Source organism: Kitasatospora sp. CB01950, from assembly GCF_001905465.1.
Lineage (GTDB): Bacteria > Actinomycetota > Actinomycetes > Streptomycetales > Streptomycetaceae > Kitasatospora.
On sequence record NZ_LISX01000008.1, the window covers coordinates 159,951 to 217,621 of the forward strand.

Below are 57,671 nucleotides of genomic sequence, written 5' to 3' on the forward strand. Positions count from 1 at the left end.
GAAACGTTGCGCGGCGAGTGTCCCGGTACGGTCACGAACGGCCGACGGCCCGGCGGGTGCGAACCGCCGGGCCGTCACTGTGGGTTGGGATCGGCTACCACTTGCTCCACGGGACGGTCCAGCCGCTGAGGCCGTTGTCCCCGGAGACGGTCTGGCCCTTGGAGTTCACGATTTTCACCACATCGCCGACGATCGACGAGTTGAAAAACTTGCCGGCGGCCGAACTGTCGCTGCCGCCCTTGGCGTCGGAGACGCCGATGCAGCCGTGGCTGGCGTTCGACTTGCCGAACGCGCTGCCCCAGTAGTTGCCGTGCACGTACGTGCCGGAGGTGGTCAGCCGCATCGCGTGCGGCACGTCCGGGACGTCGTACTCGTCGCCCTTGACGTTGGACACCGTCGCCGAGTTCATCCGGGTGACCTTCTCCTTGGTGGAGATCACCATGGTGCCGTTCCAGGACGGGTTCTGGTCGTTGCCCGCCGTGATCGGGACGGACTGGGTGTCGCCGCCGCCGCGCGAGACCGTCATCATGTGGGTCGCGGCGTCCACCGTGGAGACCTGGTAGCGGCCGATGGTGAACGGCTCGTCCTTGTCGACGTCGCCGTACACGCCGGGCGCGACCTCGACGTTCTTCAGCCGGTACTTGACGGTCACCTTGGTGCCCGGCTTCCAGTAGTTCTCCGGCCGGAAGTCCAGCCGGGAGGTGCCGAACCAGTGGCCCTTGGCGACCGTGCCGTCCGAGCCCTCGACGGTGATGCCCGCCAGCACCGCGTCCTTGTTCTTGACCGCCTTGCTGAAGTTCACCGAGACGATCATGCCGACGCCGTAGGTGCCGTTGTCGGCGATGTTGTCGTTGGTGGCGACCTTCTTGGCCGGGGTCAGCGTGGTGAAGGTGCTGGTGGAGGCGGCCACCAGGCCGGCCTGGTCCACCGCCTGCGCGTTCACCGTGTACGTGGTGCCGACCGTCAGCTGCTCGGTGGGCTTCCAGCTCAGGCCGTCGGCGGCGATCTCGCCGGCCACCGCCTTGCCGTTCTTGTCGGTCACCGCGACGGTCGTCAGCTTGCCGCCGGCCACCGCCACCTGGAGACCGTCCTTGGGCGCCACGTCGGCCGCGCCGTCGGCCGGAGTGACCGTCAGCTGGGCGGTCGACACCTTCGCCGGGGCGTCCGACGCGGACGAGGAACCGCCGCCGCCCTTGGCGTCGGTCGAGCCGCCGCCGCCACTGCTGCAGGCCGTCCCGAGCAGCATGACGCCGCCCACCAGCAGGGCCGCCGCCGCCCGACGCACCCGCCGCCCGTTCCCGGCCCCGACTATCCCGGACCCGGCCTTCTGAACCGCCTCCACCGCGCTGCTCCCCTCCAGGTCTGCACAGCGATACCCGTGGGGCGCCCGGAGTCGGCTCCGCCGGATCCGCTGCGCCCACCGCGTCCCCGAAGTCAGTTTCGGGCGCGCGCGGGGGCAAGGATAACCGGCGAAGCTGAGTGAATCTTCGGAGGGAGCCGAGTGCCCGTTCAGTGAACTGCCGTCGGCCGTCCGACCGTCCACTGCGCCCAGGGGAGGTTCCACCCGTTCAGGCCGTTGTCGGGCGAGACCCGGTCGCCGTGCGAGCCGCGCACCTCCACCACGTCGCCGACCAGGGCGTGCCGGAACAGCCAGCCGGCCGGGGTGTTGGCGTTGCCGCCCTTGCTGTCGGCCAGGCCGATGCAGCCGTGGCTGGTGTTGGCGGCCCCGAACACGGCCCGGTCGGTCCAGTAGTTGCCGTGCACGAAGGTCCCGGAGGCGGTCAGCCGCAGCGCGTGCGGGACGTCCTTGATGTCGTACTCGTCGCCGAGGCCGACGGTCTGCGAGTTCATCCGGGTCACCTCGAAGCGCTCGGAGACCACCATGGTGCCCAGGTAGGTGGTGTGCTCGGGGCTGCCGCCGCTGACCTCCAGGGTGCGCAGCAGGTGGCCGTCCTGATGGACGGTCATCAGGTGCCGGTCCAGGTCGACGGCGGCGATCAGGGCGCGGCCGACGGTGAAGTGCACGTCCTTGGTCTGGGTGCCGAGGTAGCCGGGCGCGGCCTCGACGTCCTTGAGCCGCAGCCCGAGGGTGACCTTCGTACCGGGCGGCCAGTAGGCGTGCGGGCGGAAGTCGAGGCGCTGGTCGCCGAACCAGTGGCCGGCGATCTCCTGCGGCGGGTCGGCGGTGACGGCGACGGCCTGTTCGACGGCGGCCCGGTTCTGGACCGGGCGGGAGAAGCGCAGCGACACGGGCATGCCGACGCCGACGGTGGAGCCGTCCTCGGGGGTGAAGAAGGCGACGAAGGCGTGCTCGGGCGGCACGGTGGCGAACCCGGCGTGCTGGACGGCGCGTTGGCCGTCGGAGTCCTCCGCGGTGGCGTCCAGGGTGTAGGCGGTGGCGGTGGCGAGCCGGGCGTCGGGCGTCCAGGCGGTGGCGTCGGCGGTGAGCGTGCCGGGCACCGCGGCGCCCCGGTCGTCGGTCAACCGGACGTCCAACAGTCGCCCCTGGGCGACCGTCACCTTGACCGCGCCGTCCACCGGGACGCCCTGCGCGCCGTCGGCGGGGCTGACGGCGAGCTGGGCGCGGGAGACCGGCGGGGCGCCGTCGGACGAGAAGCCCGGCCAGGTGCAGCCGGTCAGCAGGACCAGTCCGGCCGCGGCCGCCCGTCGAGCCCAGAGCCGTACCGCGGCGTGCATGCCGTCCTCCCGCTGTCGTGCGAAACCACCCGATGCCGGTCACAACGACCGATCGCGGCTCCCGGACACGACCGGATGGTTTCCCCACCCGGCTCCGTTGGGCACAGGATTGGTCACGGTACGTCACCTCGCCCGACCCGGGGTGACGTGCGCGGTCGTACAGGGAACAACCGGAAGAACGGGGACGGGCCCCCGGACGGCTGGGAGGTTCGCCATGACGGCGTGGCAGGAGCTGGGTACGGGCACCGACCGGGAGGCGCGCGCGGCCGCCCGGCTGAACGGCACGGCGCCCCGGCCCGCCCGGGCGCTGCCCTGGCCGGGCAGCTGGCAGCCGCTCGGGGCCAGGTTCCGGGCGGACGGCGAGGGCGGCCGGGGCACCAACTTCGCGCTCTGGGCGCCGGGCGCGGAGGCCGTCGACGTCTGCCTGTTCGACGAGGACGGGCGGGAGAGTCGGCACCGGCTGACCGAGCAGACCTACCAGACCTGGCACGGCTACCTGCCGGGCGTGCTGCCCGGCACCCGCTACGGCTTCCGGGTGCACGGCCGGTGGGACCCGTGGACGGGCGCCCGGCACAACCCGGCGAAGCTGCTGATCGACCCGTACGCCCGCGCCATCGACGGCGGCTGCACCACGCACGAGGCGGTGAGCTCGGCGGTCCGCAACTGGCCCGAGCGGGACGTCGCGGACACCGTCCGGGACGACCGGGACTCCGCGCCGTACGTGCCCCGGTCGGTGGTGGTGCACGACGCCGACGACTGGTACGACGACCAGCGCCCGAAGACGCCGTGGGCCGACACGGTGCTGTACGAGCTGCACGTGCGCGGCTTCACCATGCGCCACCCCGACATCCCGCCCGGGCTGCGCGGCACCTACGCGGGCCTGGCGCACCCGGCGGCGATCGCGCACCTGACCGGGCTCGGGGTGACGGCGGTGGAGCTGCTGCCGGTGCACCACCACGTCAGCGAGGACCACCTGCAGGAGCGCGGGCTGGTCAACTACTGGGGCTACAACACGCTGGGCTTCTTCGCCCCGCACGCGGGCTACTCGTCCTCGGGCAGCCGGGGCCAGCAGGTCGGCGAGTTCAAGCGGATGGTGCGGGCGCTGCACGCGGCGGGCATCGAGGTGATCCTCGACGTGGTGTACAACCACACCGCCGAGTCGGGCGTGATGGGCCCTGCGCTGTCCTTCCGCGGCATCGACAACGCGGGCTACTACCGGCCGGACCGCTCGCGCCGCGGCTACGCCGACTACACGGGCTGCGGCAACACCCTGGACACCCGCCGGCCGCAGGTGATCCGGCTGGTCACCGACTCGCTGCGCTACTGGGTGCAGGAGATGGGCGTGGACGGCTTCCGCTTCGACCTGGCGGCGGCGCTGGCCCGCGGCAGCGACGCGGTGGAGATGGAGCACCCGTTCCTGGCCGCGGTGTCGCAGGACCCGGTGCTCAGCCGGGTCAAGCTGATCGCCGAGCCGTGGGACGTCGGCCCGGGCGGCTACCAGCTGGGCGGCTTCCCCCCGCTGTGGGGCGAGTGGAACGACCGCTTCCGGGACACCCTGCGCGACTTCTGGCGCGGCGCCCGGCCGGACGTCCGCGAGCTGGCCACCCGGATCGCCGGCTCCTCGGACCTCTACCAGCGCGGCGGCCGACGGCCCTACGCCTCCGTCAACTACGTGACCTCGCACGACGGTTTCACCCTGCGCGACCTGGTCTCCTACGACCGCAAGCACAACCTGGCCAACGGCGAGGACAACCGGGACGGCACCGACGACAACCGCTCCTGGAACCACGGCCGGGAGGGCGAGACGTCCGACCCGGCGGTCCGGGCGCTGCGGGTGCGCCAGCTGCGCAACCTGCTGACCACCCTGCTGCTGTCCAGCGGCGTGCCGATGCTGACGGCGGGCGACGAGCTGGGCCGCACCCAGCGCGGCAACAACAACGCCTACTGCCAGGACAACGAGATCGGCTGGCTGGACTGGTCGCTGCTGGACGACCCCGAGTGGCGGTCGCTGGCCGAGCTGACGGCCCGGCTGATCCGGTTGCGCCGGAGCCACCCGGTGCTGCGGCAGCGGGCGTTCTTCTCCGGTCGCCCGGCCGCACCGGACGGCCCGCGGGACTTGAGCTGGCTCACCCCGGCGGGGCGGGAGATGACCGAGGCGGACTGGTTCGCCCCGACCCACGCGCTGGCGATGCGGCTGTCCGGCACCGCGATGGCCGAGCGCGACCAGCACGGCCGGGAGGTGCACGACGCCGACTTCCTGCTGCTGCTGAACGCGGACGCGGAGCCGCGCCGCTTCACCCTGCCCGGCCCGCACCGCCCGCTGGTCGACACCGCCCTGGCCGGCCCGCCGGCGCCGGTCCCGGTCACCGAGGTCACGCTGACCGGCCGGTCGGCGATGCTGCTGACGGCGTGACGGCGTGACGGCACGAGGGCATGACGGCGGGCCCGGGCGGCGTCCCGGGCCCGCCGTCCGTACGCGGTCCGTCAGACCCGGTCGGCGACGATCATCAGGTAGTGGAAGCTGCCTTCCTTGTACGCCGTCAGGAACGGGTCCTCGATGCCGGTGGCCACCGAGGACCGGGCGCGCAGCTCCCAGTACGGGATGGTGTCGGCGGTCAGGTCGACCACGCTGATCGGCACCAGGTTGTTCGCGGCCAGCGCCTTGAAGTACTGGCTGCGCGGGTGGATGTTGCAGATGTAGTGCTCGTCGATCCGGCTGACGGCCTTCGAGCGCAGGCCCATCACGTCGTTGGAGCAGCCGGTGATGCAGACGTAGCGGCCGCCGGGGGCGAGCAGGCGGGAGAACTCGCCGAACGCCTCGAAGAGGTCCACGTACATGGTGGTCTCGTTGGTCCAGATCGCCCGGCGGGAGGCGGTCTCGAAGCCGGTGTCCAGCATGTTGCGGAAGTGGAAGCGGACCCGGTCGGCGATGCCGCGCTCGTGCGCCTGCCCGTTGGCGAAGGCGACCTGCTGCTCGGAGATGGAGATGCCGTCCACCTCGCAGCCGAAGCGCAGGTTGGCCATGATGCTGGTGCCGCCGCGACCGGAGCCGGCGTCGAGCAGCGCGTCGGTGGGCGCGATGTCGCCGAGGTGGTCGAGCAGCACGTCCGCCTGGGCGGTCTCCAGCCGGTGCATCTCCTCGATCATGCGCTCGTCGCGGGTCTCGTCCGGGCCCTCGAACACCGAGGGGTCGACCGGGCCGAGGCCGTAGTGGTGGTGGTAGAGGCCGTCGACCTCACCGAGCTTGATGTTGACCGGGTCCTTCTCCAGGTTCCAGTAGTTCGCGACCGACTTCTGGAACGCGGTGCGCAGCACGGTGGTGGCGCTCGGGACGGTGGTGGTCATGTACGGCGTACTCCTCAACTGGCGGTGACGGGGGATCAGTCGGTCTGGTAGCGGGCGCTGCCCGCATGCCACTCGCGGTTGCCGCCGACCCAGGCCCAGGTGCCGGCCAGGAAGCGGCGCAGCTCGGGCGAGCCGGTCAGGGCGAGGGCGGAGGCCTCGGCCTCGAAGGTGTGCATCAGTTCGTCGTGGATCGCCACGCTCTGCTGGACGGCCTCCTCCAGGGAGCAGCCCTCCTCGGTGGCGATCAGCATCGGCAGGCTGAAGTCGCCGGGGTCTTCCTTGGCCATCGAGTACAGGTCGTTCATCAGCACGGTGGCGGTGCCGGCCAGGGTGAAGGCGCGGCGCACGGCGGGGTCGGCGAACTCGGCCTGCGGGACTTCGTAGCCGGCGATCGCGTCGACCAGCACCATGCACGGGATGAAGGAGTTCTCGTGGCGGTGCATCAGGTACTCCCACACCGGCGGGCGGTGCCCGGTGGTGTGCCACATGCCTTCCTGGCCGTACGCCACGAACATGATCGCCAGTTCGTGCCGCAGCCGCCGGACCTGGTTCCAACTGGCGTACGGGGCAAGGCCGTCCAGTGCGGAGCGGAGCGCCTTGGCGACCGGGTCCTGCTGGATGTGCGCCTCCAGTTGGGGGGCGTAGCGGCGCGGCAGGTGGGCCTGGTCGATGGTGGAGTGGCAGATCGCCAGGCGTTGGCCGAGCACCTCGTGCCGGGCTTCCTCGACCTCGGCGTCGACGATGTGGTCGTCCACGGACCACTCGGAGAGGCCGCACTTGGCGGCGGCGAGCAGCCGGTCGGGGTCGTCGGTCTCGGGGTGGCCGAGCATCATCAGCCGGCCGAAGTTGGCCTTGCGGAGCATGTCGGTGCGGCCGGGGTAGATGCCGATCCCCTCGGCCCATTCGATCAGCCGCTCGTTGACCAGGTCGCCGAGCGCCGGGTCGTCGCGCACCGCGGGCGGGCAGTACAGCGCGGGGGCCTTGCCGTTGGTGATCGGCCGGGCGGCGGGGGCGTCCCGGACGATGTCGTCGGTCGCGCCCTTGCCCTGGTGGGGGACGGTCGGGCGGTGGGTGAGCAGGCCGCTGGTGCCGAGGCCGGTGGGGCCGGGGGCGTGCCAGGTGAGCCGCTCGGGGGCGGGGCGCTCGGGGTGGGTGAGGATGGCGGAGACCAGCGCCGCCAGCTCGTGGGTGCCGTGCGGGGCGAGCGTCCGGGTGAGCAGTGAGGGCATGTCGGTCCTCTGTTCGACGTGGGGGACGGTCAGGACCGCGGCTGGTCGACCTCGACGTTCTCCAGTACGCCCAGTGCGTCGGGGACCAGGATCGCGGCGGAGTAGTACGTGGAGACCAGGTAGTTGACGACGGCCTTCTCGTCGATGCCCATGAAGCGGACGTTCAGGCCGGGCTCGACCTCGTCGGGGATGTTGACCTGGGTGAGGCCGACCACGCCCTGGTTGTGCTCGCCGGTGCGCATCGCGAGGATCGAGCTGGTGCCGCCGCGGACCGGGATCTTGCTGCAGGGCAGCAGCGGGACGCCGCGCCAGGCGGGCGCCCGGTGGCCGTTGACCTCGGCGGTGGAGAAGTAGACGCCGCGCCGGTTGGCCTCCCGGCCGAACGCGGCGATCGCCTTGGGGTGGGCGAACAGGTAGTCGGTGTCGCGGCGCATCGCGAGCAGTTCGTCCAGGTCGTCGGGGCTCGGCGCACCGGCGTGGGTCTGGATCCGCTGGTCGAAGGCGCAGTTGGCGAGCAGCCCGAACTCCGGGTTGTTGACGATCTCGTACTCCTGGCGCTCGCGGAGCGCCTCGATGGTCAGCCGCAGCTGTTCCTCGGTCTGGTCCATCGGCTTGCTGTACAGGTCGGCGACCCGGCTGTGCACCCGCAGCACCGTCTGGGCGACGCTCAACTCGTACTCGCGCGGCCCGAGTTCGTAGTCGACGAAGGCGGTGGGGAGCCGGTACTCGCCCTCGTGGCCGGCCGACATGTCGATCCTGGCCTCGCCGTGCTCGTTCTGCTCGGCGGCCTGCCCGGCCTGGAAGAGGGCGATCTGCGCCTGCAGGGCCGGGGAGCGGTCCACGATCTCCTGGAAGGCCGCCCAGGGCAGCGACATCGCGGTGCCGGCGGTGGCGGCCTTCACGGTGTACGGCCAGCGCCCGTCGGCGGTGTTGAGCGCCTCGTCGCCGAGGTGGTCGCCGTCGGCGTGCACGGCGAGCACGGTGTCGTCGCCGTACTTGCCGGTGCCGATCCGTTCGACCTTGCCGTGCGCGATCAGGAAGACCTCGCCGATCGGCGTGCCCTCCTGGACCAGCACCTCGCCGGCGGCGAAGCCGCGCTGGACGAAGCGGTCGGCGAGCTGGTTCAGGACGGCGTAGTCCTCGAAGCCGCGCAGCACCGGAACTTCGGTCAGGGTGGGCCCCGCCACCTTGACCTCCCGGCCGGTCTGCACGAAGGACACCCGGCCGCGGCCGACCGCGTGGCTGAGCCGGCGGTTGACCCGGTAGGTGCCGGCCGAGACCTGGACCCAGGGCAGCTTGCGCAGCAGCCAGCGCGAGCTGATCTCCTGCATCTGCGGCTTGGACTTGGTCGTGGTGGCGAGGTTGCGCGCCGCCGCGGTGCTCAGGCTCTGCGGTGCCGGCGCCTGGGCTTCGGGGGCGTGCTCGGTCTCGACCGACATGCTTTTCTCCTGCGCTGCTCGGGGTGATCCACCGCGATCACGTCGGCCAGATCAGACACTGCGATGCCGGGGGGCCTGCAAGCAGGCGCTCGGAGCGCGAGAATCGCCAAACGCGCGCCCCCACGCCGTTTCCCGCCGGGAGTGCGCCCATGCGCCGGGGGGCTTCCGCCGACGGCGCGCGACGCTGCGGGCGACCCGAACGGCGCAATGGGGAGCGCCGCGATCTGCCCTGACGCCCCCTCCTTCCTGGCCGGATCTCACCGACAGGGGCAAAAAAGCAGATGAGAAATGTCAGCGGGTGCGCCTACCCTCTCGGCGATGGCCGAGAACCAGAACCCCACTCCGCCCACCCCAGCGGATTCGAACACTCCGTCAACCGGCGGCACCGGAAGTTCACCCGGATCGGTACCCCGATCGCCGGTACGCTCCCTGCTGCGCCTGTGGCCGTACGCCCGCGAGGCGCGCTGGCGGATCTTCGGCTCGATGGCCGCCGCCGGGCTCGCCTCGCTCAGCGTGCTGGCCGTGCCGATCGTGCTGCGCGGCATCGTGGACGGGCCGATCGCCCACCACGACCTGTCGGGGCTGTGGCCGCTGGCCCTCGCCCTGCTGCTGCTCGGCCTCGCCGAGGCCGCCCTGTTCGGCGTCCGCCGGATCATCGTGGCCCGCCCGCTGGCCAAGGTGGAGACCAAGCTGCGCGGCGACCTGTTCGCCAAGCTCCAGCGGCTGCCGATCTCCTTCCACGACCGCTGGCCGTCCGGGCAGCTGCTCTCCCGGGCCACCTCGGACCTGTTCGTGATGCGGCTGTTCCTGGCCTTCCCGCTGGTCTTCCTGGTGGTCAACTCCACCGTCTTCCTGACCGGCACCGCGCTGATGTTCACCCTGGACTGGCGGCTCGCGCTGATCACGCTGATCCCGGCGATCCCGCTGATCATCTACACCCGCCGCTTCGAGGCCGGGTACTCGGCCGCCTCCCGGCTCGCCCAGGACCAGAACGGCGACCTCGCCACCGTCGTCGAGGAGTCGGTGCTCGGCATCCGCATCCTCAAGGCCTTCGGCCGGCACCGCACCATGGCCGAGGAGTTCCGCCGGCACAGCGCCGACCTGCGCGAGACCGAACTGCGCAAGGCCGACCTGCTCGGCAACCTGTGGGCGGCCATCGTCGGCCTGCCCGAACTCGCCCTCGGTGCCGCCCTCGCCACCGGCGCCGTCCTGGTCGCCCACGACGAACTCTCGGCCGGCACCCTGGTCGCCTTCCTCTCCACCGCGCTCGCCCTGCGCTGGCCGGTCGAGTCGATCGGCTGGCTGCTCGGCTTCGCCGCCGAGGCCGCCAGCGCCGCCAACCGCTACTTCGAGGTGATGGACGAGCCGGAGCCCACCGACCCGCCCTCCGGCGAGGCCCCCTCGGACGACCGCGGCATCCGCTTCACCGGCGTCCGCTTCCGCTATCCCGACGCCCCGGCGGGCACCCCCGACCTGCTCGCCGGCATCGACCTGCACATCCGCCCCGGCGAGACGCTCGCGCTGGTCGGCGCCACCGGCAGCGGCAAGACCACCCTCACCGCGCTGCTCCCCCGCCTGTACGAGCCGACCGCCGGGTCGATCACGCTGGACGGCACCGACGTCCGCGACCTGCCGCGCGAGGAGCTGCGCCGCCTGGTCGCCGTCGCCTTCGAGGAACCCACCCTGTTCTCCGCCACCGTCCGGGAGAACGTCCTGATGGGCGCCCCCGGCGCCGACCCGCAGCGGCTCGCCGGCGCCCTCGACACCGCGCAGGCCGGCTTCGTCGAGCGGCTCCCCGAGGGCCTGGACACCGAGGTCGGCGAGCAGGGCCTGAGCCTCTCCGGCGGCCAGCGCCAGCGCCTCGCGCTGGCCCGCGCGGTGGTCGGCGAACCCCGCTTCCTGGTCCTCGACGACCCGCTGTCCGCGCTCGACGTGCACACCGAGGCCCTGGTGGAACGCGCCCTGCGGCGGGTCCTCGCCGACACCACCGCGCTCGTCGTCGCGCACCGCCCGTCCACCGTGCTGCTGGCCGACCGGGTCGCGCTGCTCGACGACGGGCGGATCGCCGCCGTCGGCACCCACCACGAACTCCTGCAGTCCTGTCCCGCCTACCGGGCCCTGATGTCCGGCGAATCCGAACTGGAAGGGGCGCTGGCCCGATGACCACCGCCGTCGCGGAACCCGCCGTCGAAGAGGACGACCTGCCCCCCGCGGCCGACGACGACCAGGACATCCCCGTCCCGCCCGGCGCGCCCCGCGCCCTGCTCGGCTCGCTGCTCGCCCCGCACCGCCGCCGGATCGTCCTCGCCGTGCTCGCCGTCCTGGTCCAGCAGGCCGCCCTGCAGGCCGGGCCGCTGCTGGTCGCCTTCGCCATCGACCGCGGCATCCCCGCCCTGCGCGACCACGACTCCGGTCCGCTGATCGCCGTCACCGCCGGCTACCTGGGCTGCGCGCTCGTCGCCACCCTGCTGCAACGTTTCTTCATCAGGTTCGCGGCCCGGATCAACCAGGACATCCTGCTCGACCTGCGCGGCCGGATCTTCCGGCACGCCCAGCGGCTCAGCCTGGACTTCCACGAGCGCTACACCTCCGGCCGGATCATCTCCCGCGCCACCAGCGACGTGGACACCCTGCGCGAACTGCTCGCCGAGGGCCTCCAGGAACTCCTGATGGTCTGTCTGTCCGTCGGCTACATCACCGTGGTGCTCTGCCTGATGGACTGGCGCCTGGGCCTGGCCTCCCTGGTGTCCTTCCTGCCGATGTACCTGATCATCAGGTCCTTCCGCCGCCGCTCCCAGCAGGTCTACCGCCGCTCCCGCACCGCGGTGGCCGGGCTGATCGTCCGCTTCACCGAGACCATGAACGGCATCCGCCCGGTCCAGGCGTTCCGCCGCGAAGCCGCCAACAACAAGGCCTTCGACACCGTCAACCAGCAGTCCGCCACCGCCACCGCGGACGGCCTCCTGGAGATGGCCCGGTACGTCTTCCTCTCCCGGATGACCGCCAACACCTGGATCACCGGCGTGGTCGTCCTCGGCGCCCTGCTGGTCAGCGACGGCAGCCTCGAACTCGGCGTGCTCACCGCCTTCGTGCTCTACCTGCGCCGGCTCTACGACCCGATCGACCAGCTGGCGATGTTCCTGAACAGCTACCAGTCGGCCGCCGCCGCCCTGGAGAAGATGGCCGGCCTGCTCGCCCACGAGCCCTCCGTCCCCGAGCCCACCGAACCCGCCCCACTCCCCGCCGCCACCGGCAAGGGCCGCGAAGTCGCCTTCCGCGACACCCGGTTCGGGTACGCCAACGGCAAGGAGATCCTCCCCGCGTTCGACCTCGTCCTCCCCGCCGGCCGGACCACCGCCGTGGTCGGCGCGACCGGCGCCGGCAAGTCCACCCTCGCCAAGCTGCTCGCCCGCTTCTACGACCCCACCGCCGGCGCCGTCACCCTCGACGGCGTCGACCTGCGCGACCTCACCACCGCCGACCTGCGGGCCAACGTCGTGATGGTCACCCAGGAGTCGTTCCTGTTCTCCGGCACCGTCGCCGAGAACATCGCCGTCGGCAAGCCCGACGCCACCCGTCCCGAGATCGAGGCCGCGGCCCGCGCCATCGGCGCCCACGACTTCATCACCGCCCTCCCCGACGGCTACGACACCGACGTCCGCAAGCGCGGCGGCCGCATCTCCGCCGGCCAACGCCAACTCGTCGCCTTCGCCCGGGCCCTGCTCGCCGACCCCGCCGTCCTCATCCTCGACGAGGCGACGTCCTCCCTCGACGTCCCCGGCGAACAGGCCGTCCAGCACGCCATGCAGACCGTCCTGGCCGGCCGCACCGCCGTGATCATCGCCCACCGCCTCTCCACCGTCGAGATCGCCGACCGCGTCCTCGTCATGGATCAGGGCCGCATCGTCGAGGACGGCACCCCCGCCACCCTCATCGCCGGCGAAGGCCGCTTCGCGACGCTCCACCAGACCTGGAAGGACAGCCTGGTGTAGCCATTCAGGGGTTCGTGGGGGGTGCCTCCACGAACCCCTGGAGGAGCTCTTCCCCAAGCCCCTGGAAGAGCGCCCGCAGCACCGCTTCCACCCTCTCCTCCCGGCTCCCCCGCACCTCGATCCACCGCTGCCCGGAGGCCCCGAGCACCTCGCGGAAGCGCCCGCTCATCCACTCCCGCAGGTGCTCCCCGTCCCGCAGCCCGTCGTCCTCGAACGCCACCCCCTCGTGCGAGGTCAGGACGTACAGCTCGCGCCGCGCCTGCGTCGCCACCGCCGCCCAGGTCTCCGGCGCGGTGCGGCCGCAGTACCGCTCCTCCCAGACCGCCGTCGCCAGCAGGTCGGTGTCGCAGACCAGCACCGGCCCCCCGGCCCTCGCCGCCCGCTCCTCGGCCTCCGCCTGCCGCTTCCGCACCAGCGCGAAGTCCCGCCCGTCCCATTCCAGTTGGTCGACCGTCGGCATCGGGTCACCCGCCGTCGCCGCCACCCCCCGGGCGACGGCGAGCTTCGAGGCGGTGAGTTCCCGGCCGTACTCCGCGACCCACCCGGTGAGTGCGTGCACCCCGCCCCGCGCCCGCAGCGCGCGGGCGAGGTCGAGCGAGAGCGTGGTGGTCCCGGTCGATTCCGCGCCGAGGACGATCACCCGCCGCGCGAGCCCGGCCCGGACGGCGGGTTCGAGGTCCGCCCAGTGCGCCGCCGGATCGGCGCGCACCTCGGTGCCGGAGACCGGAAACGTGGCCCGGTCCACGTCGAGTACGACGGGCGCGGCGTCGAAGCGGCGGGCGAGCTCGTACCCGTACTCCTCCGACGAGAACACCGCGTCGATGCTCTCGCCCGGCCGCAACGCCTCCCGCATCAGCGCGACATGGCCGTCCCAGATCTCCGGGTCCTGGTAGTCGACGGGGATGTTGTCGACCGTCCCGACCACCCGCACCTGCGAGTCCCCTCGCCAGACCTCGCGGATCCAGCGGACCCGGTCGTCCAGCGGAATCGTCTCGCTGTCGGCGGCCATCACCACCACGGTGACGCGCTCGGCGGCGTCGGCCGCGCTGCGGATCAGGAAGTGGTGCCCGGCGTGCGGCGGATAGAACTTCCCGATCACCAGGGCGTGCTGGAACAGGCTCATGCGACAGCCACCGCCACTCCGCCCGGGTGACCGGGAGTCCGCCGCCAGGTGCGCAGCCCGTATCCGCACAGCCCGAGGAACAGCACGTACACCGCGGCGGTCGGGTACAGCCCCTTCGCCACATACAGCGGTATGTAGATCAGATCAGCGGCCATCCACAGGTACCAGGTCTCGATCCGCTTGGTGTTCAGCAGCCACTGCGCGGCCAGCGACAGCGCGGTGGTGAGCGCGTCCCAGAACGGCGCGGTGTCGTGAACGGCCGTCAGCAGCCAGGTGAGCAGCGCGGTGGCGGGCACCACCGCCGCGATCGCGACGCCGATCGCGCGCGGGCCGCCGCGGCGGACCTCCAGCCGTCCGCCGGCGGTGTCGCGCCGCAGCCACTGCCACCAGCCGTGCGCGCCGAGCGCCAGGAAGACCACCTGCAGCCCGGCGTCCGCGTAGAGGCCGGCGGTGCCGAACACCACCAGGAAGAAACCGTTGTTGGCGATGCCCACCGGGAAGGTCCAGACGTTGGTCCGCACCGTCAGCCATACGCATATCGCGCCGGTGACGAACCCCAGCCACTCCGTCATGTGCCCTCCTCAGGCTTTGCGTCGAAGTGACGATAATAGGCCGACCTCCGCCCCCACAAGGCATTTCCCCCGTCCGACCAGGTCCGGGCGCACCGGAAACCGATCGACCGGCTCCGGAAACTGCCACTAGCCTCGGTCCGTGGACGACCCGACCGCCGGCCGAGCCGGCCCCCCAGACTCCCGCAGCCCGCTCCGCTTCCTGTGGTGGCTGGTCCGCAGCCAGCGCCGCCGTTCACTGGCGGGCACGTTCTACGGCACCGCCTGGATGCTCGGACTGACCGTCCAGCCGTACCTGCTCTCCCGCGCCGTGGACGACGGCCTGCGCCCGGGCCGGACGGGGGTGGTGCTCGGCTGGTCGGCGGCGATGCTCGGCTTCGGCCTGCTGAACACCGTGCTGGCCTGGTGCCGGCACCGCACCATGACGCTGGTCCGCAACGACGCGTCCTTCCGCACCATCGCCGTGGTGCTTCGGCACAGCGTGCGGCTCGGCGCGACGCTGCCCCGTCAGGTCTCGGCCGGCGAGGTGGTCACCATCGGCATCTCCGACGTGTCCCGGATCGCCATGGCGCTCACCTTCATCGGGCCCGGTGTGGGCGCGGTGATCTGCTACCTGACGGTCGCCGCGATCCTGCTCACCCTGTCCCCGCTGCTGGCCCTGGTCGTCCTGCTCGGCCTGCCCGTCCTCGCCCTGACCCTTCGCCCCCTGATGGTCCGTCAACAGGCGGCCGAGAGCCGCTTCCGCGACCACCAGGGCCGCCTGACCGCCCGGTTCGAGGACCTGGCGGGCGGCCTGCGGGTGCTGAACGGCCTGGGCGGCAAGGACGTGTACGCGGCCCGCTACCGGGCCGACTCCCAGGCGCTGCGCGCCGAGGGCTACCGGGTCGGCTCGGCCGTCAGCTGGATCCAGGCACTCGGCGGCGGCCTCCCGGTGCTGCTGCTCGCCGCCGTCACCTGGCTCGGCGCCCGCCTCGCCGTCGAAGGCGACCTGACGCCCGGCCAGTTGACGGCGGTGTTCGCGTACGCCGCCGTGCTGGTCGCCCCGGTGTACTTCCTGATCGAGAACAGCCAGGACATCGGCCGCGCCCTGGTCTGCGCCCGCCGGGTCACCGACTTCCTCCACCTGGCCCCGGACCCGGACCACGGAACCGACCGACTCCCGGTCCCCACCGCCGAGTTGATCGACCACGAGTCCGGCGTCCGGCTCGCCCCCGGTGAGCTGACAGTGCTCGCCGCGGCCCGGCCCGCCGACACCGCCGCCGTCGTCGAACGCCTCGCCCGGCTCGCCCCCGCCGCCACCGTCACCTGGGGCGACACCCCGCTCGCCGACCTGCCGCTGGCCGACGTCCGGTCCCGGATCACCCTCGCCGAGAACGAGGCGACCCTGTTCGCCGGCACCCTGCGCGAAACCGTCCGCGGCCGCACCGACGCCCCCGACGAGACCCTGCTGTCCGCCCTGGAGACCGCCGCCGCCCTCGACCTGCTCGGCTCCCTGGGCGGCCGACTCGACGCCCCGATCGCCGCCGACGGCCGCAACCTGTCCGGCGGACAGCGCCAACGTCTGTGCCTCGCACGCGCGTTGACCGCCGAACCGGACGTCCTGCTGGCCGTCGAACCGACCTCCGCGGTGGACGCCCACACCGAGGCCGCGATGGCCGCGGGCCTGCGCGCCGCCCGCGCCGGCCGCACCACCGCCCTCACCAGCACCTCCCCGCTGCTGCTCGACCGGGCCGACACCGTCCACTACCTGGTGGACGGCAAGGTCGCCGCCGTCGGCACCCACCGCGAACTGCTCCGTACCCAGCCCGGCTACCGCTCCCTGGTCACTCGCGGCCCCGACTCCGAGAACGCCGAGGTGGCCGAATGAACACCCTGCCGATCGCCACCACCCGCCAGGTCCGGCAGGCCGCCGTCCGGCTGGTCCGCGAGGACGGCCGGGCCTTCGCCGCCGTCCTCCTCCTCAACGGCCTCGCCGCCCTGCTCGGCCTGGCCGGGCCCTGGCTGCTCGGCCGGATCATCGACCGGGTCACCCACGGCGCCACCACCGGCGACATCGACCGTCTCGGCCTGCTGCTGCTCGGCTGCGCCGTCGCCCAGATCCTGATGAACCGCCAGGCCCGCTACCTGGCCCACCGGTTCGGCGAGCGGGCCGGCGCCCGGGTCCGCGAACAGCTCCTCGACCGGGTCCTCGCCCTGCCCGCCGCCACCGCCGAACGCGCCGGCACCGGCGACCTCACCTCCCGCGGCACCACCGACGCCACCGCCGTCGGCGAGACCCTCCGGGACGCCGCGCCGGAACTCTTCGTGGCCGCCGCCCAGGCCCTGTTCGTCCTCGGCGCGATCCTCACCGTCAGCCCCCTGCTGGGCAGTTGCGGCCTGCTCGGCGTCGTCGGCATCGCCCTCGGCGCCCGCTGGTACCTGCGCCGCGCCCGCGCCGCCTACCTCGCCGACCGGGCCGCCAACGCCACCCTCGCCGGGACCCTCTCCGCCACGGCGAACGGCGCCCGCACCATCGACGCCCTCGGCCTCCAGCAGCAGCGCCTCGACGCGGGCCGCGACGCCATCGACACCGCCAACCGCGCCCGGCTGCGCACCCTCCACCTGCGGCTGCGCTTCTTCGCCGTCATCAACCTCTCGTACACCCTCCCCGTCGTCCTGGTCCTCCCGCTCGGCGCCCTGCTGGTCGCCCACCACACCGTCACCCTCGGCGCCGCCGTCTCCGCCGTCCTGTTCCTGCGGCGCGTCGAGGAACCCCTCGACACCATCGTCGTGCTGCTCGAATCCGTACAGAGCAGCACCGCCGCGTACGCCCGCGTCGAAGGCCTCGCCGCCACCCCGGCGCCCGCCCCGACCGCCGACCGCGAACCCGCCGACGACCGCATCCGGGTCACCGACGTCCGCTACGCCTATCCGGACGGGCCCGACGTGCTGCACGGACTCGACCTCGACCTGCGCCCCGGCGAACGCCTCGCCGTGGTCGGCCCGTCCGGCTCCGGCAAGACCACGCTCGGCCGCCTCCTCGCCGGCATCGACCGCCCCCGCACCGGCACCATCACCGTCGGCGGCGTGCCGCTCGCCGACCTCTCCCCCGAACGGCTGCGACGTCAGGTCGTCCTGGTCACCCAGGAGCACCACGTCTTCCTCGGCACCCTCCGCGACAACCTGCGAATAGCCGCCCCCGACGCCGACGACCCCACCCTGACCGCGGCACTCGACGCCGTCGGCTGGCACCACGACCTCCCCGACGGCCTGGACACCGACCTCGGCCCCGCCCACCGCCTCGACGGCGCCCGGGCCCAGCAACTCGCCCTGGCCCGCGTCATCCTGGCCGACCCCCACACCCTGATCCTCGACGAGGCCACCGCCCTCCTCGACCCCACCGCCGCCCGCAACACCGAACGCGCCCTCGCCGCCACCCTCACCGGCCGCACCGTCATCGCCATCGCCCACCGCCTCCACACCGCCCACGACGCCGACCGCGTAGCCGTCCTCACCCAGGGCCACCTCACGGACCTCGGCCCCCACGAGAAGCTCGTCACCACCGACGGCCCGTACGCCCGCCTCTGGCACTCCTGGCAGGGGTAGCACTTCGCGGGTGCGAAGTCAGGGGCTCGTGGAGGTACCCCCACGAGCCCCTGAACGCCCTTACCTGAGCACCCCGGCCTCCAGGCCCCCCAGCTCCACCGGCACCGCCACCAACCCCAGCTCGGCGATCGACGCCAGTCGCGGATGCGCGGGAAGCACGCGCACCGTGTACCCGAACGGCCCCGTCCGCGAGAGCTCCAAGTGCCCCTCGTAGCGCAGCCGCCCGTCCAGGTCCGTCCCGCCGGCCGCCGCGGGCTTGAGCGCCAGGGTCGTCGCCTCGGAGATCCGGTCGCTCTCGTCGACGCGCCCCGCAACCACCTGCACCTCGACGTCCTCCGGCCCGAGCCGCCCGAGCGCGACCTGCACCCGGAGCGCCAGCGTCGCGCCGAGCTCCTGCGCCTCGCCGACCCCGTCCGCCTCGACGTGCTCCACCCGCACCGCGGGCCACGCGTCCCGGACCGTCGCCTTCCAGCCCGCCAGCGCCTTCGCGCCGGCGTAGTCGGAGGCCCCGCCCGCCAGCCGCCGTCGCGCCTCCGCCGCCGGAACGTAGAGGCGCTCGACGTACTCGCGGACCATCCGCCCGGCGAGCACCTTCGGCCCCAGCGTCACCAGCGTGTGCCGGACCATCGAGATCCACCGGTGCGGCAGCCCGTCCGCCGCGCGGTCGTAGAAGCGTGCGGCGACCTGGTTCTCGATGAGGTCGTAGAGCGCCGCGGCCTCGATGTCGTCGCGCCGCTCGGCCTCCTTGCTTTCCGGGTCGAGCACGCCCTCGCCGGTGCCGCCGTCCGCGGTGGGGATGGCCCAGCCGTTCTGGCCGTCGTACCACTCGTCCCACCAGCCGTCGAGGATCGACAGGTTGAGACAGCCGTTCAGCGCGGCCTTCATTCCGGAGGTGCCGCAGGCCTCCAGCGGCCGGAGCGGGTTGTTCAGCCAGACGTCGCAGCCGGGGTAGAGCGCCGTGGCCATCGCCATGTCGTAGTCCGGCAGGAAGACGATCCGGTGCCGCACGGCGGGGTCGTCGGCGAAGGCGACGAGGTGCTGGATGAGTCGCTTGCCGCCGTCGTCCGCGGGGTGGGCCTTGCCGGCGACGACGATCTGCACGGGCCGTTCGGGGTGCAGCAGCAGGGCGCGCAGCCGGGCCGGGTCGCGGAGCATCAGGGTGAGCCGCTTGTAGGACGGGACGCGCCGGGCGAAGCCGATGGTGAGGACGTCGGCGTCGAGGACCGTGCCGGTCCAGCCGAGTTCGGCGTCGCCCGCGCCGCGCTGCTGCCAGGAGGCGCGGAGGCGTCGGCGGGCCTCGTCGACGAGTTGGGCGCGCAGGGTGCGGCGCAGTTCCCAGACCTCGGCGTTGCCGATGCGTTCGAGGCCGGTCCACTGGTTGGCGGTGCCGACCGCCATCGCCTGTTCGGCGCGTTCCTGGCCGATCTCGGTGGCACCGAGGCGGACCACGGCGGGGTCGATCCAGGTGGGGGCGTGGACGCCGTTGGTGATCGAGGTGATGGGGACCTCGGGCGCGTCGAAGCCGGGCCACAGGCCGCGGAACATCTCCCGGCTGACGGCGCCGTGCAGCGTGGACACGCCGTTGGCGCGCTGGGCGAGCCGCAGGCCCATGGCGGCCATGTTGAAGAGCTTCGGGTCGCCGCCGCCCCAGCTCTCGGCGCCGAGCGCGAGCACCTGCTCGACGGGCACGCCGGGCAGCGCGGCGTCGCCGCCGAAGTGGCGGGCGATCAGCTCCCGGTCGAAGCGGTCGATGCCGGCGGGGACGGGCGTGTGGGTGGTGAAGACGGTGCCGGCCCGGACGGCTTCGAGGGCGTCGGCGAAGCCGAGGCCGGGGTGGGCGGCGGTGAGTTCGGAGATGCGTTCCAGGCCGAGGAAGCCGGCGTGGCCCTCGTTGGTGTGGAACACCTCGGGTTCGGGGTGTCCGGTGAGCCGGGCGTAGGTGCGGACGGCGCGGACGCCGCCGATGCCGAGCAGTATTTCCTGCAGCAGCCGGTGTTCGCTGCCGCCGCCGTAGAGGCGGTCGGTGACGTCGCGTTCGGCGGGGCTGTTGGCCTCGATGTCGGAGTCGAGCAGCAGCAGCGGGACCCGGCCGACCTGGGCGCGCCAGACCTGGGCGGCGAGGGTGCGGCCGCCGGGCAGGGCGAGGTCGATCCGGCAGGGGGTGCCGTCGGCCTCGCGGAGCAGGGTGACGGCGAGCGCGTCGGGGTCGAGCAGCGGGTAGCGCTCCTGCTGCCAGCCGTCGCGGCTGAGCGACTGGCGGAAGTAGCCGTGGCGGTAGAAGAGCCCGACGCCGATGATCGGGACGCCGAGGTCGGAGGCGGCCTTGAGGTGGTCGCCGGCCAGGATGCCGAGGCCGCCGGAGTACTGCGGGAGGGCGGCGGCGATGCCGTACTCGGGCGAGAAGTAGGCGATGCCGGCGGGCAGCCCGCCCTCGGGGTCGGCGGACTGGTACCAGCGCGGTCCGGTGAGGTAGTCGCGCAGGTCGTCGGCCAGGTCGCCGAGCCGCCGCAGGAAGCGCCGGTCGGTGGCGAGGGCGGCCAGTCGGGCCGCGGGGACTTCGCCGAGCAGTCGGACCGGGTCCTCCCCGACGGCGGCCCAGACGTCCGGGTCGACGGAGCGGAACAGCTCCCTGGTCTCCGGGTGCCAGGACCATCGGAGGTTCAGCGCGAGCTCGTGCAGTGGCTGCAGTTGTTCGGGCAGGACGGTGCGGACGGTGAACCTGCGGATTGCCTTCACGGCTTGAAGCGTAGACCCGCGGATACGTCTGATCGGTCGTCAACGTGCGGTCGCTGCACCCGTTCGGAGCAGCGTTGAGATCGTTCCGGGCGCGTGGTGGCAAATGACGGCGCACGGAGGGCGCAGGCTGGGAAAAGACGCGCCGTCGGGTGTGAACTTCTGGGAACGGAGGTGTTGCGGGTGCCTGTTTCGGCCCGGTCCACCGGCTGAAACCGCGCGCCTACCGCGTCGTAGCCCTTGCCGGTGGTGCGAGGATGCAACAAGGTCGTGGGTGCCGCCGGTGCACGATCGGACGATCGTTCCCCCGCTGCCTCCGGCCGGTGCAGGTCCGGTTTTGACGTGCCCTCACACCCCTTAGCCCATTCGGCCCCTGTCGCCGTGCCTTCGCGTGTCCTTGTGCTCCGACCGGTCGTTCCCCGGTGGGTTGGGTCATGCGAGGGCGTGCACCGAGCGGCGCGCGCCGGGGTATGTGCGCTCTTCGACGCGGCGGGCTCGCTGCGGCGGTCGGCGGGCGGGGTTTGCCGGGTCCGTCGACACGGGGCCGGTTCGGGCCGCACGTCCTTCCTCACCCAGTAGTCCTCCCGGTACTCTCCCGGCGTCGCCCGCCGGGCAGAGCTGCCGCCGATCTCGGGCAGGAGCTTGGCATGCACGGCGACACGCGGGACCAGTCCACGGTACCGACGGACCACACCCCTGACGGACCGTCGACCGGGGAGCCCCCGGTGCCGGCCCCGCGCACCGCGGCGGCCCGCAGGCGGGCGGCCGCACCGGCCGCGAAGCGTGCGGCCGCCCCGCGCAAGGCCGCGTCGAAACGGACCACCACCGTCAGGTCCGCCGCGGCCCCGCCGACCGGCGCGCCTTCGGCCACCGCACCCACTGCGCCCACCGCCGGCACCACCTCCTCCCCCCGCAAGTCCCCGGCCGCCCGGCCGGCCCGCACCGCCCGCACGACGACAGAGAGCGACACCGTGATCGGCCGCATCCCCGTGCTTGACGTGACCCCGCTCGTCGACGCCGGCCGGCGTCCGGCCAAGGCCGTGGAGGGCGAACGCTTCCTGGTCTCCGCGACGGTGTTCCGCGAGGGCCACGACGCGGTGGGGGCCAATGTGGTGCTGCGCGATCCGCGCGGCCGCTCCGGCCCGTGGACGCCGATGCGCGAGCTGTCCGAGGGCAGCGACCGCTGGGGCGCGTACGTGACGCCGACCGCGACGGGCCGCTGGTCGTACCTGGTGGAGGCGTGGAGCGACCCGGTGGCGACCTGGCGCAAGCACGCCGCGGTGAAGCTGCCGGCCGGGATCGACACCGCGCTGGTGCTGGAGGAGGGCGCCCAGCTGCTGGAACGCGCGGCGGCCGGGGTGCCGAAGAAGGAGGGCCGGGCCCAGGTGCTGGCCGCGGTGGACGCGCTGCGCGACGCCGGCCTGCCGCCGCTGAGCCGCTACGCGGCGGCGCTGGTGCCGGAGGTGACGGCGCTGCTGGACCGCTTCCCGCTGCGCGAGCTGCTCTCGGCGACCCGTCCGCAGCCGCTCCAGGTGGACCGCAAGCGGGCGCTGTTCGGCGCCTGGTACGAGTTCTTCCCGCGCTCGGAGGGCGCGGTGGTGGACCCGAGCGGCGTGCAACCGCCGGTCTCCGGCACCTTCCGGACGGCCGCCGAACGCCTGCCCGCGGTCGCCGCGATGGGCTTCGACGTGGTCTACCTGCCGCCGATCCACCCGATCGGCCGGGCCCATCGCAAGGGTCCGGACAACTCCCTGACGGCCGGTCCGCAGGATGTCGGCTCGCCGTGGGCGATCGGCTCCCCGGAGGGCGGCCACGACGCCGTCCACCCCGACCTCGGCACCATCGAGGACTTCGACCACTTCGTCGCGGAGGCCGGCGCGCTGGGCCTCGAAGTGGCCCTGGACTTCGCCCTGCAGTGCTCGCCGGACCACCCGTGGGTGCACAAGCACCCCGAGTGGTTCAGCCACCGCGCGGACGGCACCATCGCGTACGCCGAGAACCCGCCGAAGAAGTACCAGGACATCTACCCGGTCAACTTCGACCAGGACTTCGACGGCATCGTCCGCGAGACGGTGCGAATCCTGCGCTTCTGGATGGGCCACGGGGTGCGGATCTTCCGCGTCGACAACCCGCACACCAAGCCGGTCAACTTCTGGGAGAAGGTGCTCGCGGACATCGCCCGCACCGACCCCGACGTGATCTTCCTCGCCGAGGCATTCACCCGCCCGGCGATGATGAACACCCTCGGCAAAGTCGGCTTCCACCAGTCCTACACGTACTTCACCTGGCGCAACGACAAGGCCGAGCTCACCGAGTACCTGAGCGGGCTGACCGGCGAGGCCGCCGCCTGGATGCGGCCGAACTTCTTCGCCAACACCCCGGACATCCTGCCCGAGTACCTGCAGACCGGCGGCCCGGCGGCGTTCGCGGTGCGCGCCGTGCTGGCGGCGACGCTGTCGCCGACCTTCGGGGTGTACGCGGGCTTCGAGCTGTTCGAGAACGAGCCCGCGAAGCCCGGCTCGGAGGAGTACCTGCACTCGGAGAAGTACGAGCTGCGCCCCCGCGACTGGACCCGCCCGGACTCCCTCGCGCCGCTGCTCACCGCCCTGAACCGGCTGCGCCGCCGGCACCCCGCGCTCCAGCAGCTGCGGGACCTGTGCTTCCACCCCGTCGACAACGAGTGGATCATCGCGTTCTCGAAGAGCGCCGTCACCGAGGACGGCCTGGAAGACCGGGTGATCTGCGTGGTCAACCTGGACCCGCACCACGTCCAGGAGGCCACCGTCACGCTCGACGTGCCGGGGCCGCTGACGGTGCACGACGAGCTGACCGGCGCGACGTACGCCTGGGGCCGTCACAACTACGTCCGGCTCGATCCCTCTACCGGGCCGGCCCACCTCCTCACGGTTCGGAGGAACCCGCAGTGACAGTCAACGAGCCCGTCCCCGACACCTTCGCCGACACCCCCGCCCGGGACCGCGACCCCGAGTGGTTCAAACGCGCGGTCTTCTACGAGGTCCTGGTGCGGTCGTTCCAGGACAGCAACGGCGACGGCGTCGGAGACCTCAAGGGGCTCACCTCGCGGCTCGACTACCTCCAGTGGCTGGGTGTGGACTGCCTCTGGCTCCCCCCGTTCATGAACTCCCCGCTGCGGGACGGCGGTTACGACGTCTCGGACTACCAGTCGGTGCTCCCGGAGTTCGGCAACCTGGCCGACTTCGTGGAGTTCGTCGACGCGGCGCACGCCCGCGGCATGCGGGTGATCATCGACTTCGTGGTGAACCACACCAGCGACCAGCACGCGTGGTTCCAGGCCTCCCGCAGCGACCCGGAGGGCCCGTACGGCGACTTCTACATGTGGGCCGACGACAACAAGCAGTACCCGGACGCCCGCATCATCTTCGTCGACACCGAGAGCTCCAACTGGACGTACGACCCGGTCCGCAAGCAGTACTACTGGCACCGCTTCTTCAGCCACCAGCCGGATCTCAACTACGACAATCCGCGGGTGCAGGAGGAGGTGATGGCGGCGCTGCGGTTCTGGCTGGACCTCGGCATCGACGGCTTCCGACTGGACGCGGTGCCGTACCTGTACGCCCGCGAGGGCACCAACTGCGAGAACCTGCCGGAGACCCACGACTTCCTGCGCCGGGCCCGCAAGGAGATCGACGCCAACTACCCGGACACCGTGCTGCTGGCAGAGGCCAACCAGTGGCCGGAGGACGTGGTCGACTACTTCGGCGACTTCGGCTCCGGCGGCGACGAGTGCCACATGGCGTTCCACTTCCCGGTGATGCCGCGGATCTTCATGGCGGTCCGCCGGGAGTCCCGCTACCCGGTCTCCGAGATCCTGGCGAAGACCCCGGAGATCCCGTCCGGCTGCCAGTGGGGCATCTTCCTGCGCAACCACGACGAGCTGACCCTGGAGATGGTCACCGACGAGGAGCGCGACTACATGTACGCGGAGTACGCGAAGGACCCGCGGATGCGGGCCAACGTGGGCATCCGCCGCCGGCTCTCCCCGCTGCTGGAGAACGACCGCAACCAGGTCGAACTGTTCACCGCGCTGCTGCTCTCGCTGCCCGGAAGCCCGGTGCTGTACTACGGCGACGAGATCGGCATGGGCGACAACATCTGGCTCGGCGACCGCGACGGCGTCCGCACCCCGATGCAGTGGACGCCGGACCGCAATGCGGGTTTCTCCTCGGCCGACCCGGGCAGGCTCAGTCTGCCACCCATCATGGACCCGGTGTACGGCTATCAGGTGACCAACGTCGAAGCGCAGCAAAGCAGTTCGAGTTCGCTGCTGCACTGGACGCGTCGCATGATCGAGATCCGCAAGCTCAATCCCGCGTTCGGCCTCGGCAGCTACACCGAGCTGCCCTCCAGCAACCCCGCGGTGCTGGCCTTCGTGCGCGAGTACGAGGGCGACCTGGTCATGTGCGTGAACAACTTCTCGCGGTTCGCGCAGCCGACCGAACTGGACCTGCGGCAGTACGGGGGGCGGTACCCGGTCGAGCTGATCGGCGGCGTGCGTTTCCCCACCATCGGCGAGTGGCCGTACCTGTTGACGCTGGCCGGCCATGGCTTCTACTGGTTCCAGCTGCGCCAGTCCCCGGCGAAGGCGTCCGGGGCCAAGTAGCGGCAGGGGCTGCACGCCCGTGCACCGAAGATCCCGCAGGCCCCGATCGGGACACCCCTTCCGCGGGCGCGCGAATCGTTCCGCGCGCCCCCGGAGGTCTTCGCACCACCGCGTACGGAGAACAGCCCAACGGCCATCCACACGAAGGCGTGACACCGAGCCCGCGGCTCGCGTGCCGTCGCCGCCGCGCCGTCGAAATCCGGAAGAGTGAAGGGCCCGGCCACGACCCGTCGGGCAGTCGCCCGCTTCCGGGGAAAGGGAGTCATGTCCGAAACCTCCCGTTCTCAAGCCCACCTGCACCGTGATCCGTCCGCCGCCCCCGGGCCGGTCGGGACGCGGGCGCCGGGGGCCCGGAGAACCGCCGCGGGAGTCAGCGAGCTGGTCCAGGCGGCCCTGCCGCTGATCGCCGAATGGCTTCCCACCCAGCGCTGGTACGCCGGAAAGGGCCGGCCGATCGCCGCGCTCGTGCCGGTGATCGGCACCCCCCTCCAGGTGGGCGATCCGGCGCTGCTGCACCTGCTGCTGCGGGTGGAGCACGGCGGCGCGGCCTCCGGCCCCGGCGACGTGTACCAGCTGCTGCTGGGCATCCGCTCGGAGCGGCCCGCGGCGGTCGGGCAGCGGGCGGTGCTGGGCCGACTGGCGGGCGGCACCTACGACGGCGCGGTGCTGTACGACGCGGTGCACGACCCGGAGCTGACGGGCCGCCTGCTGGAGCACCTGGCCACCGGCGACCGGTTCGGTTCGCTCTGTTTCCGCCGCACCCCGGGCCCGGGCCTGCCCGGCAACATCCCGGGCCGGGCGTCCACCGCGGAGCAGTCCAACTCCTCGGTGATCTACGACACCGCGTTCATCCTGAAGCTGTTCCGCCGGATCAGTCCCGGGACCAACCCCGACCTGGAACTGTCGCTGGCGCTGTCCCGGGCCGGCTCGACCCGCATCCCCCGGGTCGCCGCCTGGTTCGAATGCCGGCTGGAGCGCTCCGAGCCCGCCACCCTGGGCCTGTTGCAGCGCTACCTGCCGGACGCCGAGGACGGCTGGGAGCTGGCGCTCGACCAGGTCGCCCGGCTGAAGGGCGACCCGTCGCCGGGCAACTTCGCGATCGAGGCGCACCGGCTGGGCCGGGCCACCGCCGAGGTGCACCGGGTGCTGGCCCGCTCGATGCCCACCACCCGCCTCGACGCGCCGCGGATCGCCGAACTGGCCGGCGCGATGGCCGACCGGCTGGACGCTGCGGTCACCGCGGTGCCCGGCCTGCTGCGCTACCGCTCCGCACTGCGCTCGGCGTTCCAGCAGCTGACCTCCGCCCACCTGGACGGGCTGCCGGTCCAGCGCATCCACGGCGACCTGCACCTGGGCCAGGCGATGCGCACCCCGCAGGGTTGGGTGCTGCTGGACTTCGAGGGCGAGCCGGCCAAGCCGCTGGCCGAGCGCCGCCTGCCGCAGCCCGCGCTGCGGGACGTCGCCGCGATGCTCCGTTCCTTCGACTACGCGGCCGCGCACCTGCTGGCCGGCGCCCCCGCGCCGGACCCGCAGCTGGCCCACCTGGCCTCGGCCTGGGCGGCCCGCAACCGGGCCGCGTACTGCGCCGGGTACACGGCGGGCGGCGGCGCCGACCCGTCGGCGTCCCCGGAGCTGATGCGCGCCCTGGAGATCGACAAGGCCGTGTACGAGGTGGTGTACGAGGCGCGGCACCGGCCGAGCTGGCTGCCGATCCCGCTGGCCGCGATCAACCGCCTGGCCCACTCCGTCTGACCGTCCGTTCGCCCGCCCGGCCTCCTGGGCCGGGCGGCCCGCTCTCCCGGCAGTAACCCCGACCCGTTCGCAGGAATCCAGGAGGCCTCCACCGTGACCCCGCTCGGTCCGCTCGACCCGTCCGACCGCCAACCGGCCGTCCCGGCCACCTTCCGGAACGGCGAGCGCGTCAGAGGGGCCGGCTGGCAGCCCCCGGCGAAGCCCGCGCGGCCGTCCGGGGCGGCGCCGCAGAGCCCGGCCGCGAAGAGCCCGGCGGCGAGGAGGCCGGCCGTCGAGCGTCCGGCGAAGTCCCGCCCGGCGCCCGCCCGGCCGGTCCCGGGCGCGGCGCTGCGCCTGCCGGAGGCGCCGCTGCCGCCCGGCGAGGTGGACCGCCTGGTCTCCGGCGCGCACCACGACCCGCACGCCCTGCTGGGCGCGCACGCGCTGCCTACGGGCACCGCGATCCGGGTGCTGCGCCCGTTCGCCGAGCGGGTGGTGGTGGAGACGGCGCTCGGCCCGGCCGAGTTGACGCACCAGCAGGCCGGTCTGTTCACCGGCCTGCTGCCCGGCCGACGGTTCCCGGACTACACGTTGAAGGTGACGTACCCGGGCGGACAGCCGCTGGAGCAGGAGGACGGGTACCGGTTCGCCCCGACGCTCGGCGAGTTGGATCTGCATCTGATCTCGGAGGGCCGGCACGAGCAGCTGTGGACGGTGCTCGGCTCGCACGTGCGCACGGTGGACGGGGTGGCGGGCACCTCGTTCGCGGTGTGGGCGCCGAACGCCGTCGGGGTGCGGCTGATCGGCTCGTTCAACCACTGGGACGGCACCGCGCACCCGATGCGCTCGCTGGGCTCGTCCGGCGTGTGGGAGCTGTTCGTACCGGGCCTCGGCGAGGGCGAGCGGTACAAGTACCAGATCCTGACCCGCGGCGGCGCGATCGCGGAGAAGGCCGACCCGCTGGCCCGCGCCGCCCAGTGCCCGCCGGACACCGCCTCGGTGGTGACGGTCTCCCGGTACGAGTGGCAGGACGCCGAGTGGATGGCCGCGCGCGCCCGGACGGTGCACCACCGCTCGCCGATGTCGGTGTACGAGCTGCACCTCGCGTCCTGGCGGCCGGACCTCACCAGCTACCGGCAGATCGCCGAGGTACTGCCCGGCTACCTGACCGAACTCGGCTTCACCCACGTCGAGTTCATGCCGGTGATGGAGCACCCGTTCGGCGGCTCCTGGGGCTACCAGGTGTCCGGCTTCTACGCCCCGACGGCCCGGCTCGGCACCCCCGACGACTTCCGGCACCTGGTCGACACGCTGCACCGGCACAACATCGGCGTGCTGGTCGACTGGGTTCCGGCGCACTTCCCGAAGGACGACTTCGCGCTGGCCCGCTTCGACGGCGAGCCGCTGTACGAGCCGGCCGACCCGCAGCGGGCGGAGCACCCGGACTGGGGCACGCTGGAGTTCGACTACGGCCGCACCGAGGTACGCAACTTCCTGGTCGCCAACGCGGTGTACTGGTGCGAGGAGTTCCACGTCGACGGCCTGCGGGTCGACGCCGTCGCCTCGATGCTCTACCTCGACTACTCTCGCGAGGGCGGCGGCTGGTCGCCCAATCAGTTCGGCGGCCGGGAGAACCTGGACGCGGCGTCCTTCCTGCAGGAGATGAACGCGACGGTGTACCGGCGCTGCCCGGGCGTACTGACGGTCGCCGAGGAGTCCACCGCCTGGGACGGCGTCACCCGCCCCACCGACGCCGGCGGCCTGGGCTTCGGCCTGAAGTGGAACATGGGCTGGATGCACGACTCGCTGGTCTACATGTCCAAGGAGCCGGTGCACCGCAAGTACCACCACCACGAGATGACCTTCGCGATGGTGTACGCGTACTCGGAGAACTACATCCTGCCGATCTCGCACGACGAAGTGGTGCACGGCAAGCAGGCGCTGGTCTCCAAGATGCCCGGCGACTGGTGGCAGCAGCGCGCCAACCACCGCGCCTACCTCGGCTACATGTGGGCCCACCCCGGCAAGCAACTCCTGTTCATGGGACAGGAGTTCGCGCAGGGAGCGGAGTGGGAGCACGAGAGCGGCCCGCAGTGGTGGGTGCTCGACGAGGGGTGGGAGGCGCACGCCGACCACCGCGGGGTGCAGCGCCTGGTCGGCGACCTCAACCGGGTCTACCGCGGCACTCCCGCGCTGTACGAGCAGGACACCGTCCCGGCCGGTTTCCGCTGGCTGGACGGCGGCGCGGCCGACGACAACGTGTTCTCCTTCGTCCGGTTCGCCGCCGACGGCTCCCCGCTGGTCGCGGTCTGCAACTTCTCCCCCGTGGTCCGGCACGGCTTCCGGGTCGGCCTGCCGCGGCTGGAGGGCCGCGACCAGCTGTGGGAGGAGGCGCTGAACACCGACGCCGAGCGGTACGGCGGCGGCGGGATCGCCAACTCCCGTCCGGTGAAGGCCGAGGGCACGCAGTGGAACGGCCAGCCGCGCTCGGCGGAACTGGTGCTGCCGCCGCTGGCCACCGTCTGGCTGCGCCCGGTTCGCCCGAACGGCTGACGGTCCGTTCAGGACCTCCGGCACCCCGGAGCAGCCCGAACGGCAGTGCCGCACCCCGGTCCGAATGTCGTACGAAGGTATGGTCGAGGCGACTGGCCCGAGACAGACGGACGGAGAGTTCCACCGTGGCGAGCAGTGTGTACGTGACCGGGATCGATCGGGGGGACGGCCGACAGGTCGTGGAACTCGGGGTCATGGAACTGCTGACCCGCCAGGTGGACCGGGTCGGGGTGTTCCGCCCGCTGGTGCACAGCGCGGACGACGGCGGGCAGGCCGCCGACCACGTGGTCGAGCTGCTGCGCACCAGGTACCGGCTGGACCTGCCGACCACCGAGCTGTACGGCCTCAGCTACGACGAGGCGGCGGCCCTGCAGGCCGCCCGCGGCCAGGACGAGCTGGTCTCCGTCCTGGTCGACCGCTTCCACCAGCTGGAGCGGCGCTGCCAGGCGGTCCTGGTGCTGGGCACCGACTTCTCGGGCACGAACATCCCGGACGAGCTGGCCTTCAACGCCCGGCTGGCGAACGAGTTCGGGGCGGCCGTGCTCGGGGTGGTCGGCGGCCAGCACGACGACCCGCAGACGGTGATCGCCGAGGTCCGCAACGCCCACCGGGCCTACCGCGACCTCGGCTGCTCGATCCTGGCGATGGTCGCCAACCGGGTGGCGCCGGGCGCCAAGCAGCAGGTGCAGCGGACGCTGACCGAGAAGCTCCCCGTCCCCGTGTACGTGATCCCGGAGGAGCCGGCGCTGGCCGCGCCGACCGTGGCGCAGCTGGTCGAGGCGACCGGCGCCAAGGTGCTGCTGGGCGACACGGCGGGCCTGTCCCGGGACGTGCGGGGCTTCGTGTTCGGCGGCGCGATGCTGCCGACCTTCCTGAACGCGCTGACCGAGGGCGCGATGGTGGTGACCCCCGGCGACCGGGCGGACCTGCTGATCGGCTCGCTGGCGGCGCACGCGGCGGGCTCCCCGCCGATCGCCGGCGTCCTGCTGACGCTCGGCCAGCACCCCGGCCCGGACGTGATGGCGCTGGCCTCCCGGCTGGCCCCGGGCACCCCGGTGGCGGAGGTGACGGAGGGCTCCTGGCTGACCGCCGCGCAGCTCACCCACCTGGAGGGCCGGATCGGCCCGGGCAACCCGCGGAAGGCGGAGATCGCCCTCGGTCTGTTCGAACTGCACGTCGACACCGCCGAGTTGACCAGCCGGATCGAGCTGACCCGCACCGAGCGGGTGACCCCGATGATGTTCGAGCACGCGCTGCTGGAGCGGGCCCGCGCCGAGCGCCGCCACATCGTCCTCCCGGAGGGCGCGGAGGACCGGGTGCTGCGCGCCGCCGAGGTGCTGCTGCGCCGCAACATCTGCGACCTGACTCTGCTGGGCGAGCCGGAGGCGGTGCACCGCCGGGCCGCCGCCCTCGGCATCGAGTTCCCGCAGGCCGGCGACACCGGCTCCCGGCTGCGGGTCGTCGACCCGGCGGCCAGCCCGCTGCGCCAGCGCTTCGCCGAGCTGTACGCCAAGGCCCGGGCGCACAAGGGCATGACGGTGGAGCGGGCGCTCGACGTGGTCACCGACGTCTCGTACTTCGGCACCCTGATGGTGCAGGAGGGCATCGCGGACGGCATGGTGTCGGGCGCGGTGCACTCGACGGCGGCGACCATCCGCCCGGCGTTCGAGGTGATCAAGACCTCGCCGGGCGCGTCGATCGTCTCCTCGGTGTTCTTCATGTGCCTGGCCGACAAGGTGCTGGTGTACGGCGACTGCGCGGTCAACCCGGACCCGGACGCCCAGCAGCTCGCCGACATCGCGATCCAGTCCGCGGAGACCGCCGCCCAGTTCGGGGTGGAGCCGCGGGTGGCGATGCTGTCGTACTCGACCGGCACCTCGGGCTCGGGCGCGGACGTGGACAAGGTCCGCAAGGCCACCGAGCTGGTCCGCGAGCTGCGCCCGGACCTGCTGGTGGAGGGGCCGATCCAGTACGACGCGGCGGTCGACGCGCACGTCGCGGCGACCAAGCTGCCGGGCTCGCCGGTGGCGGGCCGGGCCACCGTGCTGATCTTCCCGGACCTGAACACCGGCAACAACACCTACAAGGCGGTGCAGCGCTCGGCCGGCGCGATCGCGGTGGGCCCAGTGCTGCAGGGCCTGAACAAGCCGGTGAACGACCTGTCCCGGGGCGCCCTGATCGAGGACATCGTCAACACCGTGGCGATCACCGCGATCCAGTCCCAGACCCAGCCCGCCGAGGGAGACGCGCAGTGACCACCACCGGTACCCGCGTCCTGGTGCTGAACGCCGGGTCGTCCTCGGTGAAGTACCAGCTGATCGACATGCTGGACGGCGCCCGGCTGGCGTCCGGCCTGGTGGAGCGGATCGGCGAGGTCAGCGGCCGACTGCTGCACCTGCCGCTGACCGGGGAGCCGCGCGAGTCGGTGCGCCGGTTCGCCGACCACGACGGGGCGCTGCGGGCCGTCGCCGACGAGCTGGCCGCGGACCTGATGGGCCTGGACTCGCCGGAGCTGGCGGCGATCGGCCACCGGGTGGTGCACGGCGGGATGCGCTTCACCCGGCCGACGCTGATCAACGACGCGGTGGTGGCGGAGATCCGCCGGCTGATCCCGGTGGCGCCGCTGCACAACCCGGCGAACATCACCGGCATCGAGGTGGCCCGCTCGATGCGCCCGGACCTGCCGCAGGTCGCGGTCTTCGACACCGCCTTCCACGCCACCCTGCCGGAGTACGCGGCCCGGTACGCGATCGACCGGAAGACCGCCGACGAGCACCGGGTGCGCCGCTACGGCTTCCACGGCACCTCGCACCAGTACGTCTCCCGGGCCACCGCCCGGCTGCTGGGCCGCGACCCGGCCGAGCTGAACGTGATCGTGCTGCACCTGGGCAACGGCGCGTCCGCCTCGGCGGTGGCCGGCGGGGTCTGCGTGGAGACCTCGATGGGCCTGACCCCGCTGGAGGGCCTGGTGATGGGCACCCGTTCCGGTGACGTGGACCCGGGCCTGGTGTTCCACCTGCACCGGGTGGGCGGCCTCAGCATCGACCAGATCGACGACCTGCTGAACCGCCGCAGCGGCCTGCTCGGCCTGTGCGGCGACAACGACATGCGCGAGGTGGTGCGGCGCGCGCAGGGCGGGGACGAGGATGCCGGGCTGGCCTTCGACTCGTACGTGCACCGGATCCGCCGGTACCTGGGCGGCTACTACGCGGTGCTCGGCCGGGTGGACGCGGTGGCGTTCACCGCGGGTGTCGGGGAGAACTCCGCGGAGGTCCGGGCGGCGGTCTGTGCCAATCTTGAGGAACTGGGCATTTCGGTGGAGCCGGAGCTGAACGCGATGCGTTCACGACAGGCCCGGGTGATCTCACCGACCTACGGCCGGGTGACCGTCGCCGTGGTGCCCACCGACGAGGAACTGGAGATCGCCCAGCAGACGTTCGCGCTGGTCCATGAGGTATAGGACCGGAGCGGGATGACTACCCGTCAGTATCCCACCCCTCGGAATGTTCGTTGGCGATATCTGACGATTCGAGCCGAATGCACCGATAACACGAACGGATAGACTGACGGATATGCGCCGAGCGAAAATTGTCTGCACCCTGGGTCCCGCCACGGACTCCTACGAACAGCTGAAGGCCATCGTCGAAGCGGGCATGAACGTCGCCCGACTGAACATGAGCCACGGCTCCCACGCCGAGCACGAGGACCGGTACCGCCGCGTCCGTCAGGTGTCGGAGGACACCGGCCGCACCATCGGCGTGCTGGCCGACCTGCAGGGCCCCAAGATCCGTCTGGCGACTTTCGCCAACGGCCCGGTGACCGTTGACAACGGCGACACGTTCACCATCACCACCGAGGACGTCCCCGGTGACCAGTACATCTGCGGCACCACCTACAAGGGCCTGCCCGGCGACGTGAAGCCCGGCGACCCGATCCTGATCAACGACGGCGTCATCGCCCTGGAGGTCGTCAGCGTCGACGGCCCGCGGGTGCGCACCGTGGTGGTCGAGGGCGGTGTGCTCTCCAACAACAAGGGCATCAACCTGCCCGGCGCGGCGGTCAACGTGCCCGCGCTGTCCGAGAAGGACAAGGACGACCTGCGCTTCGCCCTGCGGCTGGGCGTCGACATGGTCGCGCTGTCCTTCGTCCGCAACGCCGCGGACATCGACGACGTCCACAAGGTCATGGACGAGGTCGGCATTCGTGTGCCGGTCATCGCCAAGATCGAGAAGCCGCAGGCCGTCGAGGCGATGGAGGAGATCGTCCTCGCCTTCGACGCGATCATGGTGGCCCGCGGCGACCTGGCGGTCGAGTACCCGCTGGAGAAGGTGCCGCTGGTACAGAAGCGCCTGGTCACCCTGGCCCGCCGGAACGCCAAGCCGGTGATCGTCGCGACCCAGATGATGGAGTCGATGATCCACGCCTCGCGTCCGACCCGCGCCGAGGTCTCCGACGTCGCCAACGCGATCCTGGACGGCGCGGACGCGGTGATGCTGTCCGCCGAGTCCAGCGTCGGCAAGTACCCGGTCGAGACCGTCAAGACCATGAGCAGGATCGCCGAGAAGGCCGAGGAGGAGCTGCTCTCGCAGGGCCTCCAGCCGCTCAACCCGGGCCGCAAGCCGCGCACCCAGGGCGGCTCGGTCGCCCGCGCCGCGACCGAGCTGGGCGACTTCCTCGACGGCAAGGCGCTGATCGCCTTCACCAAGTCCGGTGACACCGCCCGCCGGCTGTCCCGCTACCGCTCGCCGATCCCGGTGATCGCCTTCACCCCGGACGTCGCCACCCGCAACCAGCTCTCGCTGAGCTGGGGCGTCGAGGCGTACGTCACCGAGCAGGTGGCCACCACGGACGCGATGGTCGAGCAGGTCGACCGCGAGCTGCTGAAGATGGGCCGCCTCGCCGAGGGCGACACCGTGATCGTCACCGCCGGTGTGCCGGTCGGCATCCCCGGCACCACCAACATGGTCCAGGTCCACCACCTGGGCACCCGCGGCGGCCACTGAGCCCTCGCGAAAACCCGCAGGGGCGGGACCCGGGAGACCGGGTCCCGCCCCTGCGGGCGTCCGCGCGACATCTGCGACGACGGCTCAACCGTCGTACGGCTCCTTGTCGTTGAAGAGCCGCATGCCGGGAATGTTCAGGTCGCCGCCGAACTGGCCGGCCTGCACCGCCTTGGCGCCGGTGAGGGTCAGGTCCAGCGGGATCGGGACCGCGCCCAGCAGGTCCCACAGCCACTTCGGCAGAGTGTCGGGGGTGAGCGTGATCTCGCCCAGGTCGATCGGTATCGGCAGGCCGTAGACCGCCGCCAGGTGCCCGGACAGGCTCTCCACGTACATGGTGATCGGGCCGTTGCGCATGGTGGAGGTCGATCCCTGGCGGCTCTTCACGTGGAAGGTCAGACCCGGGATCTGAATGGTCGACATGTCCAGGTTCTCGATGTCGACGCTGTCGGTGGTGAACTTCAGCACCCGCTTGGTGCCGCTCTCGGTGGTGACGTCGTAGACGCCGTTGAACACCGAGCCGTGCAGCGCCAGCCGGGTCGAGTGCAGCACCCAGTTCTGGTCCGGCACCACATGGCCCTTGGGCGCGGCCTTCGCCGCCAGGCCCTTGGTGCTCACCAGGCAGTTCGGGTCGTCGGACGCCGAGGCGGACGGCGCCGGGGCCTTGGTGGTCGGCGACTTCGTGGTCGGAGCCTTGGTCGTCGGCGCCTCCGTCCCGTCGGCGGCCGGGGCCTCCGGCGTGGCGGGCGCCTCGGTGGTCGGCCGTCCGGTCGCCGAGGGGCTCGGGGAGTCGGACGGCTTCGAGCTCGCGGACGGGCTCGGGGTGGTGGCGGGCGCCGGGGTCCCGGCGTTCGGCGTCGCCGACGGGCTCGAACTCGGGTGGGTCAGCTTGTCCCACCAGTCGTCGACGATCCCGGCCTGCTGCACCCCGCCGCCCGCGGAGGCGTCGTTCGGCGTCACGTAGGCGGCGGACTGCACGCCCGTCGAACCGGTGAACACCGCCGGCACCGCGGCGGCACTGCCCGCCGGAGCCTGCCCGGACTGCCCGGACTGCCCGGACTGCTCCGCCGGAGCCTGCCCGGACTGCTCCGCCGGAGCCTGCCCGGACTGCCCGGACTGCCCGGACTGCCCGGCCGCGGCCTGGCCCGTCGAGGAGTCCGGCTGCACCTTGATCTCGCTCTTCGGGACGGGCGTCTCCTTGAGCACGGTGTCCGGGCTGCTCGCGCAGCTGCCGGGCAGCGGGTCGGCCGCGGCCGCCATGGTCGGCGTGTAGGCGGCGCCCATCAGCAGCGCGGTCGGCACGGCGGCGATCGCCAGCGCCCGCCCGCGCAGCCGGGACCGCACGCCCTCACGTGGCACCGCGTGCCGCGGTCCGGGAACGGCGGGCTTCTGCGAGTCGGTCACCGCTGCTCCCCCTCCGGACCCGGTGTCGGTGCGGCGCCGTACTCCAGCGGCCGCTGGACGGCGGCCTGCGCGGGCGGCTGAGCGGCGACGGCCTGCGCGGGCAGCTGCGCGGCCGGCGCGGCGCCCGTGGCGGCGGCCGTCCCGTCGATCTCCGGCCCGTCGACCGGGGCCGGCAGCGGCGCCCAGGAGACCAGCAGGCCGCCCGCGATCAGACCGGGGACCAGGCCGAAGCCGAAGCCGCCAAGGTTGGAGACCGGGACGGAGATCAGCGCCAGGATGGTGGTCGCCACCCCGCAGAAGATCCGCACCATTGGCTGGAACCAGACGGTGATGCCGAGCACCATCATCAGGATGCCGATCAGCAGCGAGCCGGCCCCGGCGGTGGTCGCCATCGCCACGGTCAGGCCGCCCAGGCTGAGGTGGGCGTACGGGAAATACAGGATCGGGATGCCGGCGATCACGGCCAGCAGGCCGCCCCAGAACGGCCGGGTCCGCCGCCAGGCGCGGAACCCCTGGCGACCTCGGCCGGCCAGACCGGCCGGGCCCTCGGGCCAGGCTTCGACGGTTGCGCTGGACATGGTGCGACTCCTCGATGGTGGGTCCGAGGGGAAAGACGGATGGCCCCGGGTACGCCGGGGTGCGGTCCGAGGGAGCGGCGTACTGCCGCCCCCTCGGACCGGTGGTCCACGATCGGCCCGTCTGACGGACCGTCAATTGTGGACTAGTAGCACTCGTTGGCGCCCTGGGTGATGTTCAGCTTCAGGCCCGGGAGGGTGAAGGTGCCCGCCGAGGTGGCCCAGGCGGTCTGCTGCACGTGGGCCAGGTCCGCGGACTTGGCGGACTGCGCGAAGCCCTGCGCGCCGGACGGCAGCGAGCCGCCGTCGCTCTTCAGCTTGTTGACGGCCGAGCCCTGCAGGGTGCTGGCGTCCTGGCCGATGTTGATGCTGTGGAACTCGGCGTCGGCGTTCAGCTGGTTCATGTCGATCAGCAGCTGCTGGGCGTCGACCGGGTTGTTCTTGTCCTGGCCGGCCTTGAGGACCAGGGTCCACTTGCCGAGCGGGCCGAGGTCGGTGACGACCGACTGGCACAGGTTCTGCAGCGTCGCGTGGTCGAACGCCGAGATGGCGACCGGGTGCGGGGTCTTGTTGGCCTCCATGTCGACGCCGCCGAACTGCGAGAAGTTCTCGCCGTGCAGCTGGTCGACGGTGACCTTGAACTGCTGGCCGGAGACCGAGAACGAGGCCGCCAGCGCGGAGTTGGCCAGGGAGACGCCGATCGCGGCGGTGGCCGCGAGGCTGGGCACCATCACCAGGGCGAAGCGCTTCCAGCGGGTCTTGCCGTAAGACGTGGACATGCGAGTCCTCCTTCTAGGACGTACATCTCCGGCCGTTCCGGTGCGTCCCGCACATGGTCCGGCCCGAAATGGGAGAGAGCTACGTCCTCGGTAGCGGAGAGCGCCTGATGCCGTGGGGACGGCGTCGGCGATCACCCCCGAGCGACAACCGTGCGGGCGCGCGGGCTGCGCGACCGCCGAGGCCAGGAACCGCCGCGTGGGATCTGCGGTTACCCCCCTGCCCTCACCCGGTGGGGACCCTCGCGGTGGAGGGACCGGGCGTCGCCGATCGTGCTCGAATACCGGGCGGAGCACAAGGGGTGCGTTACTGACGGGTAATCCAACAGTGAACGCGTTCGCTCAGAGGATCGAAGGCGCGACTGCGCAGCGTGACGGAAGACGCAGGCCGCCGGAGCCGTGACCCTGGCAAACACAGGAAAAACACCCCTTCTCCATCACTCGTCGTGACGGAGAAGGGGTGTTATCAAGATTTGGTAAACCCACCCGGTTTAGCCGCGAAAGTCGCCAAATCGCCGACGACACCGCAGGTCACCGAACCTGTCACCCAGTGCCTTCGGAGCGGCTGTCAGAACAGCACCCGGGCCAGCGCCTGCCGGGCCGCCACAGTGCGCGGGTCCTCCGGGCCGATCACCTCGAACAGCTCCAGCAGGCGCAGTCGCGCCGCGTCCCGGTCGTCGCCGAAGGTCTTCGCCACGGTGCCGACCAGGCGGCCGAAGGCGTCCTCGACGTGACCGCCGACCAGGTCCAGGTCGGCCGCCCGCAGCTGGGCCGGCACGTCCTTCGGGTCGGCCGCCGCGTCCGTGCGGACCTGCTGCGGGTCGAGCTGCTCCACCCGCTGCAGCAACTGCGCCTGGGCCAGGCCGAGCTTCGCCTCGACGTGGCCGGGCCGGTCGCTCAGCACGTTCTGGTACGCCTGCACCGCGCCGCCCAGGTCGCCCCGGTCCAGCGCCTCGTGCGCGGCCTCCAGCGCCGGATCGGCCGGCACCCGCGGAGCCTCCTCGGCGGGGGCCCCGCCCGCGGCGCCGCCGACGATGCCGAAGCGCTGCTCGGCGACCGCGATCAGCTGGTCGAGCACCTTGCGGACGTTCGACTCGTTCTCGGCGCCCTGGAACAGCGGCACCAGCTGGCCCGCGACCACGGCCATCACGGCCGGGATGCCCTGGATGCCGAACTGCTGCGCGATCAGCGGGTTGGCGTCCACGTCGATCTTGGCGAGCACGATCCGGCCCGCGTACTCCTCGGCGAGGCGCTCCAGGATCGGGCTGAGCTGCTTGCACGGACCGCACCACTCGGCCCAGAAGTCCACCACCACGGGGACCTCTGCCGAACGCTGGACGACCTCCGACTCGAAGGTGTCCTCGGTGACGTCCAGTACCAGGGGGTAGTCCGCGAGCGTCGGGGCCTCGCCCGCCGCCGCCTGCCGGGCCCGCTCGGCCCGGGTCTGCTCCGCCTTCTGGGCGGCCTCTCCGGCCGCCTTCACCGCGGCGAGGTCCACCGCACCACGCAGGGCGGAGCTGTTGAGACGCGAATTCCGTGACTGCATGGCTCTATCCTCCCCCGCCGGAGCCGGTACCGGACGCCATCCGCCCGGAAATGCCGAAAGCAGGCCCTCCGCCTCCCCAGGCGGAGCCCGACCGTTCGGACGCGGATCCCCACCCGCGCCCCGCGCCCGCCCGATCCCGGAGGGCAGGGCGCATTGGTTGTCGCTCTTTCGCTACTGGTCGTAGCGTATCTGCCCCCCGGGCTCCCCCCGCAAGCCCCAACCGCCCTCCGTGAGCGTGAGCTGTCCCACTTTCCGACCCGGGGCGGGTGTCGGGCAGCGCCGCAGGTCGCTACCGTGGGGCCTCCAAGTTACTTCTGAGTAAATTCGCTGAGGAGGCGCGGTGGCCCCCACCACCCGGCAGCCCGCCGAGCACCCCGACCCGGCCGCCGCCACCCCGCCGCCGCCCACCCGCGGCAAGGGCCGCCCCCGCAGCGCCGCCGCCGACCAGGCCATCCTGGACGCCACCCGCGAGGCGCTCGCCGAACTCGGCTGGGGCGGGCTCACCATGGGCGACGTCGCCCAGCGCGCCGGCGTCGCCAAGACCACCCTCTACCGGCGCTGGCCGTCCAAGAGCGAACTCGTGGTCGACGCCATCGCCAGCCTCTTCGACCAGCTCGAATGCTCCGACCGCGGCAGCCTGCAGGCCGACATCGAGGCCGTCGTCGCCCGCTTCGCCGAACTCCTCACCCGCCCCGAGACCCAGGCCGCGCTGCTCGCGCTGTTCGCCGAGGGCACCCGCGACGTCCACCTGCGGCGGCGCATCCGGGAACGGATCGTCCAACCGCAGAAGGTCCTCGTCCAGCTCGGCCGGGCCAATGCCCAGGCCCGCGGCGAGATGGACCCCGACCGGGACGCGGCCACCGCCGACGAGGAGATCGACATCATCTTCGACACCATCGCCGGCACCGTCGAACACCGGCTACTGGTCAGCGGCGAACCCGTCACCCCGGACTGGATCCGCCGCTTCACCACCCTGCTCCTGAACCCCTTCCCGGGCCTCCTGCGGTGAACAATCAGGGGCGCGGGGACCTTGCGGACGTGGTGTGCGCTTGTCGCGCCGTTCCCCGCGCCCCTGGTTGTGCTCGCTCCTCCTAGAAGCTCGCGTTCTCCTGGTACGTGCCCCACTCGCCACGCAGCGCGTGGCAGATCTCGCCGAGGGTGGCTTCGGCACGGATCGCCCGGAGCATCGGCTCGATCATGTTGGCGCCGGAGCGGGCAGCGTCGAGCATCGCGTCGAGGCCGGCCCGGACGGCCGTCTCGTCGCGGAGCGACTTGCGGTGGGCGAGGACCCGAACCTGCTCACGTTCGACCTCGTGGCTGACCCGGAGGATTTCGAGTTCGGGGGTGACGCTGCGGGGGTGGCAGTTGACGCCGACCACGCGCTTGTCGCCCTTCTCCACGCCCTGCTGGTAGCGGAACGCGGCCTCGGCGATCTCGCCGGTGAACCAGCCCTCCTCGATGCCGCGCAGGATGCCGGCGGTCATCGGGCCGATCGGGTGTTCGGCGCTGCCCTTGTCCAGGATCCTCTGGAAGATCTCCTCGACCTGCGCCTCGATCTTGTCGGTGAGCGCCTCGACGTACCAGGAGCCGCCGAGCGGGTCGGCGACGTTGGTGACGCCGGTCTCCTCCATGATCACCTGCTGGGTGCGCAGCGCGATCTCGGCGGCCTGCTCGCTGGGGAGGGCGAGGGTCTCGTCGAGGGCGTTGGTGTGCAGCGAGTTGGTGCCGCCGAGGACGGCGGAGAGCGCCTCGACGGCGGTGCGGACCACGTTGTTGTAGGGCTGCTGGGCGGTGAGGGAGACTCCGGCGGTCTGGGTGTGGAAGCGCAGCCACTGCGCCTTCTCGGTCTTCGCGCCGAAGTGGTCGCGCATCCAGCGGGCCCAAATGCGGCGGGCGGCGCGGAACTTGGCGATCTCCTCGAAGAAGTCGAGGTGGGCGTCGAAGAAGAAGGACAGGCCGGGGGCGAAGACGTCGACGTCGAGGCCGCGGGAGAGGCCGAGTTCGACGTAGGCGAGGCCGTCGGCGAGGGTGTAGGCGAGTTCCTGGGCGGCGGTGGCTCCGGCCTCGCGGATGTGGTATCCGGAGACGGAGAGCGGCTTGTAGGCGGGGATGCCCTTGGCGCAGTGCTCCATCAGGTCGCCGATCAGGCGCAGGTGCGGCTCGGGGGCGAAGAGCCACTCCTTCTGCGCGATGTACTCCTTGAAGATGTCGGTCTGCAGGGTGCCGTTGAGGACGGCGGGGTCGACGCCCTGGCGTTCGGCGGCGACCAGGTACATGCAGAAGATCGGGACGGCGGGGCCGGAGATGGTCATCGAGGTGGTGACCTCGCCGAGCGGGATGTCGGCGAACAGCACCTCCATGTCGGCGGCGGAGTCGATGGCGACGCCGCAGTGGCCGACCTCGCCGAGCGCCTTGGCGTCGTCGGAGTCGTAGCCCATCAGGGTCGGCATGTCGAAGGCGACGGAGAGGCCGCCGCCGCCGGCGTCGAGGATCATCCGGTAGCGCTCGTTGGTCTGCTGCGCGTTGCCGAAGCCGGCGAACTGGCGGATGGTCCAGGCGCGGCCGCGGTAGCCGGTGGGGTGCAGGCCGCGGGTGTAGGGGTACTCGCCGGGCCAGCCGATGCGTTCGAAGCCCTCGACGTCCTGCCCGGCGGGCGGGCCGTAGACGGGTTCGACGGTTTCGCCGCTCAGCGTGGTGAAGTCGGCGTCGCGCTTGCGCGCCTTGTCGTACCGCTGCTGCCAGCGCTGCCGGCCGGCTTCGATCTGCTCGGCGTCCATCGGCTCCGACTCCGCTCCGTGCGGCCGCCCCGGTGGGTGGGCGGCACAAGTACTTGGATGTCCTACTAATTTACTCGGACGTCCTAGTACCTGTCGATGGCTGTCGCCCCCGGACACGCGAAGGGCGCCCCTCCCGAGGGGGAGGGGCGCCCGGCAGAGCAGGTGCGCGGCAGGTCAGGCCGCGGTCGGCTCCGCGGCGACGATCAGCGGGGCGACCTCGCGGCTGACCTTGCGCTCGACGAAGAACACGGCGGTGGGGATGGTGCCGGCCAGCAGGACCCAGGCGAGCTTGCCGATCGGCCACTTGGCCTTGGTGCCGAGGTCGAAGGCGAGCACCAGGTAGATCACGTACAGCCAGCCGTGCGCGATGCCGACGGCGGTGGTGAAGCCCGCGGCCCCCGAGATGTCGAGGGCGTACTTGGCGATCACCCCGGCGGTGAGCAGGATCAGGAGGACGCCGGTGATGTAGGCCATGGCGCGGTAGCGGGTCAGCACACTCTGCTTCATGCCATCGAGGGTAACCGGCCCTACGGCTGCTCCCGGCCGGGGCCCTCCTGGCGCGGCAGGTCGAAGTCGCCGGCCGCCACCCGCAGCGGGCGGAGCAGGTCGAACACCTCGCGGCAGGCGGCCTCGTCGTAGCCCTCCAGGCCGAATTCGACGGCCATCAGCTCGCGGGTGGCCTGCTCGACGACCTGGCGGCCGCGCTCGGTGATGGCGGCGAGGACGCCGCGCCCGTCGAGCGGGTTGGGGCGGCGGGTGACCAGGCCGGCCCGCTCCAGGCGGTCGACGGTGTTGGTGACGCTGGTGGGGTGCACCATCAGCCGCTCGCCGATCTTGGACAGCGGGAGTTCGCCGGAGCGGCTGAAGGTGAGCAGCACCAGCGCCTCGTAGCGGGCGAAGGTCAGGCCGTAGGGCTTGACCACGGCGTCCACCCGGGCCAGCAGGATCTGGTGGGCGCGCATCACCGAGGTGATCGCCGCCATGGACGGCACGCTGCCCCAGCGGCGGGTCCAGAGCTCGTCGGCGCGGGCGATCGGGTCGAAGTCGAGGGCGAGGGGCTTGGGCACGACCCCACCGTACCCGCGGGGCGGGACGGGGGTAGCAGCTGTCCACGATGGTGGACAAGGCCAGCCGATTGGCGGGATCACGCCAAACAGACAACCGCCACCGCGAAGAGGCCGTAATAACCGGATATTCCGTCACTATTCACTGAAAACACGGGAGTTGGGCCGAGGCCCAGCCAGCGCCGCATGGTTCGCAGTGAAACCTCCGATTTTCCTACCGTTCTATTGCCGCAGGGCTGGCGAGTGTTTGCCAATAGTTGCCCGGGTGCTGTTCCCGGATTTGAACGATTGTCATGCTTCTGCCCAGCCCCGTTCGACACGCCGGCCCCACCCCACCGGCGACCGTCGTTCTGACCGCACGGAGCTGCACGTCAGCACCCGTATCCGCCCCAGCAGGCACTGACCCCGGTGCCCCGGAACGTGGTGCGACCGCGCATGCGGTTGATTCGGAAGGAACCGTACGTGAAGCGAAAGCTCGCTGTCGGAGCCGTTCTCTCTGCCTCTGCCCTGCTGGCCGGCGCGATCCAGGTGAGCACCGGGATCGCGCAGGCTGCCCCCAACCCGGCCGCCGCGGGCCACAGCCGCGGCGACCTGCTGGCGCTGGCCGCCGGGCAGGCCCCCTCCGCCGCCAAGGCCCTGGGCCTGGGCGCCCAGGAGAAGCTGGTGGTCAAGGACGCCATCGTCGACGCCGACGGTACCCGCCACTTCCGTTACGAGCGCACCTACGACGGCCTGCCCGTGCTCGGCGGCGACCTGGTCGTGCACCAGGACGCCAAGGGCCAGGTCCGCTCCTCCGACAAGGCCGTCTCCGGCAGCCTGGCCCCCGCCTCGCTGAGCCCGAAGCTGACGGCCGGCCAGGCCGCCGGCAAGGCGACCGGCGCCGTGCAGTCCACCGTCGGCATCAGCAAGGACTCCGAGGCCGCCCTCACCTCGGTCTCCGGCGCCACCGGCAACGCCGAGCTGGTGGTCTGGGCCGCCGACGGCGCCCCGCGCCTCGCCTACCGCACCACCGTCGAGGGCGTGCGGGCCGACGGCACCCCGAGCCGCCAGAAGCTGGTCACCGACGCGAACACCGGTGAGGTCCTCTCCACCCACGAGGAGATCGAGACCGCCAACGCGACCGGCACCGGCAACGGCGTCTTCGTCGGCAACGTCTCGCTGACCACCACGCTGACCGGCAGCAACTACACGCTGAAGGACGCCACCCGCGGCAACCAGTACACGACCACGCTGGCGGGCAAGACCTCCGGCAACGGCACCCTGTACTCGAAGACCACCAACAGCTGGGGCTCCGGCGCCGCCTCCAACGGCGAGTCCGCCGCCGTGGACGCCCAGTACGGCGCGGCCGTCACCTGGGACTTCTACAAGAACACCTTCGGCCGCAACGGCATCCGCAACGACGGTGTCGGCGCGTTCAGCCGGGTCCACTACGGCAGCAGCTACGTCAACGCGTTCTGGGACGACAGCTGCTTCTGCATGACCTACGGCGACGGCTCGGGCAACACCCACCCGCTGACCGAACTGGACGTCTCGGGCCACGAGATGAGCCACGGCGTCACCTCCAACACGGCCGGCCTGAACTACTCGGGCGAGTCCGGCGGCCTGAACGAGGCGACCTCCGACATCTTCGGCTCGATGGTGGAGTTCTACGCCAACCTGTCGAAGGACGTGCCGGACTACCTGATCGGCGAGCTGATCAACATCAACGGCAACGGCACGCCGCTGCGCTACATGGACAAGCCCTCCAAGGACGGCGCGTCCGCCGACTACTGGTCCTCCACGGTCGGCAACAAGGACGTCCACTACTCCTCGGGCGTCGCCAACCACTTCTTCTACCTGCTGGCCGAGGGCAGCGGCGCCAAGACCATCAACGGCGTCAGCTACAACTCGCCCACCTACAACGGCGCGGCCCTCACCGGCATCGGCCGGGCCCAGGCCCAGCAGATCTGGTACCGCGCGCTGACCGTCTACATGACCTCCACCACGAACTACAAGGCCGCGCGCACCGCGACCCTGAACGCGGCGAAGGACCTGTACGGCTCCGGCTCGACCCAGTACAACGCGGTGGCGGCGGCCTGGACCGGCGTCAACGTGAACTGACCCTCACCGGGTAGCGAAAAAGCTCGCGGCGGCCGGGCCTCCCACGAGGGGGCCCGACCGCCGCGCACCACGTTCTGCCGTCAGGCAGTGGCCGGCTTCACCGCGTCCAGCTCGCCGCGCTCCTCCTTGGCCAGCATCCGCTCGGCGAAGAAGCCGCCGGTGGGCAGCACCGACAGCACGAACAGCACCGCCGTGCGCTTCGGCTCCCAGCGACGCTCCTTGGCCGCCAGCGCCAGGAACACCACGTACAGGATGAACAGCACGCCGTGCACCATGCCCATCACCTGCACGCCGTCGAAGCTGGTGGTGCGCTTCAGCACCGAGCAGATCAGCAGCAGGATGAACGACAGGCCCTCAGGGCCGGAGACCAGGCGCAGGCGGTGGACGGCGGCGATGCTCTTCACGGGATTCCTCACAGGGCACGGGCGGCGGGCTTTGTGAACGGATGCACAAACCATGCCTATTATCACCGACCCGTCATCGGCGCCGACCCCGGACCCCCTATCCTGCTGTGCTGCGCGCGGCCTGACCGCCAGGCCCGCAGACCCACGGGGGGACGCACGACATGCTGAGGCGAGACTGGGACCGGCACACCTGTGCCCGGCGCGGCCACATCACCTACGCACCCGACGAGACCGACCTGCGCGAACGGCTGCACGCCGCCACCGCCCTCGGCACCGCCTGGCGCTGCCTGCGCTGCGGCGACTTCGCACTCGGTGAGCCGCACGGCTCCGGCCCGGCCGAGGACGCGCCGCTCGTGCCCCGCGGCAAGGCCCTGCGCGACCTGTTCATCCTGCGCTTCCTGGCCGTCGAACGACTGCTGCGCGGCCTGCTGATCGTGATCGCCGCCTGGGCGGTGTGGAAGTTCTCCAACAGCCAGGACGCGGTGCGCCGGATCTTCGACGAGAACCTGACCGTCTTCAAGCCCGTCACCGACCACTTCCACTACGACCTCGACCACTCGCCGATCGTCGACACCATCCGCAAGACCTTCGACTACCGGCACAACACCCTGATCTACGTCGCCGCCGCCCTGGTGGTCTACGCGCTGATCGAGATCGTCGAAGCGTTCGGCCTGTGGTGGGGGCAGCGCTGGGCCGAGTACCTGACCGTGGTCGCCACCGCCGCGTTCCTGCCCCTGGAGGGCTACGAACTCAGCGAGCACGTCAGCGCGTTGAAGATCTGCACGCTGCTGCTGAACATCGCCGCGGTGCTCTGGATCATGCTCTCCAAGCGGCTGTTCGGTCTGCGCGGCGGCGTGGCCGCGTTCGAGGCCGAGCGGCACTCCGCGTCGCTGCTGGAGGTGGAGACCTCCGCGGGAGCGCTGCCGCAGACCGCCTGACGACGCGTCCGATGTACGGGTTCCGTACCGGCTCGCCCGGCCCTCTCCCCAGATCGGGGCGGGGGCCGCTACATTCCGGAGCGTGGCACAGTTCCGACTCCAGGGGTCCAGGGTCCTCGCCGTCGATCTCGCCGGGGACACCGTCAAGGCACGCAACGGCTCAATGGTCGCCTACACCGGGCAGATGGGCTTCAAGAAGCTCACCGGCGGCGGCGACGGCCTGCGCGGCATGGTCACCCGCCGGCTCACCGGCGAACGCATGGAGGTCATGGAGGTGAAGGGGCAGGGCACCTGCTACTTCGCCGACAAGGCCACCGAAATCAATCTGGTCCGGCTGAACGGCGAGACGCTGTTCGTCGAGTCCGACAACCTCCTCTGCACCGAGGCGACGCTGCGCACCGGCACCTCCTTCACCGGCCTGAACGGGATGGCGAGCGGCAACGGCCTGTTCACCACCAAGGTCGAGGGCCAGGGCTGGGCCGCCGTCACCTCCAACGGCCCGGCGGTGATCCTGCGGGTCGCCCAGGGCCTGCCGCTGCGGGTCGACCCCGGTGCGTACATCGCGCACACCGGCAACCTGAACCGCGCCCTCAAGTCCGGCGCCGGCTGGACCACGCTGATCGGCGAGGGCGGCGGCGAGGCCATGCAGGTCGAGTTCACCGGCGAGGGCCTGGTCTACGTCCAGCCCTCCGAGCGCCTGACCTTCGGAGGCGACGCCTGATGGCCTTCACCCGGATCAACCACAAGATGGTCTCCGCCCAGGTCTTCCCCGGTCAGCGCATCCTGTCGCAGCGCGGCGCGATGCTCGGCTACACCGGCGAGGTCACCTTCAAGCCCAACCTGATGGGCGGCCAGGGCGGCGTGATGTCGATGATCGGCCGCCGGGTCGCCAACGAGGACACCCCGCTGATGACCGTCGAGGGCCACGGCATCGTGATGTTCGGCCACGGCGGCCACCACGTCCACATCATCGACCTGGCCGGCGACACCCTCTACGTCGAGGCCGACCGCCTGCTCGCCTTCGAGGGCAGCCTCCAGCAGTCCACCATGTTCATGGGCCGGCAGGGCGGCCTGATGGGCGTGGTCCGCGGCCAGGTCACCGGACAGGGGCTCTTCACCACCCAGCTCAGCGGCAAGGGCGCGGTCGCCGTGATGGCGCACGGCGGCGTCGTCGAACTCCCCGTCTCCCCCGGCCTCCCCGTCCACGTCGACCCGCAGGCCTACGTCGCCCACCGCGGCCAGGTCACCAACAAGCTCTCCAGCGCGCTCGGTTGGCGCGACATGGTCGGCCGCGGCTCCGGCGAGGCCTTCCAACTCGAACTCTCCGGGCACGGCATGGTGTACGTGCAGGCCAGCGAGGTGAAGCTCTGATGTCCTACCCGCCCCTGCTGCAGAACCCCGGCGGCGACGGCCCGCAGATCTGGGACCCGTACACGCTGCCCGTCAACGACAACGTCAACCCGTACTGCTTCTCGGTGGACCTGAACGGCGCGTACTACCTGCAGAAGGGCAAGATGGTCGCCTACTACGGCGACATGCGCTTCTCCGGCATCGGCCGCGGCGTGCTCGACCGGGTCCTCGAACAGAACTTCAACTCCCCGCTGCACGCCTCCGACTGGGTCGTCGCCGAGGGACGCGGCAAGCTGCTGCTCGCCGACCGCGCGTACGACCTCAACTCGTACGACCTGGAGGACGGCAACCTGACCGTCCGCTCCGGCAACCTGCTGGCCTTCGAACCCTCGCTCCGCCTCAAGCAGTCGATCATCCCCGGGTTCCTGACGCTGCTCGGCACCGGCAAGTTCGTCGCCGCCTCCAACGGGCCCGTGCACTTCGTCGAACCCCCGGTCCGCGTCGACCCCGAGGCGCTGGTCGGCTGGGCCGACTGCCCCGCGCCCTGCCACCACTACGACCACAGCTACCTGCACGGCGTCATCGGCGGGATCCGGCACCTGACGGGGATCGGCGGCGCGAGCGGGGAGGAGCACCAGTTCGAGTTCATCGGGGCGGGGCAGGTGCTGATGCAGTCGTCGGAGACCGTCATGGCCGAGAAGTCGGTGGGCGTCGTCGGCGAACAGTCGGCGGTCCCGCACCAGCAACCGACGCAGGCCGCACCGGGGTTGGGGAACTTGAGGGACCTCGGCCGGCAGTTCGGACTGTAGGGGCGAGGGAGAGCACCACCAGGGGCGAGGGGAACCGAGCGACAGGCGCAAGGCCCGTCCGTAAGGTCGCGATCACGTGCAGGTCATTGTCCTGCGTCGCGATCTTGCGGTCGGGTCCTTACGCTTCGCGCAGTTCCCCGCGCCCCTGTCGGTGCACATTCCTACAGGGCTGTGAACGTCACCGGGAGGGAGACGAGCGCGCGGTGGACCGGGCCCTGGCGCCAGAGGATCCGGTCCGCGGGGACGGCCAGGCGGAGGTCGGTGAGGCGGCTGATGAGGTATTCGATGGCGGTGACGGCCATCAGGACGGCGGGTTGGCGGGCGGGGCAGCGGTGGGGGCCGGCGCCCCACGCGAGGTGGGCGTAGGAGCCGCCGAGGGACTCGCTCTCGCTGGCGGGGAGGGCGGCCTGCGCGTTCGCGGAGGCGTAGGAGATCAGCACCGGCTCGTCGGGCGCGATCGGGGTGCCGTGGAAGACGATGTTCCGCCGGCTGTAGTGCGGGGCGAAGTTGGACAGCGGCGGGTCCGTCCAGAGCACTTCGTTGACCGCGTCGTGCGCGCTGAGCGCGCCGCTGTGCAGGGAGCCGGCGTAGCGCTCGTCGGAGAGCATGCGCAGCAGCGCGTTCGCGGTGAGGTTGGCGGTGGGTTCGTGGCCGGCCATCAGGGTCAGGGTGATGTGCCGGACGACCTCCTCGTCGGCGAGCCGCGCGGGGTGGTTGGCGAAGGCGGAGATCAGGTCGTGCCGGGGTGCGGTGCGGCGTTCGGCGACCAGGCCGGTGATGACGGCGACCAGGTCGGCGTACGCGGCGATGGCGCCGGTGGAGGATTCGAAGGCGCGGTTCATCGCGGCGCTGATCCGGTCGAGGTCCTGGTCGGGGATGCCGTACCAGGAGCAGAGGATGAGCAGCGGGAGCCGGTAGGCGTACTGGGCGAGGATGTCGGCCTTGCCGGTGTGCGCGAATTCGGCGATGAGCTGTTCGGCGACGGCGGTGGTGTCGCGTTGCAGCAGGTGGGGTTCGATGATGCCGACGCTGTCGGTGATGACCTGCCGGTAGCGGGCGTGGGTGGCGCCGTCGGAGAAGAGCGCGGTGGGGCGCCAGCCGAGCATCGGCATGATCGGGGAGTCGGCGGGCTGGGTGGCCTGCCAGACGCGCGGGTCGCGGGTCCAGGTGTCGGTGTCGCGGAGGATCTCCAGGGCGACGTGGTAGTCGGTGACCAGCCAGGCGTCGATGCCGGGGGCGAGTTCGACGGGGGCGAGCGGTCCGCGGTCGCGCAGCCGGGCGTAGTGGGCGTGCGGGTGCGCGGCGAACTGGGGGCCGTAGAGGGCGGTGCGGGTCATGGGGCGGTCTCCTGCGGGAGGCGGTCCAGGACGTGTTCGGTGAGCGAGATCAGGGCGTCCAGGCAGCCTTGGCGTTCCCGGGCGTCGCATTCGATCAGCGGCGTCGCGGGGTCGAGGTCGAGCGCCGCGCGGATCTTGTCGAGTTCGATCGGCGGGGTGTCGGGGAAGCGGTTGACGGCGACCGTGTAGGGCAGGCCGGCTTCCTCGATGAGGTCCATGGCGTCGAAGGCGTCGGCGAGGCGGCGGGTGTCGGCGAGGATCAGCGCGCCGAGGGCGCCGCGGGCGAGGTCCTCCCAGAGCGGGAGGAAGCGGCGTTGGCCGGGGGTGCCGAAGAGGTAGAGGACGAGGTCGCCGCCGGGCAGGGTGAGCCGTCCGAAGTCGACGGCGACGGTGGTGGCGGTCTTGCCGGGAATCCGGGCGGTGTCGTCGACCGGGATGCCCTGGGCGGTCATGGTCTCCTCGGTGTGCAGTGTCGGGATCTCCGACAGCGAGCGCACGAAGGTGGTCTTCCCTACCCCGAACGGCCCGGTGATCATGAGTTTCATCAGGATCGGGTCGGTGGCGGGGAGGTAGATGGGGCTGCTGCCCGTGTTACTTGAGGGCGCGAAGTCCACTGAGGAGCCTTTCGGCGAGGTCCCGGTTGACCGGCTGGGCGGAGGGGATCGGCGCGCGCACCTTGAGGGCGCCGCGTTCGGCCAGGTCGGCGGCGATGAAGACGGTCGCGCTGACCGGGAGCCGGAGGTGGGCGGCCGCCTCGGCGACGGTCAGTGCGCCGGGGCGGACGAGTTCCCATAACTGGCGGTGTTCGCCGCCGAGTCCGGCGGGGAGGTCGGCGGCGGCGTGCAGGATGCTGAGCCGGTCCAGGCTGTGCCTGCCCGGGGCCAGCTCGCGGCCCTGGGTGGCGAGGTAGGCGGGGACCAGGCGGCGGCGGGGCCCGCTGGGTGTGGTCATGTCCCGCTCGCCTCCCGGGCGGGGCTGGCGAGGGCTCTGGCGAGCGCGGCGACCTGGACCTGCATCTGGTACGCGATGGTGCCGAGGTCGGCGCCGGGGGCGGCGAACACCGCGAGCGAGGAGTTGGCGCCGGCCGGGGTGACGACGGCGTAGCCGAGGTCGGACTCGACGACGGTCTGGGTGAGCCGGACCTGCTCGGCCTCGGTGAAGGCGACGGTGAAGGCGCGGGCGGCGGCGTGCAGCGAGGCGGTCATCGCGGCGACCCGGTCGGCGTTGTCCCGGCCGAGGTCGGCGGAGTGGCCGGTGACCAGGCCGTCGCCGGTGGCGATGACGGCGTTCTGCACGCCCGGCAGGTCGAGCAGCGGGGTGAGGACCCAGGAGAGGTCCTCGGTGTGGCGGCGGAGCTGGGTGGTCACGGGATTTCGACTCCTTCGGGTGCGGCGGGTCCTTCGGGGCCCGGGCTCTGGTGGGCGGCGCTGCGGCCGGCGAGAGTGCCGGACTGCAGGGCGGACCACGCCGAGCGGGCCCGGTCGGGGGTGCTGCCCGCCGGGGACGGGAGGGGGGACGGCGCGTCCTGCTGCGGGACGCGGGGGCTGCGGCGCTTGCGGGTGGGCAGCGCGTCGCCCGCGTCGAACACCGGCGTGGTCTGGGTGATCGGGCGGGGGGCGAGCGCGGAGAGCGGAGCGGCCGGGTCGGTCAGGGTGAGCAGGTCGGCGGGGAGCCGCAGGATGGCCCGGACGCCGCCGTACGGGGACGGCTCGACGCGGCAGCCGAAGCCGAACTGGCGGCAGAGCAGGCCGATGACGGCGAAGCCGGCCTGCGGCGGGTCGCCGAGTTCGGTGAGCAGGACCTCGGCCTGGCCGTCGAGCAGGTCGCCGGTCCGTTCCAACTGGTCGGGTTCCATGCCGACGCCCATGTCGTCGACCACCACCAGGGCGCCGGAGCTGCCCTGTTCGATGGAGACCACGACCCGGGTCTCGGGGTGCGAGTAGGCGGTGGCGTTGCCGAGGATCTCGGCGAGCGCGATGGCGACGGGTTCGGCGGCCCGGGCGGCGACGGCGAGGCGGGGTTCGCGCAGGTGGTTGGTGATCTCGATGCGGGCATAGCCGGCCACCCGGGACTGCGCACCGACGCAGAGTTCGGCGAGCGGCGAGTCCTCGCGGGTCATGCCGGGCCAGGAGCCGGAGAGCACCGCGAGGGCCTGGACCCGGCGCAGCGTGAGTTCGTTGCGGAAGTCGAGCGCGAGCAGGCGCGGGTCGTCGACGCTGAGCTGGATCTCCTCCAGCAGCGAGCGGACCTGGATCAGCAACGCCTGGATCTTGGACGCGGCGCCGCGCAGCGCGGCCCGGGCGGCGGCGTCGGTGCGTTCGCGTTCGGCGAGCACGGCCCGGACGGCGGCGGTGAGCGTGCTGTCCAGGGCGTGGTGGAGTTCCTCGGTGCCGCCGGTGGTCTCCAGCGGCCCGGGGACGGGCGTCCGGGGGTGGGTGAGCGCGGTGGTGGCGGCGGGCAGCCGCTCGTGCGCGAGGTGGACGAGTTCGCGCACGGCCGCGGCGTAGCGGACGTCGGCGACGGTGCGGTGGGCGTCCGCGGTGCGGGCCGAGGTGTCGGCGGCGTGCGTGCGTTCCTCGGCGGCCTCGGCCCGGGCGTCGGCGGCGTCCGCGCGGTCCTGCGCGGTGCGGGCGGCGGCGTCGGCGGCGCGGCCGCGCTGCTCGGCCGCGTCGCTGCGGGCGGCGGCGGCGCGGGCCGAGAGGTCGGCCTCGGCGGCGCGCTGTTCGGCGGCCCGGGTGCTGCGGGCGGCGCGGCGCAGCGCCCACAGCAGGGGTCCTGCGGTCAGGGCGGCGCCGGCCAGCAGGGCGAGCACGATCACGACCATGGGGTCCTCGGGGGGTGTCGTCGTCGCGGGTCGGGGGTCAGGCGGTGCTGGCGGCGGTTTCGGCGCCGCGCTGCCGGGCGAGGCCGGCCATCCGGCCGAAGACCTCCATCATGGCGGGCGGTTCGCTGCCGTCGAGGTGCCGGTACTCGGTGCCGATGGTGATCAGCAGCCGCTCGGGCAGGCCGAGTTCGGGGTAGCGGCGTTCGTCGATGACGGTGCGCGCGGCCTCGGCGGCCGGGACGCCGGCGGCGTGCAGGGTGTGCGCGCGGTCGCGGACGTGGCCGAGGTATTCGGCGTGGGCGCGCAGGTCGTAGCGGGTGAGCAGCGGGCCGTGGCCGGGGACGACGGTCTCGGCGCCGGTGGCGAGGATGCGTTCGACGGCGTCGATGACGTTGCCGAGCGGGCCGGCCCAGTGCACGGGGTGGTCGCCGGGGCGGTCGGCGGTGGAGCCGAAGACGATGTCGCCGGTGAACACGGTGGAGCGGGTGGGCAGGTGGACGATCAGGTCGCCGCTGGTGTGGGCCGGCGGGAGGCTGCTGATCTGCACCGGGATGTCGCCGACGCGGAGTTCGAGTTCGCCGGTGAAGACGGTGTCGGGCTTGATCGCCGGGGTGTCCGCCCAGTCGAAGCAGCCGAAGTGCTCGTGCAGGTAGGAGCCGGTGTCGCTGGCCCGGTCGAGCTGCTGGAGCAGGGCGTGCTGCTGCTCGGGGGTCGGCTCGTAGGCGATGTGGTGCAGCGCCTCGTGGGTGGTGATGAGTTCGGCGTCGGGCAGGACGCCTGCGCCCCACATGTGGTCGCCGTTGGCGTGGGTGACGACGATGCGGTCGACGGTGACACCCTTGGGCAGGACGGCGCGGGTGCGGTCGAGGAACTGGCCGGCCAGCGTGCGGTCGTAGGGGGTGTCGATCCACAGCGCGGTGCTGTCGGACGCGACCAGGCCGCAGTTGGCCAGGCCCCATCCGCGTTGCTGGGGCTGCCAGGCGTACACGCCGTCGGCTATCGAATGGAAGTTCGCGCTCCGCGTCGTCATGGGCGCGATTATGCCTAACATGCCGTCACCGTCCGACTGCGGGCCGGAAATTGAGCATGCCCTTTTCAATCCTGCCGGGCAGGGAGGCGGTGGTGCGGATGCGAATCAAGTCGACGCCGCCGGCATCCGCCCTCACATCGACGGCAGTTGTGAATTTGTACAACATTGAACAACATCCGCTACACTGGACGCATGGATACTCCTGTGACCGAAGCGCCGGCGGTCCCTCCCTCCCCCGCGGAGGAGGACGCGCCCTGGCTCGACGCGCGTGAGCAGCGGTTCTGGCGCGCCCACCTGGAGGTCGGGAAGCTGCTCGAACACCAGCTGAGCCGGGAACTGCAGGCGCACAACCTCGCCATCAACGACTACGAGATCCTCGTGGTGCTCTCCGAGTCCCCCGACCACCGGATGCGGATGACCGACCTGGCCACCGCCACCATGCAGTCCAAGAGCCGTCTCTCCCACCAGATCACCCGGATGGAGACGGCCGGCCTGGTGCTGCGCCAGGAGTGCCCCGGCGACCGCCGGGGCCTCTACGCGCACCTGACCGAACGCGGCTGGGAGACGCTGCGCAAGGTCGCGCCCGACCATGTGCGCAGCGTCCGCGAGCACTTCGTCGACCGCCTCACCGACGAGCAGCTGGACGCGATGTACGCCGCCCTCGCGCCGATCGCCGAGCACCTGCGGGCGCTGCGCGGCCGGAGCTGAGGCCCTCGCTCAGCCGGTGAGTTCGGCGACCAGCCGGTCGGCGGCGGTGTACGGGTCGAGGGTGCCCTCGGCGACCTGGCCGGCCAGCGCGTCCAGGTGGCGGTCGCCGCGCAGGTCGCCGATCCGGGCCCGCAGCGCCGCGAGCGTGATCGCCTCGACCTCCTGGGCGGCCCGGCGCCGGCGGCGGACGGCGAGTTCGCCGGTCTCGGCCAGCCAGCCGTGGTGCTTCTCCAGCGCGTCGACCAGTTCGTCCACGCCCTCGCCGCGGGCGGCCACGGTCTTCACGATCGGCGGCCGCCAGTCGCCGGGCTGCCGGGACTCGCCCAGGCCGAGCATGTGGTTGAGCTCGCGGGCGGTGGCGTCCGCGCCGTCCCGGTCGGCCTTGTTGACGACGAACACGTCGCCGATCTCCAGGATGCCCGCCTTGGCGGCCTGGATGCCGTCGCCCATGCCGGGGGCGAGCAGCACCACCGAGGTGTCCGCCTGCGCGGCGATCTCCACCTCGGACTGGCCGACGCCGACGGTCTCCACCAGGATCACGTCGCAGCCCGCCCCGTCCAGCACCCGCAGCGCCTGCGGGGCGGCCCAGGACAGGCCGCCGAGGTGGCCGCGGGTGGCCATCGAGCGGATGAACACCTCCGGGTCGGTGGCGTGCTCCTGCATCCGCACCCGGTCGCCGAGCAGCGCCCCGCCGGAGAACGGCGAGGACGGGTCGACGGCGAGCACCCCGACCCGCTTGCCGAGCTTGCGGTAGGCGGTCACCAGCGCGGAGGTGGAGGTGGACTTGCCCACCCCGGGCGAGCCGGTCAGGCCCACCGTGTACGCCCGCCCGCTGTACGGGGCCAGCGCGGCCATCACCTCGCGCAGCTCGGGGGCGGCGTTCTCCACCAGGGTGATCAGCCGGGCCACCGCCCGGGGGCGGCCCTGCCGGGCCTGCTCGACCAGCGTCGCCACATCGGCCATCGGGTTGCTCCTCGCAGCACAAAAGACGGGATCCCCGTGAAACGGCGCCTTCCGCTTCACGGGGACTTGACGTTCGGTCAGCCCTGCGCGGGGACCTTGACGATCAGGGCGTCGCCCTGGCCGCCGCCGCCGCACAGCGCGGCCGCGCCGACGCCGCCGCCGCGGCGCTGCAGCTCCAGCGCCAGGTGCAGCACCACGCGGGCGCCGGACATGCCGATCGGGTGGCCGAGCGCGATCGCGCCGCCGTTGACGTTGACGATCTCGTCGCTGACGCCCAGGTCCTTCATCGACTGGTGGGCGACGGCGGCGAACGCCTCGTTGATCTCGATCAGGTCGAGGTCGGCGACCTCCAGGCCCTCCTTGGCGAGGGCGTGCTTGATCGCGTTGGACGGCTGCGACTGCAGCGAGTTGTCCGGGCCCGCGACGTTGCCGTGCGCGCCGATCTCGGCGATCCAGGTCAGGCCCAGCTCCTCGGCCTTGGCCTTGCTCATCACCACGACCGCGGCGGCGCCGTCGGAGATCTGCGAGGAGGTGCCGGCCGTGATGGTGCCGTCCTTGGCGAAGGCCGGGCGCAGCTTGGCCAGGCCCTCGACGGTGGTGTCGGCGCGGATGCCCTCGTCCAGGCTGAACAGCACCGGGTCGCCCTTGCGCTGAGGGATCGCGACGGGGACGATCTCGGCCTCGAACACGCCGTCGGCCTGGGCCTTGGCGGCGCGCTGGTGGGAGGCGGCGGCGATGGCGTCCTGCACCTCGCGGACGATGCCCAGGCGGGTGTTGTGCTTCTCGGTGGACTCGCCCATCGGGATGTTCTCGTAGGCGTCGGTCAGGCCGTCGTGGGCCATCGAGTCGAGCATCTCGATCGCGCCGTACTTGTAGCCCTCGCGGGACTTCGGCAGCAGGTGCGGGGCGTTGGTCATCGACTCCTGGCCGCCGGCCACCACGATCTCGAACTCACCGGCCCGGATCAGCTGGTCGGCCAGCGCGATGGCGTCCAGACCGGACAGGCACACCTTGTTGATGGTGAGCGCCGGGACGTTCAGCGGGATGCCGGCCTTCACGGCGGCCTGGCGGGCCGGGATCTGGCCGGCGCCGGCCTGCAGCACCTGGCCCATGATCACGTACTGGACCTGCTCGCCGGAGACGCCGGCCCGTTCCAGCGCCGCCTTGATCGCGACGCCGCCCAGCTCGGCGGCGGAGAAGCCCTTGAGCGAGCCGAGCAGTCGGCCCATCGGTGTGCGCGCACCTGCGACGATCACAGAAGTAGTCATGGACGAGCCCCTTCGCGCGTCGGACCAGAGGGTATGGGGATGCGGTCAATGTACTGATCGGTCACCGCCGCGTCACCGCCGCGAGGATGTGATCAGCGCTACTGGCACCTACCAGTGAACACCGTGCCAGTTCCGGGAAGTTCCACCCGTGGACGACCGATGTGAGGAGACTCGCAAGCCGCGCCGCTGGCGCCCGCTCCACGCGATGCGCTGCACTGGGTGCCGTTCCCGACCCGTGCTGGCCCTCGTCCCCCGGAGGACTCCTGTGCTGACCCGCATCGACCACATCGGCATCGCCTGCTTCGACCTGGACCGGACCGTCGAGTTCTACCGGAACACCTACGGCTTCGAGGTGTTCCACTCCGAGGTCAACGAGGAGCAGGGCGTCCGCGAGGCCATGCTGAAGATCAACGACACCGGGGACGGCGGGGCGTCCTACCTGCAGCTGCTGGAGCCCACCCGGGAGGACTCCACGGTCGCCAAGTGGCTGGCCAAGAACGGCGAGGGGGTGCACCACATCGCCTTCGGCACCGCGGACGTCGACGGCGACGCCGAGGCGATCAAGGGCAAGGGCGTGCGGGTGCTGTACGACGAGCCCCGGCGCGGCTCGATGGGCTCGCGGATCACCTTCCTGCACCCGAAGGACTGCGGCGGCGTGCTGACCGAGCTGGTCACCTCCGCGCAGCCCGGCGAGCACTGACCCGGGCCGTACGGGCCCCGGTCGGGGCCGGTACGGGGTCCGGCCGGGGGGCGGTACGGGGTCCGGCCGGGGGGCGAACAAGCAGTAACGAACCGGTCGGTAACTTCCGAAAAGGACCTCGCCCCCATTCCCCCCGGCACGGCTCCCACTACAATGCCCAGGTGCGCAGGTACCTCCGGTCCGCGCACCACAGGGGAGTCCACGACGCGGGCACGGCCGAACGGTCGCCGTTCGGATCTGTCACCATTCTCCAGAGGCACCAGATCGCTCAGGAGTCCACCCGGACGGCGGAGCGAAGGCAAGGACCGACCGGTCCGGCCCCGGCACTTGCCCGGGGGCGGCACACGGAGCCGGTCGAGGACGCGATCAGGAGATGGGCGGGACCGCGGAGTGCGGGGCTACGACCGCGTTGAGGATCACCTCTCCAAGTTCGAGGCCGAGCTGGAGAAGGCCCGCAAAG

At 72.1% G+C, this 57,671-nt stretch carries 45 protein-coding genes (1 of these 45 only partly in view); 21 read left to right on the forward strand and 24 right to left on the reverse strand.

What is annotated here, in order from left to right; all coding sequences use genetic code 11:
• Window positions 1-94 precede the first annotated feature (94 nt).
• Together AMK19_RS21215 and AMK19_RS21220 are read right to left on the reverse strand one after the other, a co-directional pair.
• A complete protein-coding gene (locus AMK19_RS21215) occupies window positions 95-1,342 on the reverse strand; it encodes a L,D-transpeptidase (protein WP_073814113.1) in 1,248 nt (415 codons plus the stop codon).
• A gap of 167 nt (window positions 1,343-1,509) precedes the next feature.
• Window positions 1,510-2,697 carry a L,D-transpeptidase gene (locus AMK19_RS21220; RefSeq protein WP_073814115.1) on the reverse strand — a complete coding sequence of 396 codons (1,188 nt, stop codon included), beginning with the start codon at window positions 2,695-2,697 and terminating at the stop codon, window positions 1,510-1,512.
• 214 nt (window positions 2,698-2,911) lie between these two features.
• Here AMK19_RS21220 and glgX point away from each other — a divergent pair, with 214 nt between their 5' ends.
• The gene (glgX, locus tag AMK19_RS21225) at window positions 2,912-5,110 is read left to right on the forward strand and encodes a glycogen debranching protein GlgX (RefSeq protein WP_073814117.1); all 2,199 of its coding nucleotides are present in this window, start codon (window positions 2,912-2,914) and stop codon (window positions 5,108-5,110) included.
• Between the two features lie 71 nt (window positions 5,111-5,181).
• Here glgX and AMK19_RS21230 read toward each other — a convergent pair whose 3' ends face one another.
• Genes AMK19_RS21230 through AMK19_RS21240 form a run of 3 tightly spaced genes read right to left on the reverse strand, consistent with a single transcriptional unit; the run spans window position 5,182 to window position 8,710 of the window.
• Window positions 5,182-6,042: a geranyl diphosphate 2-C-methyltransferase gene (locus tag AMK19_RS21230; RefSeq protein ID WP_073814119.1), complete on the reverse strand. Its 861-nt coding sequence runs from the start codon at window positions 6,040-6,042 to the stop codon at window positions 5,182-5,184.
• Window positions 6,043-6,077: 35 nt separating this feature from the next.
• On the reverse strand, window positions 6,078-7,271 hold the full coding sequence (locus tag AMK19_RS21235; protein WP_073814121.1) for a family 2 encapsulin nanocompartment cargo protein terpene cyclase: 1,194 nt from the start codon (window positions 7,269-7,271) through the stop codon (window positions 6,078-6,080).
• Window positions 7,272-7,300: 29 nt separating this feature from the next.
• On the reverse strand, window positions 7,301-8,710 hold the full coding sequence (locus AMK19_RS21240; protein WP_073814123.1) for a family 2B encapsulin nanocompartment shell protein: 1,410 nt from the start codon (window positions 8,708-8,710) through the stop codon (window positions 7,301-7,303).
• Window positions 8,711-9,028: 318 nt separating this feature from the next.
• Between AMK19_RS21240 and AMK19_RS21245 the strand changes: the two genes are divergently transcribed.
• Window positions 9,029-10,873 (forward strand): ABC transporter ATP-binding protein, encoded by a 1,845-nt coding sequence (locus AMK19_RS21245; RefSeq protein WP_073814125.1) that lies wholly within the window; start codon window positions 9,029-9,031, stop codon window positions 10,871-10,873.
• On the forward strand, window positions 10,870-12,702 hold the full coding sequence (locus tag AMK19_RS21250) for an ABC transporter ATP-binding protein (protein ID WP_073814127.1): 1,833 nt from the start codon (window positions 10,870-10,872) through the stop codon (window positions 12,700-12,702). The genes AMK19_RS21245 and AMK19_RS21250 overlap by 4 nt, the downstream gene beginning before the upstream one ends.
• A gap of 4 nt (window positions 12,703-12,706) precedes the next feature.
• Here AMK19_RS21250 and AMK19_RS21255 read toward each other — a convergent pair whose 3' ends face one another.
• Window positions 12,707-13,825: an AAA family ATPase gene (locus AMK19_RS21255; protein WP_073814129.1), complete on the reverse strand. Its 1,119-nt coding sequence runs from the start codon at window positions 13,823-13,825 to the stop codon at window positions 12,707-12,709.
• On the reverse strand, window positions 13,822-14,397 hold the full coding sequence (pnuC, locus tag AMK19_RS21260; RefSeq protein WP_073814131.1) for a nicotinamide riboside transporter PnuC: 576 nt from the start codon (window positions 14,395-14,397) through the stop codon (window positions 13,822-13,824). The genes AMK19_RS21255 and pnuC overlap by 4 nt, the downstream gene beginning before the upstream one ends.
• A 139-nt stretch (window positions 14,398-14,536) precedes the next feature.
• On the opposite strand from pnuC, the gene AMK19_RS21265 reads away from it, so the two are divergent.
• Both AMK19_RS21265 and AMK19_RS21270 read left to right on the forward strand, forming a co-directional pair.
• Window positions 14,537-16,261: an ABC transporter transmembrane domain-containing protein gene (locus AMK19_RS21265; RefSeq protein WP_073814133.1), complete on the forward strand. Its 1,725-nt coding sequence runs from the start codon at window positions 14,537-14,539 to the stop codon at window positions 16,259-16,261.
• Entirely contained in the window at window positions 16,258-17,979 is a 1,722-nt protein-coding gene (locus AMK19_RS21270; protein WP_073814135.1) for an ABC transporter ATP-binding protein, read from the forward strand. The genes AMK19_RS21265 and AMK19_RS21270 overlap by 4 nt, the downstream gene beginning before the upstream one ends.
• 60 nt (window positions 17,980-18,039) lie before the next feature.
• Here AMK19_RS21270 and glgP read toward each other — a convergent pair whose 3' ends face one another.
• Window positions 18,040-20,715 (reverse strand): alpha-glucan family phosphorylase, encoded by a 2,676-nt coding sequence (gene glgP, locus AMK19_RS21275; protein ID WP_073814137.1) that lies wholly within the window; start codon window positions 20,713-20,715, stop codon window positions 18,040-18,042.
• 968 nt (window positions 20,716-21,683) lie between these two features.
• On the opposite strand from glgP, the gene AMK19_RS21280 reads away from it, so the two are divergent.
• The 7 genes from AMK19_RS21280 to pyk all read left to right on the forward strand — a co-directional run bounded on the left by AMK19_RS21280 (window position 21,684) and on the right by pyk (window position 34,641).
• Window positions 21,684-23,639, forward strand: coding sequence for an alpha-1,4-glucan--maltose-1-phosphate maltosyltransferase (locus AMK19_RS21280; protein WP_073814494.1), 1,956 nt, complete (start codon window positions 21,684-21,686; stop codon window positions 23,637-23,639).
• Complete coding sequence (treS, locus tag AMK19_RS21285; RefSeq protein ID WP_073814139.1) at window positions 23,636-25,354, forward strand: maltose alpha-D-glucosyltransferase; 1,719 nt, start codon at window positions 23,636-23,638, stop codon at window positions 25,352-25,354. Before AMK19_RS21280 ends, treS begins: the two co-directional genes overlap by 4 nt.
• 264 nt (window positions 25,355-25,618) lie before the next feature.
• The gene (locus AMK19_RS21290) at window positions 25,619-27,106 is read left to right on the forward strand and encodes a maltokinase N-terminal cap-like domain-containing protein (RefSeq protein ID WP_073814141.1); all 1,488 of its coding nucleotides are present in this window, start codon (window positions 25,619-25,621) and stop codon (window positions 27,104-27,106) included.
• A gap of 93 nt (window positions 27,107-27,199) precedes the next feature.
• Complete coding sequence (gene glgB / locus AMK19_RS21295) at window positions 27,200-29,638, forward strand: 1,4-alpha-glucan branching protein GlgB (RefSeq protein WP_073814143.1); 2,439 nt, start codon at window positions 27,200-27,202, stop codon at window positions 29,636-29,638.
• Window positions 29,639-29,763: 125 nt separating this feature from the next.
• Window positions 29,764-31,893 (forward strand): phosphate acetyltransferase, encoded by a 2,130-nt coding sequence (pta, locus tag AMK19_RS21300; RefSeq protein ID WP_073814145.1) that lies wholly within the window; start codon window positions 29,764-29,766, stop codon window positions 31,891-31,893.
• The gene (locus AMK19_RS21305) at window positions 31,890-33,098 is read left to right on the forward strand and encodes an acetate kinase (protein ID WP_073814147.1); all 1,209 of its coding nucleotides are present in this window, start codon (window positions 31,890-31,892) and stop codon (window positions 33,096-33,098) included. Before pta ends, AMK19_RS21305 begins: the two co-directional genes overlap by 4 nt.
• A gap of 112 nt (window positions 33,099-33,210) precedes the next feature.
• The gene (gene pyk / locus AMK19_RS21310; RefSeq protein ID WP_073814149.1) at window positions 33,211-34,641 is read left to right on the forward strand and encodes a pyruvate kinase; all 1,431 of its coding nucleotides are present in this window, start codon (window positions 33,211-33,213) and stop codon (window positions 34,639-34,641) included.
• 84 nt (window positions 34,642-34,725) lie between these two features.
• Here pyk and AMK19_RS21315 read toward each other — a convergent pair whose 3' ends face one another.
• From AMK19_RS21315 to AMK19_RS21330, 4 genes are all read right to left on the reverse strand, one after another.
• Window positions 34,726-36,042 carry a hypothetical protein gene (locus AMK19_RS21315; protein WP_073814151.1) on the reverse strand — a complete coding sequence of 439 codons (1,317 nt, stop codon included), beginning with the start codon at window positions 36,040-36,042 and terminating at the stop codon, window positions 34,726-34,728.
• The gene (locus AMK19_RS21320) at window positions 36,039-36,620 is read right to left on the reverse strand and encodes a DUF6114 domain-containing protein (RefSeq protein ID WP_073814153.1); all 582 of its coding nucleotides are present in this window, start codon (window positions 36,618-36,620) and stop codon (window positions 36,039-36,041) included. Before AMK19_RS21320 ends, AMK19_RS21315 begins: the two co-directional genes overlap by 4 nt.
• A gap of 143 nt (window positions 36,621-36,763) precedes the next feature.
• Window positions 36,764-37,396 carry a DUF6230 family protein gene (locus AMK19_RS21325; protein ID WP_073814155.1) on the reverse strand — a complete coding sequence of 211 codons (633 nt, stop codon included), beginning with the start codon at window positions 37,394-37,396 and terminating at the stop codon, window positions 36,764-36,766.
• A 565-nt stretch (window positions 37,397-37,961) separates the two neighbouring features.
• Complete coding sequence (locus AMK19_RS21330; RefSeq protein ID WP_073814157.1) at window positions 37,962-38,939, reverse strand: tetratricopeptide repeat protein; 978 nt, start codon at window positions 38,937-38,939, stop codon at window positions 37,962-37,964.
• Between the two features lie 340 nt (window positions 38,940-39,279).
• Here AMK19_RS21330 and AMK19_RS21335 point away from each other — a divergent pair, with 340 nt between their 5' ends.
• On the forward strand, window positions 39,280-39,948 hold the full coding sequence (locus AMK19_RS21335) for a TetR/AcrR family transcriptional regulator (RefSeq protein WP_083647162.1): 669 nt from the start codon (window positions 39,280-39,282) through the stop codon (window positions 39,946-39,948).
• Between the two features lie 82 nt (window positions 39,949-40,030).
• Here the strand turns inward: AMK19_RS21335 and AMK19_RS21340 are convergent, their stop codons facing one another.
• The 3 genes from AMK19_RS21340 to AMK19_RS21350 form a co-directional block, all read right to left on the reverse strand.
• Window positions 40,031-41,716 carry an acyl-CoA mutase large subunit family protein gene (locus AMK19_RS21340; protein WP_073814159.1) on the reverse strand — a complete coding sequence of 562 codons (1,686 nt, stop codon included), beginning with the start codon at window positions 41,714-41,716 and terminating at the stop codon, window positions 40,031-40,033.
• A 174-nt stretch (window positions 41,717-41,890) separates the two neighbouring features.
• Window positions 41,891-42,223, reverse strand: coding sequence for a DUF3817 domain-containing protein (locus AMK19_RS21345; protein WP_073814161.1), 333 nt, complete (start codon window positions 42,221-42,223; stop codon window positions 41,891-41,893).
• Between the two features lie 20 nt (window positions 42,224-42,243).
• Window positions 42,244-42,783, reverse strand: a complete 540-nt coding sequence (locus AMK19_RS21350) for a MarR family winged helix-turn-helix transcriptional regulator (RefSeq protein WP_073814163.1) — start codon at window positions 42,781-42,783, stop codon at window positions 42,244-42,246.
• 432 nt (window positions 42,784-43,215) lie between these two features.
• Between AMK19_RS21350 and AMK19_RS21355 the strand changes: the two genes are divergently transcribed.
• Window positions 43,216-44,880: a M4 family metallopeptidase gene (locus tag AMK19_RS21355; RefSeq protein WP_073814165.1), complete on the forward strand. Its 1,665-nt coding sequence runs from the start codon at window positions 43,216-43,218 to the stop codon at window positions 44,878-44,880.
• 80 nt (window positions 44,881-44,960) lie between these two features.
• On the opposite strand, the gene AMK19_RS21360 is transcribed toward AMK19_RS21355, so the two are convergent.
• Complete coding sequence (locus AMK19_RS21360; RefSeq protein WP_073814167.1) at window positions 44,961-45,338, reverse strand: DUF3817 domain-containing protein; 378 nt, start codon at window positions 45,336-45,338, stop codon at window positions 44,961-44,963.
• Between the two features lie 110 nt (window positions 45,339-45,448).
• On the opposite strand from AMK19_RS21360, the gene AMK19_RS21365 reads away from it, so the two are divergent.
• The 4 genes from AMK19_RS21365 (at window position 45,449) to AMK19_RS21380 (ending at window position 48,381) form a co-directional block, all read left to right on the forward strand.
• A complete protein-coding gene (locus tag AMK19_RS21365) occupies window positions 45,449-46,222 on the forward strand; it encodes a DUF2127 domain-containing protein (protein WP_073814498.1) in 774 nt (257 codons plus the stop codon).
• An 82-nt stretch (window positions 46,223-46,304) separates the two neighbouring features.
• The gene (locus AMK19_RS21370) at window positions 46,305-46,943 is read left to right on the forward strand and encodes an AIM24 family protein (RefSeq protein ID WP_198953400.1); all 639 of its coding nucleotides are present in this window, start codon (window positions 46,305-46,307) and stop codon (window positions 46,941-46,943) included.
• Entirely contained in the window at window positions 46,943-47,593 is a 651-nt protein-coding gene (locus AMK19_RS21375) for an AIM24 family protein (protein WP_073814171.1), read from the forward strand. Before AMK19_RS21370 ends, AMK19_RS21375 begins: the two co-directional genes overlap by 1 nt.
• Window positions 47,593-48,381 carry an AIM24 family protein gene (locus tag AMK19_RS21380; RefSeq protein WP_073814173.1) on the forward strand — a complete coding sequence of 263 codons (789 nt, stop codon included), beginning with the start codon at window positions 47,593-47,595 and terminating at the stop codon, window positions 48,379-48,381. The genes AMK19_RS21375 and AMK19_RS21380 overlap by 1 nt, the downstream gene beginning before the upstream one ends.
• Before the next feature lie 161 nt (window positions 48,382-48,542).
• On the opposite strand, the gene AMK19_RS21385 is transcribed toward AMK19_RS21380, so the two are convergent.
• From AMK19_RS21385 to AMK19_RS21410, 6 genes are read right to left on the reverse strand one after another with little or no spacing between them, the layout of a single operon-like run.
• Entirely contained in the window at window positions 48,543-49,718 is a 1,176-nt protein-coding gene (locus tag AMK19_RS21385; protein WP_073814175.1) for a cytochrome P450, read from the reverse strand.
• The gene (locus tag AMK19_RS21390) at window positions 49,715-50,332 is read right to left on the reverse strand and encodes a GTP-binding protein (RefSeq protein WP_073814177.1); all 618 of its coding nucleotides are present in this window, start codon (window positions 50,330-50,332) and stop codon (window positions 49,715-49,717) included. Before AMK19_RS21390 ends, AMK19_RS21385 begins: the two co-directional genes overlap by 4 nt.
• Window positions 50,310-50,669: a DUF742 domain-containing protein gene (locus tag AMK19_RS21395; protein WP_073814179.1), complete on the reverse strand. Its 360-nt coding sequence runs from the start codon at window positions 50,667-50,669 to the stop codon at window positions 50,310-50,312. Before AMK19_RS21395 ends, AMK19_RS21390 begins: the two co-directional genes overlap by 23 nt.
• A complete protein-coding gene (locus AMK19_RS21400; protein WP_073814181.1) occupies window positions 50,666-51,085 on the reverse strand; it encodes a roadblock/LC7 domain-containing protein in 420 nt (139 codons plus the stop codon). Before AMK19_RS21400 ends, AMK19_RS21395 begins: the two co-directional genes overlap by 4 nt.
• On the reverse strand, window positions 51,082-52,542 hold the full coding sequence (locus AMK19_RS21405) for an ATP-binding protein (RefSeq protein ID WP_143200320.1): 1,461 nt from the start codon (window positions 52,540-52,542) through the stop codon (window positions 51,082-51,084). Before AMK19_RS21405 ends, AMK19_RS21400 begins: the two co-directional genes overlap by 4 nt.
• A 37-nt stretch (window positions 52,543-52,579) precedes the next feature.
• Window positions 52,580-53,572 carry an MBL fold metallo-hydrolase gene (locus tag AMK19_RS21410; protein WP_073814182.1) on the reverse strand — a complete coding sequence of 331 codons (993 nt, stop codon included), beginning with the start codon at window positions 53,570-53,572 and terminating at the stop codon, window positions 52,580-52,582.
• A gap of 192 nt (window positions 53,573-53,764) precedes the next feature.
• Here AMK19_RS21410 and AMK19_RS21415 point away from each other — a divergent pair, with 192 nt between their 5' ends.
• Window positions 53,765-54,280: a MarR family winged helix-turn-helix transcriptional regulator gene (locus AMK19_RS21415; RefSeq protein ID WP_143200321.1), complete on the forward strand. Its 516-nt coding sequence runs from the start codon at window positions 53,765-53,767 to the stop codon at window positions 54,278-54,280.
• 9 nt (window positions 54,281-54,289) lie between these two features.
• On the opposite strand, the gene meaB is transcribed toward AMK19_RS21415, so the two are convergent.
• Together meaB and AMK19_RS21425 are read right to left on the reverse strand one after the other, a co-directional pair.
• Complete coding sequence (gene meaB / locus AMK19_RS21420; protein ID WP_073814186.1) at window positions 54,290-55,243, reverse strand: methylmalonyl Co-A mutase-associated GTPase MeaB; 954 nt, start codon at window positions 55,241-55,243, stop codon at window positions 54,290-54,292.
• A 77-nt stretch (window positions 55,244-55,320) separates the two neighbouring features.
• Window positions 55,321-56,511 (reverse strand): acetyl-CoA C-acetyltransferase, encoded by a 1,191-nt coding sequence (locus tag AMK19_RS21425; RefSeq protein ID WP_073814188.1) that lies wholly within the window; start codon window positions 56,509-56,511, stop codon window positions 55,321-55,323.
• A gap of 265 nt (window positions 56,512-56,776) precedes the next feature.
• On the opposite strand from AMK19_RS21425, the gene mce reads away from it, so the two are divergent.
• Window positions 56,777-57,211, forward strand: a complete 435-nt coding sequence (mce, locus tag AMK19_RS21430) for a methylmalonyl-CoA epimerase (protein ID WP_073814190.1) — start codon at window positions 56,777-56,779, stop codon at window positions 57,209-57,211.
• Window positions 57,212-57,601: 390 nt separating this feature from the next.
• Window positions 57,602-57,671, forward strand: partial view of a hypothetical protein gene (locus AMK19_RS21435; RefSeq protein ID WP_073814192.1) — the 5' portion only. Its footprint extends 4,790 nt past the window's final position; the window shows 70 of its 4,860 coding nt (coding positions 1-70); it begins with the start codon at window positions 57,602-57,604; the stop codon falls past the right edge of the window.

Coding starts and splice junctions, on each gene's coding strand:
- AMK19_RS21220 (WP_073814115.1), bottom strand. CDS start 2,697: ATGCACGCCGCGGTACGGCTCTGGGCTCGACGGGCGGCCGCGGCCGGA.
- glgX (WP_073814117.1), top strand. CDS start 2,912: ATGACGGCGTGGCAGGAGCTGGGTACGGGCACCGACCGGGAGGCGCGC.
- AMK19_RS21230 (WP_073814119.1), bottom strand. CDS start 6,042: ATGACCACCACCGTCCCGAGCGCCACCACCGTGCTGCGCACCGCGTTC.
- AMK19_RS21235 (WP_073814121.1), bottom strand. CDS start 7,271: ATGCCCTCACTGCTCACCCGGACGCTCGCCCCGCACGGCACCCACGAG.
- AMK19_RS21240 (WP_073814123.1), bottom strand. CDS start 8,710: ATGTCGGTCGAGACCGAGCACGCCCCCGAAGCCCAGGCGCCGGCACCG.
- AMK19_RS21245 (WP_073814125.1), top strand. CDS start 9,029: ATGGCCGAGAACCAGAACCCCACTCCGCCCACCCCAGCGGATTCGAAC.
- AMK19_RS21250 (WP_073814127.1), top strand. CDS start 10,870: ATGACCACCGCCGTCGCGGAACCCGCCGTCGAAGAGGACGACCTGCCC.
- AMK19_RS21255 (WP_073814129.1), bottom strand. CDS start 13,825: ATGAGCCTGTTCCAGCACGCCCTGGTGATCGGGAAGTTCTATCCGCCG.
- pnuC (WP_073814131.1), bottom strand. CDS start 14,397: ATGACGGAGTGGCTGGGGTTCGTCACCGGCGCGATATGCGTATGGCTG.
- AMK19_RS21270 (WP_073814135.1), top strand. CDS start 16,258: ATGAACACCCTGCCGATCGCCACCACCCGCCAGGTCCGGCAGGCCGCC.
- AMK19_RS21290 (WP_073814141.1), top strand. CDS start 25,619: ATGTCCGAAACCTCCCGTTCTCAAGCCCACCTGCACCGTGATCCGTCC.
- pyk (WP_073814149.1), top strand. CDS start 33,211: ATGCGCCGAGCGAAAATTGTCTGCACCCTGGGTCCCGCCACGGACTCC.
- AMK19_RS21320 (WP_073814153.1), bottom strand. CDS start 36,620: ATGTCCAGCGCAACCGTCGAAGCCTGGCCCGAGGGCCCGGCCGGTCTG.
- AMK19_RS21325 (WP_073814155.1), bottom strand. CDS start 37,396: ATGTCCACGTCTTACGGCAAGACCCGCTGGAAGCGCTTCGCCCTGGTG.
- AMK19_RS21330 (WP_073814157.1), bottom strand. CDS start 38,939: ATGCAGTCACGGAATTCGCGTCTCAACAGCTCCGCCCTGCGTGGTGCG.
- AMK19_RS21340 (WP_073814159.1), bottom strand. CDS start 41,716: ATGGACGCCGAGCAGATCGAAGCCGGCCGGCAGCGCTGGCAGCAGCGG.
- AMK19_RS21345 (WP_073814161.1), bottom strand. CDS start 42,223: ATGAAGCAGAGTGTGCTGACCCGCTACCGCGCCATGGCCTACATCACC.
- AMK19_RS21355 (WP_073814165.1), top strand. CDS start 43,216: ATGCGGTTGATTCGGAAGGAACCGTACGTGAAGCGAAAGCTCGCTGTC.
- AMK19_RS21360 (WP_073814167.1), bottom strand. CDS start 45,338: ATGGTTTGTGCATCCGTTCACAAAGCCCGCCGCCCGTGCCCTGTGAGG.
- AMK19_RS21375 (WP_073814171.1), top strand. CDS start 46,943: ATGGCCTTCACCCGGATCAACCACAAGATGGTCTCCGCCCAGGTCTTC.
- AMK19_RS21380 (WP_073814173.1), top strand. CDS start 47,593: ATGTCCTACCCGCCCCTGCTGCAGAACCCCGGCGGCGACGGCCCGCAG.
- AMK19_RS21385 (WP_073814175.1), bottom strand. CDS start 49,718: ATGACCCGCACCGCCCTCTACGGCCCCCAGTTCGCCGCGCACCCGCAC.
- AMK19_RS21395 (WP_073814179.1), bottom strand. CDS start 50,669: ATGACCACACCCAGCGGGCCCCGCCGCCGCCTGGTCCCCGCCTACCTC.
- AMK19_RS21405 (WP_143200320.1), bottom strand. CDS start 52,542: ATGGTCGTGATCGTGCTCGCCCTGCTGGCCGGCGCCGCCCTGACCGCA.
- AMK19_RS21410 (WP_073814182.1), bottom strand. CDS start 53,572: ATGACGACGCGGAGCGCGAACTTCCATTCGATAGCCGACGGCGTGTAC.
- AMK19_RS21415 (WP_143200321.1), top strand. CDS start 53,765: ATGGATACTCCTGTGACCGAAGCGCCGGCGGTCCCTCCCTCCCCCGCG.
- meaB (WP_073814186.1), bottom strand. CDS start 55,243: ATGGCCGATGTGGCGACGCTGGTCGAGCAGGCCCGGCAGGGCCGCCCC.
- AMK19_RS21425 (WP_073814188.1), bottom strand. CDS start 56,511: ATGACTACTTCTGTGATCGTCGCAGGTGCGCGCACACCGATGGGCCGA.